General features: G+C 53.5%; 49 protein-coding genes (2 of these 49 running past the window's edge). 22 read left to right on the top strand and 27 right to left on the bottom strand.

The window, feature by feature from the left end:
* Positions 1–871, top strand: partial view of a patatin-like phospholipase family protein gene (locus FHS90_RS00685; RefSeq protein ID WP_066838383.1) — the 3' portion only. 14 nt of this gene lie to the left of the window's left edge; the window shows 871 of its 885 coding nt (coding positions 15–885); the start codon falls outside the window, past its left edge; it ends in the stop codon at positions 869–871.
* A gap of 411 nt (positions 872–1,282) precedes the next feature.
* Here the strand turns inward: FHS90_RS00685 and FHS90_RS00680 are convergent, their stop codons facing one another.
* The 4 genes from FHS90_RS00680 to porX all read right to left on the bottom strand — a co-directional run bounded on the left by FHS90_RS00680 (position 1,283) and on the right by porX (position 5,190).
* Positions 1,283–1,714 carry a hypothetical protein gene (locus FHS90_RS00680; RefSeq protein WP_182511194.1) on the bottom strand — a complete coding sequence of 144 codons (432 nt, stop codon included), beginning with the start codon at positions 1,712–1,714 and terminating at the stop codon, positions 1,283–1,285.
* Between the two features lie 237 nt (positions 1,715–1,951).
* Positions 1,952–3,190, bottom strand: a complete 1,239-nt coding sequence (locus FHS90_RS00675) for an alanine dehydrogenase (protein WP_246386584.1) — start codon at positions 3,188–3,190, stop codon at positions 1,952–1,954.
* Positions 3,165–3,635, bottom strand: coding sequence for a tRNA (adenosine(37)-N6)-threonylcarbamoyltransferase complex ATPase subunit type 1 TsaE (gene tsaE, locus FHS90_RS00670; RefSeq protein ID WP_182511192.1), 471 nt, complete (start codon positions 3,633–3,635; stop codon positions 3,165–3,167). The genes FHS90_RS00675 and tsaE overlap by 26 nt, the downstream gene beginning before the upstream one ends.
* On the bottom strand, positions 3,628–5,190 hold the full coding sequence (porX, locus tag FHS90_RS00665) for a T9SS response regulator signal transducer PorX (RefSeq protein WP_182511191.1): 1,563 nt from the start codon (positions 5,188–5,190) through the stop codon (positions 3,628–3,630). Before porX ends, tsaE begins: the two co-directional genes overlap by 8 nt.
* Positions 5,191–5,333: 143 nt before the next feature.
* Between porX and FHS90_RS00660 the strand changes: the two genes are divergently transcribed.
* Together FHS90_RS00660 and FHS90_RS00655 are read left to right on the top strand one after the other, a co-directional pair.
* Positions 5,334–6,572 carry an HD domain-containing protein gene (locus FHS90_RS00660; RefSeq protein ID WP_182511190.1) on the top strand — a complete coding sequence of 413 codons (1,239 nt, stop codon included), beginning with the start codon at positions 5,334–5,336 and terminating at the stop codon, positions 6,570–6,572.
* A gap of 127 nt (positions 6,573–6,699) precedes the next feature.
* Positions 6,700–7,101, top strand: a complete 402-nt coding sequence (locus FHS90_RS00655) for a hypothetical protein (RefSeq protein ID WP_066837829.1) — start codon at positions 6,700–6,702, stop codon at positions 7,099–7,101.
* A 77-nt stretch (positions 7,102–7,178) separates the two neighbouring features.
* Here the strand turns inward: FHS90_RS00655 and FHS90_RS00650 are convergent, their stop codons facing one another.
* Positions 7,179–7,847, bottom strand: a complete 669-nt coding sequence (locus tag FHS90_RS00650) for a GDSL-type esterase/lipase family protein (RefSeq protein WP_066837826.1) — start codon at positions 7,845–7,847, stop codon at positions 7,179–7,181.
* A 444-nt stretch (positions 7,848–8,291) separates the two neighbouring features.
* Here FHS90_RS00650 and lpxD point away from each other — a divergent pair, with 444 nt between their 5' ends.
* From lpxD to FHS90_RS00630, 4 genes are read left to right on the top strand one after another with little or no spacing between them, the layout of a single operon-like run.
* The gene (lpxD, locus tag FHS90_RS00645) at positions 8,292–9,314 is read left to right on the top strand and encodes a UDP-3-O-(3-hydroxymyristoyl)glucosamine N-acyltransferase (protein ID WP_066837824.1); all 1,023 of its coding nucleotides are present in this window, start codon (positions 8,292–8,294) and stop codon (positions 9,312–9,314) included.
* A gap of 31 nt (positions 9,315–9,345) precedes the next feature.
* Positions 9,346–10,740: a bifunctional UDP-3-O-[3-hydroxymyristoyl] N-acetylglucosamine deacetylase/3-hydroxyacyl-ACP dehydratase gene (locus FHS90_RS00640; RefSeq protein WP_066837822.1), complete on the top strand. Its 1,395-nt coding sequence runs from the start codon at positions 9,346–9,348 to the stop codon at positions 10,738–10,740.
* A complete protein-coding gene (gene lpxA, locus FHS90_RS00635) occupies positions 10,737–11,528 on the top strand; it encodes an acyl-ACP--UDP-N-acetylglucosamine O-acyltransferase (RefSeq protein ID WP_066837820.1) in 792 nt (263 codons plus the stop codon). The genes FHS90_RS00640 and lpxA overlap by 4 nt, the downstream gene beginning before the upstream one ends.
* Positions 11,518–12,156: an ABC transporter ATP-binding protein gene (locus FHS90_RS00630; RefSeq protein WP_066837818.1), complete on the top strand. Its 639-nt coding sequence runs from the start codon at positions 11,518–11,520 to the stop codon at positions 12,154–12,156. Before lpxA ends, FHS90_RS00630 begins: the two co-directional genes overlap by 11 nt.
* Positions 12,157–12,861: 705 nt before the next feature.
* Here the strand turns inward: FHS90_RS00630 and FHS90_RS00625 are convergent.
* Both FHS90_RS00625 and FHS90_RS00620 read right to left on the bottom strand, forming a co-directional pair.
* Positions 12,862–14,145: an erythromycin esterase family protein gene (locus FHS90_RS00625; protein ID WP_066837815.1), complete on the bottom strand. Its 1,284-nt coding sequence runs from the start codon at positions 14,143–14,145 to the stop codon at positions 12,862–12,864.
* A 595-nt stretch (positions 14,146–14,740) separates the two neighbouring features.
* A complete protein-coding gene (locus FHS90_RS00620; protein WP_066837812.1) occupies positions 14,741–15,475 on the bottom strand; it encodes a DUF4197 domain-containing protein in 735 nt (244 codons plus the stop codon).
* A gap of 70 nt (positions 15,476–15,545) precedes the next feature.
* Between FHS90_RS00620 and FHS90_RS00615 the strand changes: the two genes are divergently transcribed.
* The 3 genes from FHS90_RS00615 (at position 15,546) to FHS90_RS00605 (ending at position 19,548) form a co-directional block, all read left to right on the top strand.
* Positions 15,546–16,808: a competence/damage-inducible protein A gene (locus FHS90_RS00615; protein WP_182511189.1), complete on the top strand. Its 1,263-nt coding sequence runs from the start codon at positions 15,546–15,548 to the stop codon at positions 16,806–16,808.
* Between the two features lie 161 nt (positions 16,809–16,969).
* Positions 16,970–18,337: a dihydrolipoamide acetyltransferase family protein gene (locus FHS90_RS00610; RefSeq protein ID WP_182511188.1), complete on the top strand. Its 1,368-nt coding sequence runs from the start codon at positions 16,970–16,972 to the stop codon at positions 18,335–18,337.
* Positions 18,338–19,005: 668 nt separating this feature from the next.
* Positions 19,006–19,548, top strand: coding sequence for a hypothetical protein (locus FHS90_RS00605; RefSeq protein ID WP_066837807.1), 543 nt, complete (start codon positions 19,006–19,008; stop codon positions 19,546–19,548).
* Positions 19,549–19,926: 378 nt separating this feature from the next.
* On the opposite strand, the gene FHS90_RS00600 is transcribed toward FHS90_RS00605, so the two are convergent.
* Entirely contained in the window at positions 19,927–22,566 is a 2,640-nt protein-coding gene (locus FHS90_RS00600) for a valine--tRNA ligase (protein WP_182511187.1), read from the bottom strand.
* Positions 22,567–23,310: 744 nt separating this feature from the next.
* The gene (locus FHS90_RS00595; protein WP_066837800.1) at positions 23,311–23,658 is read right to left on the bottom strand and encodes a 4Fe-4S binding protein; all 348 of its coding nucleotides are present in this window, start codon (positions 23,656–23,658) and stop codon (positions 23,311–23,313) included.
* A 122-nt stretch (positions 23,659–23,780) separates the two neighbouring features.
* Here FHS90_RS00595 and FHS90_RS00590 point away from each other — a divergent pair, with 122 nt between their 5' ends.
* Complete coding sequence (locus FHS90_RS00590) at positions 23,781–24,800, top strand: acyl-CoA reductase (protein ID WP_182511186.1); 1,020 nt, start codon at positions 23,781–23,783, stop codon at positions 24,798–24,800.
* Positions 24,801–24,954: 154 nt separating this feature from the next.
* Entirely contained in the window at positions 24,955–25,248 is a 294-nt protein-coding gene (locus FHS90_RS00585; protein ID WP_066837796.1) for a hypothetical protein, read from the top strand.
* Positions 25,249–25,798: 550 nt separating this feature from the next.
* Here FHS90_RS00585 and FHS90_RS00580 read toward each other — a convergent pair.
* From FHS90_RS00580 to FHS90_RS00540, 9 genes are all read right to left on the bottom strand, one after another.
* Complete coding sequence (locus FHS90_RS00580; protein ID WP_182511185.1) at positions 25,799–26,662, bottom strand: nucleoside phosphorylase; 864 nt, start codon at positions 26,660–26,662, stop codon at positions 25,799–25,801.
* 338 nt (positions 26,663–27,000) lie between these two features.
* Positions 27,001–27,969: an oxygen-dependent tRNA uridine(34) hydroxylase TrhO gene (gene trhO / locus FHS90_RS00575; RefSeq protein ID WP_066839606.1), complete on the bottom strand. Its 969-nt coding sequence runs from the start codon at positions 27,967–27,969 to the stop codon at positions 27,001–27,003.
* A gap of 314 nt (positions 27,970–28,283) precedes the next feature.
* Entirely contained in the window at positions 28,284–28,916 is a 633-nt protein-coding gene (locus FHS90_RS00570) for an acetyltransferase (RefSeq protein ID WP_066839614.1), read from the bottom strand.
* A gap of 132 nt (positions 28,917–29,048) precedes the next feature.
* Positions 29,049–30,335 (bottom strand): hypothetical protein, encoded by a 1,287-nt coding sequence (locus FHS90_RS00565; protein ID WP_182511184.1) that lies wholly within the window; start codon positions 30,333–30,335, stop codon positions 29,049–29,051.
* Positions 30,332–31,624, bottom strand: a complete 1,293-nt coding sequence (locus FHS90_RS00560; RefSeq protein ID WP_182511183.1) for a DUF2851 family protein — start codon at positions 31,622–31,624, stop codon at positions 30,332–30,334. The genes FHS90_RS00565 and FHS90_RS00560 overlap by 4 nt, the downstream gene beginning before the upstream one ends.
* A gap of 336 nt (positions 31,625–31,960) precedes the next feature.
* The gene (gene pyrF / locus FHS90_RS00555) at positions 31,961–32,791 is read right to left on the bottom strand and encodes an orotidine-5'-phosphate decarboxylase (RefSeq protein ID WP_182511182.1); all 831 of its coding nucleotides are present in this window, start codon (positions 32,789–32,791) and stop codon (positions 31,961–31,963) included.
* A gap of 988 nt (positions 32,792–33,779) precedes the next feature.
* On the bottom strand, positions 33,780–34,433 hold the full coding sequence (lolA1, locus tag FHS90_RS00550) for an outer membrane lipoprotein periplasmic chaperone LolA1 (protein WP_182511181.1): 654 nt from the start codon (positions 34,431–34,433) through the stop codon (positions 33,780–33,782).
* A gap of 31 nt (positions 34,434–34,464) precedes the next feature.
* On the bottom strand, positions 34,465–37,122 hold the full coding sequence (locus tag FHS90_RS00545) for an FtsK/SpoIIIE family DNA translocase (RefSeq protein WP_182511180.1): 2,658 nt from the start codon (positions 37,120–37,122) through the stop codon (positions 34,465–34,467).
* A gap of 866 nt (positions 37,123–37,988) precedes the next feature.
* On the bottom strand, positions 37,989–39,020 hold the full coding sequence (locus tag FHS90_RS00540; RefSeq protein ID WP_182511551.1) for a quinone-dependent dihydroorotate dehydrogenase: 1,032 nt from the start codon (positions 39,018–39,020) through the stop codon (positions 37,989–37,991).
* A 144-nt stretch (positions 39,021–39,164) separates the two neighbouring features.
* Between FHS90_RS00540 and FHS90_RS00535 the strand changes: the two genes are divergently transcribed.
* From FHS90_RS00535 to FHS90_RS00525, 3 genes are all read left to right on the top strand, one after another.
* Positions 39,165–39,461: a hypothetical protein gene (locus tag FHS90_RS00535; protein WP_182511179.1), complete on the top strand. Its 297-nt coding sequence runs from the start codon at positions 39,165–39,167 to the stop codon at positions 39,459–39,461.
* Positions 39,434–39,805: a magnesium citrate secondary transporter gene (locus FHS90_RS00530; protein ID WP_182511178.1), complete on the top strand. Its 372-nt coding sequence runs from the start codon at positions 39,434–39,436 to the stop codon at positions 39,803–39,805. Before FHS90_RS00535 ends, FHS90_RS00530 begins: the two co-directional genes overlap by 28 nt.
* A gap of 129 nt (positions 39,806–39,934) precedes the next feature.
* Positions 39,935–40,687: a DUF72 domain-containing protein gene (locus FHS90_RS00525; protein WP_182511177.1), complete on the top strand. Its 753-nt coding sequence runs from the start codon at positions 39,935–39,937 to the stop codon at positions 40,685–40,687.
* Between the two features lie 169 nt (positions 40,688–40,856).
* On the opposite strand, the gene FHS90_RS00520 is transcribed toward FHS90_RS00525, so the two are convergent.
* The 3 genes from FHS90_RS00520 to FHS90_RS00510 form a co-directional block, all read right to left on the bottom strand.
* Positions 40,857–41,024 (bottom strand): hypothetical protein, encoded by a 168-nt coding sequence (locus FHS90_RS00520; RefSeq protein WP_169818146.1) that lies wholly within the window; start codon positions 41,022–41,024, stop codon positions 40,857–40,859.
* A gap of 107 nt (positions 41,025–41,131) precedes the next feature.
* Positions 41,132–41,353 (bottom strand): hypothetical protein, encoded by a 222-nt coding sequence (locus FHS90_RS00515; RefSeq protein WP_066838050.1) that lies wholly within the window; start codon positions 41,351–41,353, stop codon positions 41,132–41,134.
* 49 nt (positions 41,354–41,402) lie between these two features.
* Complete coding sequence (locus tag FHS90_RS00510) at positions 41,403–42,452, bottom strand: LLM class flavin-dependent oxidoreductase (protein WP_182511176.1); 1,050 nt, start codon at positions 42,450–42,452, stop codon at positions 41,403–41,405.
* A gap of 497 nt (positions 42,453–42,949) precedes the next feature.
* Here FHS90_RS00510 and FHS90_RS00505 point away from each other — a divergent pair, with 497 nt between their 5' ends.
* The 3 genes from FHS90_RS00505 to FHS90_RS00495 all read left to right on the top strand — a co-directional run bounded on the left by FHS90_RS00505 (position 42,950) and on the right by FHS90_RS00495 (position 46,180).
* Complete coding sequence (locus FHS90_RS00505; RefSeq protein WP_182511175.1) at positions 42,950–45,409, top strand: penicillin-binding protein 1A; 2,460 nt, start codon at positions 42,950–42,952, stop codon at positions 45,407–45,409.
* Positions 45,410–45,546: 137 nt separating this feature from the next.
* The gene (locus tag FHS90_RS00500; RefSeq protein WP_182511174.1) at positions 45,547–45,894 is read left to right on the top strand and encodes a type II toxin-antitoxin system RelE/ParE family toxin; all 348 of its coding nucleotides are present in this window, start codon (positions 45,547–45,549) and stop codon (positions 45,892–45,894) included.
* The gene (locus tag FHS90_RS00495) at positions 45,875–46,180 is read left to right on the top strand and encodes a type II toxin-antitoxin system RelB family anti-toxin (protein WP_066838055.1); all 306 of its coding nucleotides are present in this window, start codon (positions 45,875–45,877) and stop codon (positions 46,178–46,180) included. The genes FHS90_RS00500 and FHS90_RS00495 overlap by 20 nt, the downstream gene beginning before the upstream one ends.
* A gap of 98 nt (positions 46,181–46,278) precedes the next feature.
* Here FHS90_RS00495 and folB read toward each other — a convergent pair whose 3' ends face one another.
* The 3 genes from folB to FHS90_RS00480 are packed head-to-tail and all read right to left on the bottom strand — an operon-like array spanning position 46,279 to position 48,614.
* A complete protein-coding gene (folB, locus tag FHS90_RS00490; protein ID WP_182511173.1) occupies positions 46,279–46,638 on the bottom strand; it encodes a dihydroneopterin aldolase in 360 nt (119 codons plus the stop codon).
* 10 nt (positions 46,639–46,648) lie between these two features.
* Positions 46,649–47,680 carry a DivIVA domain-containing protein gene (locus FHS90_RS00485; protein ID WP_182511172.1) on the bottom strand — a complete coding sequence of 344 codons (1,032 nt, stop codon included), beginning with the start codon at positions 47,678–47,680 and terminating at the stop codon, positions 46,649–46,651.
* Positions 47,681–47,687: 7 nt separating this feature from the next.
* The gene (locus FHS90_RS00480; RefSeq protein ID WP_182511171.1) at positions 47,688–48,614 is read right to left on the bottom strand and encodes a WD40 repeat domain-containing protein; all 927 of its coding nucleotides are present in this window, start codon (positions 48,612–48,614) and stop codon (positions 47,688–47,690) included.
* Positions 48,615–48,700: 86 nt separating this feature from the next.
* Between FHS90_RS00480 and FHS90_RS00475 the strand changes: the two genes are divergently transcribed.
* The 4 genes from FHS90_RS00475 to FHS90_RS00460 all read left to right on the top strand — a co-directional run bounded on the left by FHS90_RS00475 (position 48,701) and on the right by FHS90_RS00460 (position 53,745).
* On the top strand, positions 48,701–49,345 hold the full coding sequence (locus FHS90_RS00475; RefSeq protein WP_182511170.1) for a 4'-phosphopantetheinyl transferase family protein: 645 nt from the start codon (positions 48,701–48,703) through the stop codon (positions 49,343–49,345).
* Positions 49,346–49,382: 37 nt separating this feature from the next.
* A complete protein-coding gene (locus FHS90_RS00470; protein ID WP_066838068.1) occupies positions 49,383–49,973 on the top strand; it encodes a redoxin domain-containing protein in 591 nt (196 codons plus the stop codon).
* A gap of 689 nt (positions 49,974–50,662) precedes the next feature.
* Positions 50,663–51,307, top strand: a complete 645-nt coding sequence (locus FHS90_RS00465) for a class I SAM-dependent methyltransferase (RefSeq protein ID WP_182511169.1) — start codon at positions 50,663–50,665, stop codon at positions 51,305–51,307.
* A gap of 194 nt (positions 51,308–51,501) precedes the next feature.
* Positions 51,502–53,745 carry a LysM peptidoglycan-binding domain-containing protein gene (locus FHS90_RS00460; protein ID WP_182511168.1) on the top strand — a complete coding sequence of 748 codons (2,244 nt, stop codon included), beginning with the start codon at positions 51,502–51,504 and terminating at the stop codon, positions 53,743–53,745.
* 1,314 nt (positions 53,746–55,059) lie between these two features.
* Here the strand turns inward: FHS90_RS00460 and FHS90_RS00455 are convergent.
* The 3 genes from FHS90_RS00455 to FHS90_RS00445 form a co-directional block, all read right to left on the bottom strand.
* Positions 55,060–56,403 carry an MFS transporter gene (locus FHS90_RS00455; RefSeq protein ID WP_220482954.1) on the bottom strand — a complete coding sequence of 448 codons (1,344 nt, stop codon included), beginning with the start codon at positions 56,401–56,403 and terminating at the stop codon, positions 55,060–55,062.
* 213 nt (positions 56,404–56,616) lie between these two features.
* A complete protein-coding gene (locus FHS90_RS00450; RefSeq protein WP_066838077.1) occupies positions 56,617–57,048 on the bottom strand; it encodes a response regulator in 432 nt (143 codons plus the stop codon).
* Positions 57,049–57,108: 60 nt separating this feature from the next.
* Positions 57,109–57,402: the 3' end of a sensor histidine kinase gene (locus FHS90_RS00445; protein WP_182511167.1), read on the bottom strand. Its footprint extends 840 nt past the window's final position; 294 of the gene's 1,134 nt are visible here — the last part of the coding sequence; the start codon falls outside the window, past its right edge; its stop codon occupies positions 57,109–57,111.

Raw genomic sequence — 57,402 nt, 5'->3', positions numbered from 1 at the left:
GCTGGTGCTGGGCAGCGGCGGGGCCCGGGGTATGGCCCATATTGGCATCATTGAAGAACTGGAGAAAGAGGGTTTCTGCATCAAAGAAGTGATAGGCAGCTCTATGGGCGCCGTGGTAGGCGGTATTTACTGCGCCGGGTACCTGCGGCAGTTTCGGGATTGGCTGCTTACCCTGGACAAGGTGGGGGTGTTCCAGCTGCTGGACTTCACCTTATCTGGTGAAGGGTTTGTAAAAGGGGAGCGCGTCTTCAGAACCATTGAGAAACTTATTGGGGAGCACCAGATTGAACAGTTCAAGGTCCCGTTCACGGCCGTGGCCGTAGATGTCCTGAACCAGGAGGAAGTGCATTACAAAACGGGCAGCCTCTTTAAAGCGCTCAGGGCCTCCATTGCCATTCCCACGCTGTTCACGCCCGCCTATGAAGAGGGCAGGCAGCTGGTAGACGGCGGCGTCCTGAACCCGCTGCCGGTGAACCTGGTGACGAGAGAACCCGGCGACTGGGTGGTGGCCGTGAACCTCAACGGAAACCCGCCCTGCCCCCCAGCCCCCACGGTATTCGCCGAAACCGCCAACCAGGAGAAAGCCGCCTACTTGAAGATGCTGTCAGCGTGGTGGGAGCAAAGTCCGGCGCAGGTTCCCCCTAAAAAAGTGGCGCACTTAGGATTGTTTGATTTGCTCACCAAGTCGCTGGACATGATGCAGGACAAAATGGCCGACCTCATGATACACCTGCACCAGCCTGAACTGGTCATTACCATTCCGCGGGAAACCTGCGGCATCTTTGAGTTTTACCGTGCCGAAGAACTGATTGACAAAGGCCGGCAAGCTTTCTGGGAGGCTTACACCGCCCAGCAGCAAAGTGCCGGGTAAGTTTTCTGTTTTCGGCCTGTTTTTGGGAAAACAGGCCGAAAACGCCGTATCGTTGTTCCTTCACCTACCTGGGGGAGAAGGCGCGAATGAGATGGAACGCTGTTGAACTGGCAATGGCTGGAATTTCAGTTCAGACGCTCGCCTGTCCTCCGGACGCTATGAGGTCAGAACCGGGATTCTGTGAATTAAAGGATGGCGTAGATTTCTGTGAACAATTTTCCGTACCAGTTTTATAGGCACTGTCCGTACTGGCGCGAGACTTCAGTCTCGTGACCAAAAGTGCTGCGAGTCTCCAGACTCGCCGGGAACCACGGGGAGAATATAGGTGCCAAGATTAAACTAAAGGAGTCTGGAGACTCCACCCATCCATCGGCACGAGTCTGAAGACTCGCGCCAGAGCTGAGTAGAATTTTACTTATTATAAGCATCTGAGAAGGATCGCCTTATTGGGTCAAGCTCTATTTTCACCTCTACGGTATCTTTCTCAACTACCACCTTTTCAACCATACCTCCATAAGGGAAGCTTTCGTTCTTGACATCAACTGCTACTGTTAGAAGATACGTTCCATGTTTAATGTTTGGAACATAAAAGCAATTTCCATGCACTGGTTCACTTTTGAGTAAGGTATATTCTACTGTTCCCCATTTATCCCATGGAAGTGGTGTAGCTTTTAATATACTCAAGTTCTCTATAAGGTATATTCTTAATGCTGATTTAATGTTAAGTTCAGGATTGTCTATGATAAGCTTTATAGTAGATTTTTTATCAGGAATCCTGAATAAAATTAGTGCTGTAATTAAGATTAATGCCAAGAATAGCATGAGTGCTGATTTTACTTTCATATCTTATTTTGTATATAGACCTCAAGTCATTCAAGATATAGAAACGGGAGGAATTGACATATATCAATGGCAGGTGGCGCAGACACTCGCAGGTCTGGGAGACACTGCGAGGATTTTTGAGCTAAGTAACTGCGTTGGCACCATAAAACAGAGAACCCGTTTCCGGCCTGTTTTTGTAAAAACAGGCCGAAAACGGGTTCTCCCTAAATAACTATTCCAATCCTGAAAATCCCGCTCCTAGTTGCGCACGGCTATCATCAAACTCAACTCCTTGTACCGCATGTTGAATTTCTTGGCGATGGCGGCGTTGGTGAGGCTGCCTTTGTAGATGTAGACGCCGCTGCGGTAATGCTCGTGGGTAAACAGGGCTTCGTTCACGCCGCCGTACTTGGAAATCTCCAGGAACATGGGCGTAAAGATGTTGCTCAGGGCTTTGGTGGCGGTACGGGGCACCCGTGACGGAATGTTGGGCACGCAGTAGTGTATCACGTCATACTTGCGGTACACGGGGCGCTTGTGGGTGGTCATTTCTGAGGTTTCAAAACAACCGCCTTCGTCTATGCTCACGTCAATAATCACCGAGCCGGGGTTCATGCTGGACACTACTTCCTCAGAAATCATGCACGGGATTTGGCCTTCATCGGCGGTGACAGCACCAATGACCACGTCTGCGTCCTGAATTTCCTTGTGCAGAATGGTGTTGTCTAGCGTGGAGGTGAACAGTTGCGCACCCACGTTCTGCTTTAATCGGCGGAGTTTGTAGAGGTGGTCGTCAAAGACTTTTACTTCGGCCCCTAGGCCGAGGGCGGCGCGGGTAGCATATTCGGCTACGGTACCGGCGCCAATGATGACTACTTTAGACGGTGGTACGCCCGTAATCCCGCCCAGAATCACGCCTTTGCCTTCATTGCTGCTGCTCAGGTACTCGGCGGCGATGAGCATGACGGTGCTGCCCGCAATTTCGCTCATGGCGCGTACCACTGGTTTGGAACCCGATTTATCTTTGAGCAATTCAAACGAGATGGCGTTAATTTTCTTTCGGCAGAGGGCTCCAATGTATTCTGAGGTGAGGCTGCCCAGCTGGAGCGCCGAAATCAAGGTTTGGCCCGGCCGCAGGAACTCCATCTCGTCATAGGTGGGCGGCGCAATCTTCAGGAGCACGTCTGCCTCGTAGACTTCTTTGGTGGAGTAGACAATCACGCCGCCGGCCTCTGAAAACTCATGGTCAGAGTATTTGGAAGGCGCACCGGCCCCGGACTCAATCCAGACCTCATGGCCGTGGTCAGTGAGCTGTTTCACAGATTCGGGCGTGAGCCCGATGCGGTTTTCCTGCAGTGAAGATTCTTTGGGAATACCAATGAAGAGGCTGCGTTTGCGGGTTTCTACCGCCAACATTGACTCTTTGGGCATAAGACTGCGGGCTGTGGCCTTGGTAAGGGCCTCAAACTCTTTAGACTTCTCCGTCAGTTCCTCCATCATAGATTCTCAAAGTAATAATACGCGCTTCTTCTGTGGCCCCGGTTTCAATGGACACTTCTACGGCATCTGGGGGCAACAGACCGGCCACTTTTGACGGCCATTCCACCAGGCACAGGTTCCCGGAGTCAAAGTATTCCAGGGCCCCCATGTCCAGGGCCTCGGCCTCATTTTCAACCCTATAAAAGTCAAAGTGGTAAATGAGTTCCCCGCGGGCGGCCTCGTACTCGTTCACCAATGAAAACGTAGGGCTGCTCACGGGCTCTTCCACGCCCAGTTGGGCACAGATGGCCTTGATAAAAGTGGTTTTACCGGCCGCCATGCCACCCTCAAACAAAATTATCTTTTTTTGCTTGATAAATGACAAAAATTCGGCGGCGGCCTGGGGCAAATCCGCTTTAGCGGAAACCTGAATTACTTTGGTACGCGCTTCCTGGTCAGGCATTTTTAGATGAAAGCGTTATGAACGGAATAATACATTCTTCCAGCGACACCCCGCCGTGCTGGAAGGTGTCACTGTAGTGGTTCACGTAGTAGTTGTAGTTGTTGGGGTACGCAAAAAAGTCATCATTCATGGCGAAGACGTAGGCCGTAGACACGTTGCTTTTGGGCAGATGGAACCGCTCGGGCTTGCGCGCCACCAACACGCCTTTGTCTGTAAAGCCCAGGTTTTTGCCGTGTTTGTAGCGCAGGTTGGTGTTGGTGTTACGGTCGCCTACAATTTTGAACGGTTTCTTCACGCGCACGGTGCCGTGGTCTGTGGTAATAATGAGCTTGCCGCCTTTGTCAGAGATGGCTTTGAGGGTGTCAAACAGCGGCGAGTGCATAAACCAGGAACGGGTGAGCGAGCGGTACGCGGCTTCATCGGCGGCCAGTTCGCGTATCATCTGCATGTCGGTGCGCGCGTGAGAGAGCATGTCCACGAAGTTGTAGACAATCACGTTAAGTTTGTTGTTGTCCAGGTTGCTGAACTTGCTCAACAGTTCTTTGCCGGCGGTGTTGTTGGTGATTTTGTTGTAGCTGAACTTCTCATTGACTTTGTTCTGCTGGAACTGAATCTCCAGAAAATCTTCTTCGTGCAGGTTTTTGCCTTCTTCCTCATCGTCCCCCACCCATAAATTAGGGTAACGCTTGGCAATATCTGCGGGCAGCATGCCTGAGAAGATGGCGTTGCGGGCGTAGGCAGTGGTGGTGGGCAAGATGGAATAATACATCTCTTCCTGCTCCACGTTAAAGTAATCTGTGATGATGGGCTCCAAGACCTTCCACTGGTCATAGCGCAGGTTGTCAATCAAGACAAAGTACACCGGACCGCTGCTTTCTTTCATGATGGGGAACACGCGATCTTTGAACAACTTGTGGCTCATGAGCGGGATTTCATCGGTCTCATCGTTCACCCATTCCTCATAGTTGTCTTCAATGAACTTGGCGAAGTTGGTGTTGGCCTCGTCTTTCTGCATGTTAATGACGTCGGCCATGCTTTTGCCTTCGGTCTCAGCAATTTCCAGCTCCCAGTACACCAGTTTCTTGTAGACATCGGCCCACTCTTGGTAATTTAAGCGGTCGCCGAAGGCCATGCCCAACGTCCGGAAATCGCGCTGGTAGCTGCTGTTGGTTTTTTCTTCTACCAAGCGGCGGTTGTCCAGAATCTTCTTCACCGAGAGCAGAATCTGGTTGGGGTTAATGGGTTTGATGAGGTAATCGGCTATTTTAGACCCGATGGCCTCTTCCATAATATGCTCTTCCTCGCTTTTGGTAATCATGACCACCGGCAGCGTGGGCCGCACGGCTTTGATTTCACTCAAGGCTTCCAGACCGCTCAGGCCCGGCATATTTTCATCTAAGAAGACAATGTCAAAGGTATGCTCCTGCACCTGCTCCACGGCGTCTGCCCCGCTGTTCACGGGCGTTACGTCGTAGCCCCTTTCCTGCAGGAAGAGAATATGCGGTTTGAGCAGGTCAATCTCGTCGTCCGCCCACAAAATGTTATATCTTTGCATGGCTATTATTTTTCATAGTTTGTGTTGTGGCCCAGTTAGCGTGCATGGTTGCAGAATTTTTCCGCGCTCCGGGAGAATTTTACCCGTATAACCCGCACACCTTTACAATAACCGACAACGGACACTCGAAGAACTAAGTTATCTTGAATAAGAAAAAAATCTTCAACGACCCCGTCTACGGCTTCATCACAGTTCCGTCAGACCTGCTTTTTGACATCATTCAGCACCCATATTTCCAGCGGCTGCGCCGAATAAAACAGCTGGGGCTGACCGAATTTGTGTATCCTGGGGCGCTGCACACCCGTTTCCACCACGCGTTGGGGGCCATGCACCTCATGAACATTGCCATTCAGAGCCTGAGCGGCAAAGATAACGTCATTTCTGACAAAGAGTGCGAAGCCTCTATGGCCGCCATTCTGCTGCATGACGTGGGGCACGGCCCGTTCTCGCACGCGCTGGAAACGGCCATTTTCAACCAGGTGCCGCATGAGCAAATCTCGCTGCACATCATGGAGCTGCTCAATGAGGAATTCGGCGGGCGCCTGCAACTGGCCATTGACATCTTTACAGACAGTTATGAGCGTCGGTTTTTCCACCAACTGGTTTCCAGCCAGCTGGACGTAGACCGCCTGGACTACCTCAACCGCGACAGCTTTTACACCGGCGTGTCTGAAGGCAAGATTGGTGCCGACCGCCTGCTCAAGATGCTGAACGTGTACGAAGACCAGCTGGTGGTGGAGGAGAAGGGCATTTACTCTATTGAGAGTTTCCTGGTAAGCCGCCGCCTCATGTACTGGCAGGTGTACATGCACAAAACCGTGACCAGCGCTGAGCAAATGGTCATGAAAATTATGCAACGCGCCCGTGAACTCACCCAACGCGGTATTGACGTGCCCGCCAGCCAGAATTTACAGTTCTTCCTGCGCGAAAGCCTTTCCATCTTAGACTTTGAGCGCGACCCCAGCATCATGCGCCGCTTTGTGTCACTGGACGATTATGACATCTGGAGCGGCATCAAAGCCTGGGCCGAGCACGAAGACAAAATCCTGAGCTACCTGTCTGCCTGCATGCTGGAGCGCAGGCTGTTCAAAATCATGCTCTCCCCCACCCCGTTTGACCTTACTTTCCTGGCAGATGTGCGTGAATTGGCGCAGGAGCACTTCGGCGTGACCGCCGAAGAGGCCGAGTACCTGGTCATTACCGGCAAAATCAGCAACAACGCCTATGAATCTGGCGGCGAGAACATCAACGTGCTTACCAAGATGAGCACGGTGGTAGACGTGGCCGAGGCTTCTGACTTGCCCAACATTCAGGCCCTGAGCAAGAAGGTGGAGAAGTACTATGTGTGTTACCCCAAAGAGATTACCAAGATAGACCTGTAGCCCCTCCCGCGGTGCGGGCAATTTTCTGTTTTGGGGCTGTTTTTCTGAAAACAGCCCCAAAACAGAAAACATACCAGATGGCGCTCTTCTGCGTTCTACGTATATCCCTTCCGCCCTTTCTGCAACTATGATTCTATACCAGAGTGGTTTTCTTACCTTAGACTACGACCCCGCAACAGATATTCTTTTTGTTGAGTGGCCAGATGTTCATGAGTTTCTAGTCCCTGAAATCAACCAGACCCTGCAAATTCTGGTAGACCACCTCAAAAGCTATGACATCAAAAGGCTGTTAGTAGACGCCAGCCAGGCCGCCCTTGAAATACCGCCCCAGGAGTACAAAGAGGTGCTCAAAGAGTTCGGGCTGAACCTGATGACCACCCGGCTGGAGAAGCTGGCCCGCATCATAACCCCCAACCCTGCCCGGGAGCACAACGTGGAGGAGGCAAAACAGGAGGTTGGGTTAACACTTCGGCTACAGACCTTCCCAGACAAGCAGGAGGCCCTGCTTTGGTTGGAAGAAGAGGGCTAGCCCTCTTTCTGGAGCCCCGCCCGCTGCTGCATTTTCTGTTTTGGGCCTGTTTTTTCAAAAACAGGCCCAAAACAGCTTTATTTCTTCCTCTGGCTCCTTTTCTTCCCTTTCGCCTTGAGAGCACGATGCACTTGCGCCGCCAGCAGCGCTGCCCCTCCTTCATTTGGGTGAATCATGTCATAGGTCAGGTTGGCTTTTCCTACAAAGGGCTTGTAAAGGTCAATGGTTTTCACCTTTGTCTGCCGCGCCACTTTCTTCACTGCCGGAATCACCTCATTTTTGATGATGTTTTCAGTGATGCCCCACTTATCTTCAAAAGCTGGCATAGGCAGGGCCAGATAGACCTGAGGATTAGAGGGCAGAGCCTGAAAAGACTTTACAAAGGCACTATAGTCAGGCACAAACTCCTCTTTATACCTCCAGTTCTGGGGTTTTGAATCATTAGTCCCCAGTTTGATAATTACAATATCTGGCTCCCAAGCCAGCACCTGCTGGTATTTCTCTTCTCTCCAGTAAGGCATATCACCTTTCTTGAGCAGCGTGCGCCCACCCAGGCCAAAGTTCTGCACTTCATATTCACCCCCCAGCAGTTGTTGTAAAACCTCTGGATAGGTTTGCTTTAATCCGTAGCCTTCAGTGATGCTGTTACCTACACACGCCACTTTGATTTTATGCTGTGCCTGGGTCACAAACGTAAGAAAGAGCAAGAACAGCAGTGGCACTATGCCAGTAAGTTTTCTTTTCATGTTCACCTTGATTCCTAACTAATCCCCCTAATTTACTAACACTTGCGGTGAAACGCTATTTTCGGGCTGTTTTCCCAAAAACAGACTTATCTGCTACTTTTAAGGTAAAAAAACCTGCAGAATTGCCTTGGGTGGGCCTGAACCACACCTGCATACACCCATGGCTATCCCGGGAGCGTTTTCCTGAGCTCACCGTCAGTTTCTGCTGCGCCTGGCACGGCCTTCGTTTGGCCAACCATCACCGGCGGCAAAAGCTCTGAGGCACCGTGACAGGAAAGCAGTGCCAAGCCCTGCCTGCTTACTCCTTCCCCCGTCTGTTTCTGTGTACTGACATGTAAGTATTTTCTCCCCTGGCACCCTTCTCAGCGCCCATCACGGGCCCTGGCCAGAATACATAGGCCCAAAGGCTGGGCACTTTACCATTTGTTTCCGTAACTTTGCCCTATGGAATTCACGGTACAACAGATTGCCGGTTTACTGCAGGGGCAGGTTCAGGGAGACGGCAATGCAACGGTAAACAGGCTGGCTAAAATTGAGGAAGGCACCCCGGGCGCCCTTTCTTTTCTGTCAAACGCCAAATATGAGCCTTACCTCTACACCACCGGTGCCACGGCGGTCATTGTATCTAACAAACTGGAATTGAAGCAGGCCGTGCAGGCCAACCTGATTCTGGTGGAAGACCCGTACACCGCTTTTTCCACCCTCTTAGAAGTGTACCAGCAGGCCATGGCCGCCCAGCGCGAAGGCGTGGAGGAGCCTTGCTACCTGGGCCATAATTCTTCCATTGGTGACCGCCACTACCGCGGTGCTTTCTCTTACATTGGCAAGAACTGCAGGATTGGCAGCGGCGTGCACATTTACCCGCACGTGTACATTGGTGACAACGTGACCATTGGCGACAACTGCATTTTATTTGCCGGCGCCAAGGTGTACCCAGACACCGTGATTGGCAACTCCTGCACCCTTCACGCGGGTGCCGTGATTGGCAGCGACGGCTTCGGGTTTGCCCCGCAGAAAGACGGCTCTTATAAAGCTATTCCGCAGATTGGCAACGTAGTGCTGGAAGACCACGTGAGCATTGGCGCCAACACCACCGTTGACTGCGCCACCATGGGTTCCACTATTATTAGGGAAGGCAGCAAAATTGACAATCTGGTCCAGATTGCCCACAACGTGGAAATTGGCAAGCACACTGTGGTAGCCGCGCAAACCGGCATCTCCGGTTCCAGCAAGATTGGCAACCACTGCACCATTGCGGGCCAGGTAGGCATTGTGGGCCACATCACCATAGCAGATAAAACCATTATTGGGGCGCAGTCTGGCGTTTCAAAGAGCATAAAAGAGACGGGTACGTTCATACAGGGGTCGCCGGCGTTTGACTACAAGCAAAACCTGCGGGCGCTCTCAGTGTTCCGTAAATTGCCTGAGTTACAGAAACAGCTAGACGAACTCAGAGAAAAGCGTTAACTTTAGCCCCTCTTTATCTATTTAGCAGTACATGAACGATAAACAGCATACCATCAAGGCGCCGGTAACGGTATCTGGTATTGGATTGCATACCGGGGTAGTGTCAAACATGACGTTTTTGCCTGCCCCCATCAACCACGGGTACAAGTTTCAACGCATTGACCTGCCTGAGCAGCCTATTGTTGATGCTGACGTTGACAACGTGGTAGACCTTTCCAGAGGTACCACCATTGAGCAGAACGGCGCGCGGGTCAACACCGTGGAGCACGTGCTGGCCGCACTGGTAGGGCTGGAAATTGACAACGTTCTCATTCAAATTGACGGCCCGGAACCCCCTATCATGGACGGTTCCTCTATTCTGTTTGTGCAGCCGCTGCTGGAGGTTGGCCTGGAGGAGCAGAACGCCCTGCGCAACTTCTTTGAGGTGCCGGAGGAAATCAGGTTCAGAGACGGTTCCCGCGAAACCGAGATCGCCATTCTCCCGCTAGATGATTACCGCGTCACCGTGATGGTAGACTACCACTCGCCGGTACTGGGTAGCCAGCACGCCTCCCTCACAGACATCACCCAGTTCAAAGACGAGATTGCCTCCTGCCGCACCTTCTGCTTTCTGCATGAGCTGGAAATGCTCTACAAGCAGAACCTGATCAAAGGCGGTGACCTGAGCAATGCCATTGTGGTGGTAGACCGCGTGGTAGAGGAAAACGAGCTGGATTATCTCTCTGACCTTCTCAAGAAGCCCAAAGTGGCCGTGAAGAAGGAAGGGATTCTGAACAACGTAGACCTGCGCTACAAAAACGAGCCTGCCCGCCACAAACTCCTTGACATGATTGGGGACCTGGCACTGGTGGGCCGTCCGTTGAAAGGGCAGATTTTGGCCGCCCGCCCGGGCCACGCCTCCAACGTTGCCTTCGCGAAGAAGATCAAAAAGTATATTGCCGAGACGGCGGTGAAAAACGTGCCGGTGTATGACCCCAAGAAAACGCCCGTGATGGACGTGAACCGGATCATGCAGACCCTGCCCCACCGCTATCCGTTTGTCTTGATTGACAAGATCATCCATTTGGATGAGACCACGGTGACCGGCGTGAAGAATGTGACCATGAACGAGTCGTTCTTCCAGGGCCACTTTCCGGGGAACCCGGTGATGCCGGGCGTGATTCAGATTGAAGCCATGGCCCAGACCGGCGGAATCTTCGTATTGAGTACTGTACCTGACCCAGAGAATTACTGGACTTACTTTATGGGGATTGACAAATGTCGGTTCCGCAGAAAAGTAGTGCCGGGAGATACCATTGTTTTCAAATGCGAACTGTTGGCGCCCATTAAAAGGGGCATTGCCAGAATGCAGGGCCAAGCCTACGTGGGTGGCCAGCTGGTGATGGAGGCCGAAATGTTGGCAAGCATTGTAAGAAAAGACGCATGAACCAGCCCTTAGCCTACATTCACCCAGAAGCCAAGATCGCGACAAACGTTGTGGTTGAGCCGTTCACCACCATCTCTAAAAACGTGGAGATTGGCGAAGGCACCTGGATTGGACCCAACGTGACCATTATGGAAGGTGCCCGCATTGGCAAAAACTGCCAGATTTACCCGGGTGCCGTGATCTCTGCCCCGCCGCAGGACCTCAAATACAAAGGCGAGCCCTCTACCGTGACCATTGGTGACAACACCATCATCAGGGAGTGTGTGACCCTGAACCGCGGCACGGCCTTAGACAAGAACACCACCGCCATTGGCAACAACTGCCTGATCATGGCCTATGTACACGTAGCGCATGACTGCATCATTGGCAACAATGTGATTGTGGCCAACGGCGTGCAGCTGGCGGGCCACATCATGGTGCATGACCACGTGTTCATTGGCGGCACCTCGGCGGTGCACCAGTTTGTGAGCATTGGGGCCCACGCCATGGTGTCTGGTGGTTCGTTGGTGCGCAAAGACGTGCCGCCGTTCATCAAAGCGGCCCGTGAGCCGCTTTCTTACGCAGGGGTTAACTCCATTGGCTTACGCCGAAGAGGGTTTACCAACGAGCAGATCAATGACATACAGCAGATCTACCGTATCCTGTTCATGAGTGGCCTCAACACCGCCTCTGCCGTAGACAAGATTGAAATTGACCTGGCCCCCAGCCCGGAGCGTGATGAGATTGTGAATTTTGTGCGCAACTCAGGCCGGGGCATCATCAAAGGCTACCAGCGCGATGCAGATTAAGCTGACTTCTGTTGGCAAACGCTTTAACTACGAGTGGATTTTCCGGAATCTGTCCTATGAGTTTGTCACCGGTAAGGCGTATGCCGTGCTGGGGCACAACGGGTCCGGGAAATCCACTTTGCTTTCTATCCTGAGCGGCTTTCAACTGGCCTCAGAAGGAACAATCGCTTACTCCCAGAACGGGCAGGAAATTCCGGTGGAGCAACTGTACCGCTCCCTTTCCATTGCCGCCCCCTATCAGGACCTGCTGGACGAGCTCACGCTGGAGGAGATGATCCAGTTTCACACCCGCTTTAAACCTCTGCGCGGCATCTCTGCTGCACAGCTTCCAGACCTTCTGCAACTGCCAACCGCCCGGCACAAGCTGGTACGGGATTTCTCTTCGGGCATGCGGCAGCGCCTCAAATTAGGGTTAGCCATTTATTCAGACACCCCCCTGCTGCTGCTAGATGAACCCACCACCAACCTGGACCAGGCGGGTGTGGCGTGGTATCTGGAGCATCTGGAGAAAAACCGCGCAAACCGCCTGGTGGTCATAGGCTCCAACGTGCCCCATGAGTACAGCTTCTGTGACGAGCAGCTGCCTATCAACCAGTTCCATTATAAAGGCTCCGCCCGAAAAGGGTAATTCTTTCTATTTCTCTCTGTCCGTTTTTAGCCTGTTTTGGCCAAAACAGGCTAAAAACGCAAACTGCGGTATCTCTTCTCCCTTTGGGAGAAGGTTAGGATGAGGGAAATACCCTACAATTCACAGTACAAACCGCCAATCGCTCAAGCAGAAGAAAGGCACTGAAATAATTTCCCTCGCCTTAAAAAACGTTCTTATTTAGAGAAACTTTTGCTAGCGGGAGTCTCCAGACTTGTGCCGATGGGGGTTGGAGTCTCCAGACTTCCGTTATCATCTTGTGGTTCCCAGCGAGTCTGGAGACTCGCAACACATGGAGTCACGAGTCAGAGACTCGCGCCAGCGCAATATTTTTAACTATGAGCAAGTAACAAGGAGCAATTAATAATCAGAAATTTACCAAAGAGCTCGTAGCGTGCGCAGCGCCTGTGAGTGTCTGTGCCAGCGGCCCTTGCTAGTTCAACCGCCTCGCCCTTCTCCTCCAGTCTTAGTTTCCAAGGGCAAAAGGAACACCACTTCTGCGTTTCAGGCTTACTTTTCTGAAAACAGCCCCAAAACAGAAAAACGTAAAAAAGCCACCGCAGGCGATGGCTTTTCTATATATGTAGTAAGGTGGCGCAGGGCTCTGCTTTCTGCAGAGCATAACTCTTCTGGCTGGCGCTTAACAAAGGCTCTGTTTTATGGTTTCACTCAACCACTATCAGCACGTTACTCGTTGGCAGGGTACAGCTCAGGCGGCTCTTTTTCTTTGGTCTTCAGAATAAACGGACGCAGGGCCTCGGTTTCATCCAGGTACAGGAACGCATCATAGCGCTCAGGAATGATAGTGGGCACATAGTTGCCGTACTTCTCCCGGTTAGGGTCATAGACCACGCCAATGGCCCGGTGGGCAATCTGCTGACGCACCTCGTCTATCTCCCTGAGTTCCCGCGAGAGCAACAGTTTATCAGAGCCTCCTCCCAGGTTGTGCAGCCAATCCTCCCAGGAACCTTGGCGGGCGGGTGGAACCTCCATCTTTTTCATGGGCGCCCCCCAACTGTCACCGGCAATCACAGAGCCCTCATAAGACCCGAAGCCTGCCAGATACACGTTTTCGCGGCCGTACTGCTCCCGGGCCAGCTGCCCAATATTGACCATGCCGGCACGGGCCATGTCTGTGAAGCGGGCATCGCCCACGTGGGTGTTGTGTTCCCAGATAATGGCTTTTGAGTCTGGGCCGTGAAATTTCAAGAGGCGGTCCAGCGTCTCCATCATGTGTTCGTCGCGCACGTTCCAGGAGCTGCCGCCGCCCATGATCATGGCTTTGTAGTAGCGTTCGGCATTGACGGCCACCAGGGCATTCTGCTCGGCATCAAATTCGGCCTCCGGGTTGCTGGGGGCTTCCCGCTCTTTTTTGCCCAGCTCCTGCAGCATGGTGAGCACTTCTTCCTCACAGTCTTCAGACACATACGCCACCGCGCGGGCGTATTCCTGGGGATCATTGCTGTACGGTTCAAAGCACTTAAAGGCTTCTTTAGCGGCTTTTACCGCCTGCCCGTCTTTCTTCTCCAGGTACTTCATGATGCGCTGCAGAGAGTCCCACAGGCTGTACACGTCTAACCCGTAGAAGCCCACCTTGTTGGTATTGGGCCGGTCATTGTTTTCTTTGAGCCACTCTACCAGGGCGGCCACTTCCCAGTTGCCCCACATCCAGGTGGGCCAGCGGTTGAAGTGCTTGAGCACATCAGACACCTTGGTGCCCGGCTTGCACAGGCCCCGCACAAATTTATTCACCTGGAAACAGTCTGGCCAGTCGCCCTCAACGGCAATAAAGGTGAAGCCCTTCTCTTCAATGAGGCGTTTAGAGATGGCGGTACGCCAGGCATAGTATTCAGAAGTGCCGTGTGAGGCTTCTCCCAGCATGACCACCCGGGCCTCTCCAATATCTTCCAACAATACGTCTAAATCAGCTTTGTTCTCCAGCCGGTGGTACGGCAAATTTGAATAGGTCATGGGTAAGGCAGAAAATGAACTCCCTGCCTTTTACCCCTGCTATCAGAAGAAGGTTTACCTGATTTTAACTCTTTTCTGAAAAAATAGGGCAAAAACGGAAAACTTTTGCCGAGCACTCTCCCCAAATACCCAGTACCCCCCTCAAAGGCCGCACCCGCGCGCGGGACAGCCGCCAAAAGCCCACAGGCCTAGGCATTTATAATTAGGAATGGGGAATTGGAAGGTAGGTGGCTGTAACTGAGGGAAAGGCTTACAGGTGATTTTTTCTTCTGCCGAAACTCCTTCTCCCAGAAGGCGTGGGTTTCACGCACGGCCCAACGCTCAGGGTTTCCAGCGGACTGGAGGCGCACATCACAATCTGTCACGCGTAATCACCTCGCGCCAGCGCGGAATTTACATGTATAAAGAAATCTGCGCCCTCCTACAATCTACTAAATGCAGGTTCTGACCAGGCAGCTAACAGAGGACCTGCGAACGTCTGTGCCATTCCGTTTTCGGCCTATTTTCAGAAAAACAGCCCAAAAACGCCACTGCCTCCTGTTTCAGAGAGAAACAGGAGGCAGTGGCGTTGGTTTCTTTTTACAGGGGTCAAACTTTATTGGGCGCCAAACACGCGGCGCAGCAACTCAGTGGTGCGGGCCACGGGGTTCTCCCTAATGTTGGCTTCTTCCTGGGCTACCAGCGTGAACAGGCCGTCAATGGCTTTCTGGGTGGCGTAGGCCTCCAGATCAGGGTTCACCTTCTGCACCAGCGGTATCTGGTTGTAGCGGGTCACAATGTCTGTGTAGTACTTGGTGGCATTTACCTTGTCCAGTGACTGCTTCATAACCGGCCTGAACGCGGCGGTCAACTGGCTGGTGGTGGTGCGCTTCAGAAACTGGGTGGCCGCGTCTTTTTCGCCGCGCAGAATGTTCCAAACGTCTTGAAAGGTCAACTGCTTGATGGCGTTCAGGAAGATAGGCGCGGCACTTTTGGCGGCATCCTCGGCCCCGCGGTTCAGCGTGAGAATGAACTTGTCTACCTGCGAGCCCAGGCCAATCTGCCGCAGGGTGTTCTCCACACGCTGCACATCTGGCGGAAAGGGAATTCTGATGAGGCTGTTCTTGTAGAAGCCATCTGTCTGGGCAGCCTGGGTAGCACCTTTGTTTATGCCTTGGGACAAAGCCTGTCTCAGACCGCTGGCCACCTCGGTTTGGGTAAGCGGCCGGCCGGTATTCATGGTGCCGCTGGCGGCATCAACGGCCTGCTGAATCTGGCTGGCGGTGCAGCCTGCTAAAAAAAGAAGCGAGCAGAGGCTCAAAACAAAAGCGGGCGTGAATAGTTTCTTCATACGTGCGTACATGTCATTACTTTTAATGAATATTGCTGCGCAGGTGCATACGCATAAATCAGACCAAAAAATGAAAAAAGAGACCCTGGCCGAAATCATCACCATTGGTGATGAACTTCTCTACGGCCAAGTCATTGACACCAACTCCGCCTGGATGGGGGAGGAACTGGCAAAAATAGGTATCAAAGTCAAACAAATCACCAGTATTTCTGACAGCCCCACCGCCATACGGGAAGCGCTGGCCGCCGCCATGTCACGCGCTGATGTGGTTTTGGTCACCGGCGGCCTGGGCCCCACCAAAGATGACCTGACCAAACATACGCTGGCAGAGTTCTTTCAAACAGAGCTGCAACTGCACCAACCGTCTTTAGAAGACGTAGAGGCCATTTTCAAGCGCTACAACCGCCCTATGCTGGAAGTGAACCGGCAACAGGCGTTTCTGCCCGCCAACTGCACCCCCGTCAGAAACGTGCTGGGCACTGCCCCAGGCATGCTGTTTGAAGAGCAGGGCACCGTGATTGTCTCCATGCCCGGCGTGCCGTTTGAGATGAAGCGCATGATGACAGACACCGTTTTGCCGCACCTGCAACAGCACTTCCAGCTGCCGCAGATCATTCACAAGGTGGTACAGACCGTGGGGCTGGGCGAGTCTTTTCTGGCAGAGCGCATTGCCGATTGGGAAAATAACCTGCCCGCCAACCTTAAATTAGCCTATCTCCCGCACCTGGCGGGGGTCCGGCTAAGATTAACGGGCCTCCCCAATGGCACAGATAATCTGGAGGAGCAGATGCAGGCCCAGATAGACCAGCTGGCGCCGTTAATCGCTGACCACGTCTTCGCCTTTGGCGAAGTTACCCTGGAAGCCGCCGTGGGTGCCCTGCTCAAAGCCCGCAACCTCACCATCTCTACCGCTGAGAGCTGCACCGGCGGGCTGGTGGCGCACAAACTCACCAGCGTACCCGGCAGCTCAGCCTATTTTACCGGCAGCGTGGTGGCCTACAGCAATGAAGTGAAAAAAGCCCAACTGGGCGTGCCACAGGAGACACTGGCCCGGCACGGGGCTGTGAGCGAAGAAACCGTGCGCCTGATGGCCGAAGGCGTGCGCCGCCTCCTGAACACAGACATTGGGGTAGCCACCAGCGGCATTGCCGGGCCAGACGGCGGCACCCCAGAAAAGCCCGTGGGCACCATCTGGCTGGCCTATGCAGACGCCCACCAGACCGTAGCCCGCAAGATCAGCTACAACAAAACCCGCCTGCTGAACATAGAGTACACAACCCTACAGGTGCTCAACCTGATTCGGCAAAGTTTGCCGGCAGCGGTTGAGGAATAGCCAAAATTCTCTAATTTTGCCTAACAATAGTTAGGTTATCAGAAATCAGGCGGCAATTATCAGGATTCATTTCTGGTTTTTCTGTATCATTGTCCTTGGCTGAGACCCTGGGTGAACCTGTTGGTTCCTGTGACTATTCATTATAACCGAAAACATACACTATGGCCCTTGTAGAAATGGTGATGCCCAAAATGGGCGAGAGTATCATGGAAGGTACCGTGCTTAAATGGTTGAAACAGGTGGGTGATACCATTGAGCAGGATGAGTCTGTACTGGAGGTTGCCACTGACAAAGTGGACACTGAGGTGCCGGCCATTCAAGGCGGTGTCTTGAAAGAGATTCTGGTACAAGAGGGCCAAGTGGTAGCCGTAGGCGCCCCTATTGCCATTATCAGCACGGGTGGCGACGACCAACCTGCTTCTTCAACCCCCGCCCAGGAGGCTGCACCGTCTGCCCCTGCCGCGGCACCAACCACCCAACCGGCGGCGCACCCCGCTGAGGCCCCGCAGGCCACGGCCCAGACCTCACAACGTCTGGAACAACCCGCCTCCGGCCGCTTCTATTCGCCGCTGGTCATGAACATTGCCCGCGAAGAAGGCATTTCTATGCAGGAGCTGGAGTACATTCCGGGTACCGGCAAAGACGGGCGCGTGTCAAAGAAAGATATCCTGGACTACGTGGCCAACCGCCAGTCCGGCAGCACCCCAGCCGCCGCTCCGCAACCAGCTGCGGCACAACCGGCTGCCCCAGCCCCACAGGCGGCACCTTCGGCTCCGCAACCGGCTGCTGCTCCTGTGGCGCCGGCCCAGTCTTACAGCGGCAACGTGGAGATCATTGAGATGGACCGCATGCGGAAGATGATTTCGCAGCGCATGGTAGACAGCAAGCGCATTAGCCCGCACGTGACGTCTTTTGTGGAGGCAGATGTGACCAACATTGTGAACTGGCGCAACAAAACCAAAGACGCCTACAAGAAGCGCGAAGGCGAGAACCTCACCTTCACCCCAATCTTCATTGAGGCCATTGTGAAAGCCATCAAGGATTTCCCTATGATCAACGTGAGCGTAGACGGAGACAAAATCATCAAAAAGCGCGACATCAACATTGGCGTAGCCGTGGCCTTGCCAAGTGGCAACCTGATTGTGCCCGTGATCCATAACGCTGACCAGATGAACCTGAACGGCTTGTCTAAAAAACTGAATGACCTGGCCAACCGTGCCCGCATCAACAAACTGACCCCGGCAGATCTGGCAGACCCTACCTATACGGTTTCCAACGTAGGTTCTTTTGGCAACGTGATGGGCACGCCTATCATCATGCAGCCGCAGGTGGCTATCCTGGCCGTGGGTGCCATTAAAAAGAAGCCGGCGGTGATTGAGACGCCAGAAGGAGACTTGATTGGCATTAGGCAGTTCATGTTCCTGTCTCACAGCTATGACCACCGCGTGGTAGACGGTTCTCTGGGCGGCATGTTTGTGCGCCGCGTGGCAGATTATCTGGAAGCCTTTGACCCCAACACGAGCATCTAATTTGTAGAAATGCATAGCAGGAGATGCGTTGCTAACCGCCTCCAACAGAAAAGCCTCTCCCCACGGAGAGGCTTTTTGCATATCTGCTGTTTTGGACCTGTTTTCTGAAAACAGCCCCAAAACGCCAATCAGGTATTCCCTCTCCCTCTGGGAGAAGGTTAGGATGAGGGAATAAAATTCAGGTTCCTATAGAAGAAGCTGCCTCATCATTTTCGTTCCTAAGAGCGTATTTATATTTTTCTTTTACGCTGCAAATGGATTAAAAAGAACCTGACTTTGTCTTTTCCACACATCCGTCCCCCTTTACAGGGGGTAGGGAGATGACCAAGGCCGTTGAAGACCCATCTACTTCTGATTAGTGAAATGAGAAATTAATTCTCGGGAATACGTACTTCTGCACGAGAAAATCAGCACGAGTATCATTCCCCCACCCCCTTCAAAGGGGGACGGAATACGCCTTCCAGCCTTCCTAATGGCAGTTATCTAAGGCAGGTTGTTTTTCTACCCTGAGGTTCACGTTTCGTTCTGCAAGCTGATGGACGTACGTATCTGGGTTACCCACGTTTTCGGGCTGTTTTGGCCAAAACAGCCCGAAAACAGAAATTCAGAACCCGTTCAGCCCAGATATAGTAAAAGCAGTATCTTGTTGCCCTGAATACCCTACTACTATGAAAAACACGCTTATCCTCATCCTGATGGCTTTGTTTCTGTTTCTGGCCATTTACTTCTACTGGCAGATGGACAAAGCCCAAAGCCAACTGGCCCTGGCCGATGAAAAAATCACCAGCCTGGAAGCCCAAGTGAAACGCTTCACCAACCGCGGCACAGATGATACCATGACCACACTTTCGCCGTCGCAGCCGTCTGTGGTCCCCGTCCCCGAAGATGAGGAACCCACTCCCCCTGAGTCCACCACCTTTGAAGGAGAACTGGGCAGCCTGAGCCAGAGTGACATTGACCGCCTCAAAAAGAAAGGCCTCAAAAACCCAGAGGCAGACCTCATGAACGACCTCATGCGCAAGCAGAAAAGCGTGCTCACCGCCCAGGGCAGCATGGGCGGCACCATGGCCATCCGGGACATCAGAATCCTGAACGACCGTTACGCTATGGCTTATTTTGAAGACGGCCATAATGGCGGCCACCTGCTCCTGCGCTACGCTGTGAACAACGGCACTATCACCTGGACCAGGCTGGATTCATATACCATGTAATTCTGTTTCTGGGCTGTTTTGGCCAAAACAGCCCAGAAACAGAAATTTCTACACTTAACTACTACTGCAGATTCTCCCCCACAAGGGGAGCGAAGAGGGGTGTTTACACCTGCTGAATATGGCTTCTCCAATAGTAAAAACTTCCCATTACGTGACCAGACGTGAGCACCATCACCTTGCAAGGATGACGGGCAGAAGAAATCAAAAAACTTGCTCTCCCGTGTAAACACCCCTCTTAATCTCCCCTCAAGGGGAGAGTCTGCAAGTAGCTGCCGTTTTATGCAAGGGTTAATTTTTCATGCAGGCAACGTATATATAACAAAATCGGCTGCCCCAGATGGGGCAGCCGATTTTGTTATATATCAATCAAGCTCAAATTTACTCAGCCGGCAGCGCCGATAAGCTTTGCTCCAGCGCGGCAATCTTGGCTTCGGCGTCTGACTGTTTCTTCCGCTCTGCGGAAATGACGGCCTCTGGGGCACCGGCCACGAAACGCTCGTTGCTTAGCTTTTTCTCTACGCTGGCCAGGAAGCCCTTGGTGTAGTCCAGTTCCTTCAGGATGCGCTCGCGCTCGGCGGCAGCGTCAATGTTGCCTTCCATAGGAATAAAGAACTCGGTGCTGTCTTCGGCCACAAATGACAAGGCATTATCCAGGGGCTGCTCGGTTTCCTGAATCTCAGAGAGGTTGGCGAGTTTGCTCACCAAGGTCTCATACCCGGCAATGGCGTTTTTGCCTTCTGACAGGCGCACATGAAGGGCCAGCTTTTTAGCGGGTGAGATGTTCTTGCTATTACGCATATTACGTACCTGGCCCACCACGTTGAGCACGTACTCGGTCTGGCGAAGAAGGTCAGCGTCAATGCGGCCTTGCTTGGGCCAGGGAGCTACCACCAGACAATCTTTGGGCGCGCGTTCTTTCATGTTGTTCCAGATTTCCTCGGTGATGAACGGCATGAACGGGTGCAGCACTTTCATCAGTTTCTCCAGGAACTCATACGTGGCCTGCAGCGTGGCGGCGTCAATGGGTGACCCGAAGGCGGGTTTAATCATCTCCAGGTAATTAGAACAGAAATCATCCCACACCAGCTTGTAAACCGTGAGTAACGCATCAGAGATGCGGAACTTGTCAAAGTGGTCTTCCAGAATATTGAGCGCCTCGTTGAATTTAGAGTCGAACCACTTGATTGCTTTCTCATTGGGGTTGGGCAGCGTCTCGTCTACTTCCCAGCCGTTGATGAGCCTAAAGGCGTTCCAGATTTTGTTGCTGAAGTTCCGGCCCTGCTCGCAGAGTTTCTCGTCAAACAGCAAATCGTTTCCGGCTGGGGAGCTGAAGAGCATGCCCGCGCGCACACCGTCGGCGCCATATTGGTCAATCAAATCCAGCGGGTCTGGTGAGTTGCCCAGCGATTTGGACATCTTCCGCCCCTGGGCGTCCCGCACAATACCGGTGAGGTACACGTTCTTGAACGGCAACTCCTTCCGGAATTCATAGCCCGCCATAATCATACGCGCCACCCAGAAGAACAGGATCTCCGGGGCAGTCACCAGGTCATTGGTTGGGTAATAGTACAGAATGTCTTCGTTGTCTGGGTCTTTGAAACCGTCAAACACCGAGATAGGCCAGAGCCACGAAGAGAACCACGTATCCAGCACGTCTTCGTCCTGACGCAAATCAGAAAGTTGTAAGTCTGGGTTCCCCGATTTGGTACGGGCTTCCTGCAACGCTTCTTCGGCATTACGGCCTACCACAAAGGTGCCATCTGGCAGGTAGTACGCCGGTATCTGCTGGCCCCACCACAGCTGCCGCGAAATACACCAGTCGTGCACGTTTTCCATCCAGGAACGGTACATGTTCTTGAACTTGGGCGGGTGCAGCTTGATGGTGTCGTTCATCACGTTTTCCAGGGCGGGTTTGGCCATGGCGTCCATTTTGCACCACCACTGCATGGAGAGTTTGGGCTCGATCACGGCATCGGTGCGCTCAGAGAACCCTACGTTGGTCACTGAATCTTCTACTTTCTCCAGCAGGCCTTTGGCTTCCAGTTCTTTGGTGATTTTCTTGCGCACCACAAAACGGTCTTCGCCTACGTAAATGCCGGCGCGCTCGTGAATGGTGCCGTTGTCATTGAGCACGTCAATGCTGGGCAGGTTGTGCTTCTGGCCCAGCTCATAGTCATTGATGTCATGCGCCGGAGTCACTTTCAGCACGCCCGTTCCGAACTCAATGTCTACGTACTCGTCAAAAATGATGGGAATGGCGCGGTTCACTAACGGAATAATGGCTTTCTTACCGGCCAAATGCTTGTAACGCTCATCTGCAGGGTGTACGCAGATGGCCACGTCGCCCATGATAGTTTCAGGGCGTTTGGTGGCCACGGTCAAGACCTCATCTGAGCCTTCAATCCCGTAGCGCAGGTAGTAGAGTTTGCCGTTCACCTGCTTAAAGTTCACCTCCTCGTCAGACAACGCGGTGAGGCCCTGCGGGTCCCAGTTCACCATGCGCACGCCGCGGTAGATGTGGCCTTTGCGGTATAGGTCTACGAACACGTCAATCACGGCCTGGGTCAAATCCGGCTCCATGGTGAAGCGGGTGCGGTCCCAGTCGCAGGAGGCGCCCAGTTTCTTGAGCTGTTCCAGAATGATGCCGCCGTACTTCTCCTTCCACTCAAAGGCGTATTTCAAAAACTCCTCGCGGGAAATATCTGCTTTGTTGATGCCTTTCTCCTTGAGCATGTTCACCACGCGCGCCTCGGTGGCGATAGAAGCGTGGTCGGTACCCGGTACCCAGCAGGCCTCTTTGCCCTGCATACGGGCGCGGCGCACCAGCACGTCCTGAATGGTGTTGTTGAGCATGTGGCCCATGTGCAACACCCCCGTCACGTTGGGCGGCGGAATCACCACGGTATAAGGCTCTTTCTTAGGATTTGGTTTAGACTTGAAGAAGCCGCGCTCCAGCCAGGTGGCGTACCACTTGTCTTCTACTTCTTTGGGGTTATAGGTCTTGGGTATGGTAGACATCTTTCTTTGGTATCACGTAGCAAGTATCAGGTAGCAAGACAGAAGCACCGGATAAACTTGCTGCATATTTTGAAAAACAAAAATAGTAAATAGAATTCAGCCAAGCGGCAGATGTTGTGGAGAAGCGGCGCCAATAACAGATATTTCCGTTTTTGGCGTGTTTTAGCCAAAACAGCACCAAAACGCGTTAGCAGAATTCCCACTCCCCCGGGGAGAGGGTGAGGGGGACGGCGGCGGCTACTGGCCCAGACGCCTGCGAAAAGAATTGCTGATGGTTAATGGCTGAGTTTCTGGCGCGAGACTTCAGTCTCGTGACTTAGGATGTTGCGAGTCTCCAGACTCGCCGGGAACCGCTGGTAGAGAAATATCATCCTCTGGAATTCTGCGTTGAAAACCTGTTTTGCGTTCCAGCAACACATCATTTCGCTGCCGCGAAGGTAGTCTGGAGACTGGCGCCTGCAGAAACCGCCTTCACTACCATACCTTATTTCCTACTTCAAGTTTGAGCGCAGCGGGAACTTGGAGTAGGAATGACCGCCAGTTTCCAACTGGCGAAACACTTTATCAATTAATGCACCCCGCCAGTTACCAACAGGCCTCATAACAAACCGCGACTTGCCGCTGCGTTCAAACTTGCGGCAGGTTCCTGTTTTGGAGCTGTTTTTCAAAAAACAGACCCAAAACGTACCCCAACAAAAAGCCCGCACGGGGCGGGCTTTCAAAGAAATATCTTCAGAAAAAAAATTAGCTGGCGTGCAGCCACTCTTTCTTGGCCAACAGTTCCTCCTCGGTCTCACGGTAGTCTGGGTCATCTACGCAGCAGTCTACGGGGCAGACGGCGGCGCACTGGGGCTCCTCATGGAAACCGCAGCACTCGGTGCACTTGTCTGAGACAATGTAGTAGTATTCATCTGAAATGGGCGGTTGCGGGGCTTTGCCGTCAATGGTCACACCGCCGTCTCTCACCACTTCTTTCAGCGAGGTACCATCGCCCCAGGTCCACTGCATGCCACCCTCGTAGATGGCCGTGTTGGGGCACTCCGGCTCACAAGCGCCGCAGTTGATACACTCGTCTGTAATCATTATCGCCATAATCGTATCTCCTGTTTCTTTTTAGTAATTTTGCACCGGCTTCGGCACGCCATTCGGGCGCAAAAGTAATACGTAGCGCGCATTGTATCAAACGTTTCTCATGCCAAGGCTGTTTCCCTACTATGCTAACTTTAGAAAATAGAATTTCTGCCTTCGCCCAACTGGGCGATTATTTACGCCACTTGCCTCTGGAGGAACGCCAATACCTGGCCCGCCGCGCCGGTCAGCACAATAACTTCTTTGACGAGCCAAATGTTTCAGCCGCGCTGGACGGATTGGCGGGAATGCTGCAAAGAGACCAACTGGAGGCGTGGCTGGCGCAATATGACATTCCTGAAACCATTGCCGCCCCTAAAAAAGTGGGCGTGGTGATGGCGGGGAACATTCCGGCGGTGGGCTTTCATGACGCGCTGTGCATTCTTATTTCCGGGCACATTCTGCAGGCCAAGCCCAGCTCAGACGACCCGTTCCTGGTGCCGCATCTGCTGGAGAAACTGGTGGAGATAGAACCCGGTTTTCAGGAGTACGTCCAGCTGGTGCCCATGCTCAAGACCGCAGACGCCATCATTGCCACCGGCTCTGACAATACCGCCCGCTACTTTGAATACTACTTCGCCAAGCGCCCGCACATCATCAGGAAGAACCGTACCAGCGTGGCCGTATTGACCGGCAACGAAACCAGGGAGGAACTCACCAACCTGGGCGATGACATGCTGCGCTACTACGGGCTGGGTTGCCGCAACGTGTCCAAAGCCTACGTGCCCGAAGGGTATGATTTCACGCCGCTCTTTGAGGCCATTGAGTACAAGAAGGAAGTGGTGAACCACCACAAGTACCAGAACAACTATGACTACAACAAGTCTATCTACCTGGTCAACGGCGTGCCGCACCTGGACAACGGCTTTTTGATGGTGACTGAAAGCCGGCAGCTGGTCTCCCCCATCTCGGTGCTGTTCTACGAGACGTACCAGGACGCGGCAGACCTCCGGCAGAAACTGGCGGCGGTACAGGAGAAGCTGCAGTGCGTGGTTTCCAAGGAAGGCCTTTGGGAAAACAGCTTCCAGTTTGGGCAGGCGCAATGCCCTTCTGTAAGTGATTATGCAGATGGCGTAGACACCCTGGCATTTCTTTTGAAATTGTAATCTGTTTCTGGCCTGGTTTTGGCAAAGTAGCCTAAAAACGCCTTTAAACAATGGCACAACTCATTTGTTAAAAATATATTGCCTGCTAAAAAGCTTGCATTTATAACAAATTCTTGTTTCATTGAAGTACAGACTACCACCAAACAACAAGACCATGAGCACCACCACCCACCAATTAATAGAGAAGGAAATTATTCCGCAGCTGCAGTTTGGACAAGACGATGTTCTCTCTGATAAAGAAGCCAAAGTTAGACGCCAGCATGACCTGGAACGCGCCAGCCGTTTGGGCAACGGCTACCAGGGCAAAGTAGAACTTTCCTTCCAGGTAGCCACCGGCGATATTCTACGCGTGCAGACCACCATCTGGCAAGCCGACAAGGAATTCACCACCATCAAATCTGGCGTGACCATTCCTACCACGGCTATTCTTTCAGTGGAGTTCTTCTAACTTTCTGAAATAAGGTTGAACAAAAAGCGCCTCCGGTTCATGTACCAGAGGCGCTTTTTAATTAGACGAAATATGTGGGGAGAAAGCTGTTTTCTGTTTTCGGCCTGTTTTGGAAAAAATAGCCCTAAAACAGAAGTAACAGTTCAGCAGGCAGAGGCACAAGCCGCTTACGCCATTAACCGCTAGAGACAACCCGGGTATCTAGCCGCTTTGAATAAATAATCAATAGAACCTTGACTGCCCTTTTGTCATTCTGGAAAAAATCTAGGTGGCGAACAAGAATAGCGTTTGGCTAACAGCCACTGCCGTTCGCCCACAAGATCCTTTCAGGATGACAGGAGAATAAAATATTTCCGGATGCGGACATGGGTTCAAGACAAGAACAGGGATTCACATTTCTCCTGTTATTCTAGAAGAAGTTCTAGTCCTTTCTTATTATAACTCCCTCCTTCGGCCTCTGGCCGAAGGAACCGCACACTCGCCAGCGGCGGGCAAGGTAAACTTTTCTGTTTTCGGGCTGTTTTGGCCAAAACAGCCCGAAAACAGAAAATTAAACTCTGTCCAGCACCTTCACAATCATGTCATCAATGATCTGGTCCGGGTTCTCGGCGAACTGGTGGGTGATGCGGTTGGCCACAATGGCGTTCACAGACAGCACCTCGTGGCCCAGCAAGCGGCCCAGGCTGTAGATACCGGCCGTCTCCATCTCAAAGTTGGTGAACCGCACCCCGTCGTATTCAAACGCCTGCATTTTGCCAATCACATCTTCCAGCTTGGGCTGCAGGCGCAGCAGCCGGCCCTGCGGGGCGTAGAAACCGGGGCAGGTGAACGTGTTGCCAATGATCATGTCTTTGCCCACCTGCTCGCGCAGCAAATCTGACCCTTTCACGCAGTACGGCAAAAACCCAATGCCCAGCGCCAGCTGCAGCTGCACGGCTATCTCGGTCTCGAAGCCGGTTTCCATGAGCGGGTAGAACTGCATGAGCGTGTCCAGCCCCATAGAATATTCGGTGGCCAGGTGACTGCCCAGCGGAATTTCCTCCCGCAACGACCCTGACGTGCCAATGCGTACAATTTTCAACGAGATACGGTCTTCGGCCTCTACCGGCTCGCGGCTCACAAAATCTATGTTCACCAGCGCGTCCAACTCGTTGAGCACAATGTCAATGTTGTCGGTGCCAATGCCGGTTGAGACCACAGAGATGCGCTTGCCTTTATAGTAGCCGGTATGGGTCACAAACTCGCGCTTGGCCACCTGCACCTCCACAGAATCAAAATGCCGACTCACGCGGGCCACGCGGTCCTGGTCGCCCACCGTGATGATGGTGTCAGAGATCATCTCGGGCAGCAGGTTGAGGTGGTAGATGCTGCCGTCTGGGTTCAAAATCAGTTCAGACTCCGGGATACGGGCCATAGTTCATAGTTTTTGGTGGTGGAATCATTTTACTTCCGCCGTTGGCGGAAAATGGAACTTGCTATTTATTTCGGCCCAAGGCCGAAGGAAAGTAAAAGCACAACAACATTTATGCATTTTGCCATTTTGAAAGAAACTTAGGGAACAGTGGGCGAACAGAGAAGCATTTACTATTTGCCACTACCGTTCGCCGCCTAGATTCTTCCAGAATGACAAAAATAGAGTGTCTGGTTATTACTGCCAGGTACTTTCTCATACGTCTGGGCAATACAAAACAAAAACGCCTGGTGCTGCTCATGCAAAGCAACATCAGGCGCTCCCGTCACAAAATCTTTTCTTTATACGGCCTTGGGTTGCTCCGTCTTGCGGCGGTTCAAGCCTTTGTACGGGTTGTAGCCGTTGGTGTTCTTCTGGTAGTAGCCGGTGCCGTCATACGGGCGCTTGTCGGGGTGTTCCTGGCAGGTGGTGGAGCAGGCGCCGTCCATTTTGGTGCCGCAGCTTTCGCAGATGGGCACGTGCAGGTTGCAGTGCGGGTTGGCGCAGTTCACCATTCTCGCCGAAGGCGTGTTACAAACATGGCACCTGGAGATCACCACGGGGTTCACCTTGTTCACGTCAACGGCCACGCGGTTGTCAAAGACGTAGCATTTGCCCTCAAAGTCTTCGCCCCCGGCTTCCATGCCGTATTTAATGATGCCGCCGTGCAGCTGGTACACGTTCTCAAAGCCTTTCTCCAGTAGGAACGCGCTGGCTTTCTCGCACTTGATGCCGCCGGTGCAGTACGTCAGAATTTTCTTGCCGTCATACTTCTCCTTGAGCTCGTCCAGCTTCTCTGGGAACTCCCTAAAGTTCTCAATATCAAGAGTAACGGCGTTCTTGAATTTACCCATGCTATGCTCGTAGTCTGAGCGCACGTCCAGAATGACCACGTCTTCCTGGTCTTTCATCTCCTTGAACTCCTGCGGCGACAAATGCACGCCCGTGCGTTCAGTAGGGTCAATGTTTCTGAGGCCCGCGTGCACAATCTCGGGCTTGTGCCGAACGTGCAGTTTGGTGAAGGCGTGTTCATCAGAGTAGTCTACCTTGAAATCAATGCCTTCAAACCGCGGGTCGGCTTTTACGGCGGCCATGTAGGCTTCGCAGTCTTCCACCAGGCCGGAGACGGTGCCGTTCAACCCCTCAGCGGCCACAATGATGCGGCCCAGCAGGTTGAGTTTAAGACACAGCAGATGGTGCTCCTCCCGGAACAGCTCCGGGTCTTCAATCTTGGTGTAGTGGTAATAGAGTAAGATACTGTACTTTTTCATACGGCTTAGTTTCAGACTAAGTGTTGACAATGTGCTAATGAGTGAGCAACAACAGCTTTTCTGTTTTGGTGCGAATTTAGAAAAAACAGCCCGGAAACAGAAAATGATAGTTATCACCTCACCCCCGGCCCCTCTCCCACGGAGAGGGGAGCTCCATACTTGCGTTTTGGGACTGTTTTGGCTGAAACAGACCAAAAACATATTGAATGCAAAGCCTTTGAGGAGAAATGAAAATGGGCAAAAACAGCAGTAAAGACAACCTAGCGTAAAAGCTGAGCTCCCCTCTCCGTGGGAGAGGGGCCGGGGGTGAGGTCCTACACAGGCTTCGCGGGGTTCCCGAACACCGTTTGCTTGGCGGGTACATCAGCCACGACCACGGCCCCTGCGCCCACGCGGGCGTTCTTGCCAATCTTCACGCCAGACACCACCACGGCCCCGGTGCCAATGAAAGCGCCTTCGGCGATGGTGACGCCCGGATTTACCATGGCCCCGGCACCCAGGGTGACGTGGTCTCCCAGCACGGCGTTGGCATCTACCACGGCCCTAGACCCGATGAGGCAGTTATCGCCCAGTTTGGCGTTGGAGTTGACAATGGCCCCGGCCTGAATGAAGTTGCCGTGCCCCAGCCAGGCATGCTCAGACACGTAGCTGAACTTATGAATGGCGTTCACCGGCACTACTTTGTAGTCTTCCTTGAGCATTTTGGTGAGGCTTTTGCGGGCGGCGGTGTCTTCGGCGGCCACAAACACGTCGCACTTTTTGCCCAGGAGCTTGAGAATGTTCTCGTCTTCAGTGTTACCCATCACGGTGATTTCGTTCACCTCTTTCTGCTGCAGCGCCACCTGGTCGTCTAAAAAACAATACACCACCACGTCGTTGCTCTGGAAGGCGTCTAGCGCCAGCACGCCCAGTTCCTGGGCCCCTAATATGATTACCGGATTCTGCATTTTCTCTTGGTTTTTTGTTTGGCTGAACCTTGCGCACAGGCGGTTCAGGTAGTTCTGTTTCCGGGCTGTTTTTCTGAAAACAGGCCGAAAACGGAAACAACTTGCAAAAATAGTCAAAAGAAAATGAATACGTTAGCCCCGGCGCTTTTGCAGCCAGGCGAACCACCCCGGGATAGGCCCCCAGGCCAGCACCACCATCAGGAAAAACGGCAGCAGCGGGGCACGGTAGCGGTGCAGGGAACCCAGGTTGGGCGTGGGCAAGGTCACCAGCACCGCACTGATCACAAAGAAAACCAACAGTACGGCCAGGAACGAAGGCAATGGGGGCAACTTCTTCGTCTTTAGTAAGTGAACTACTGTGAGCAGCAGCAGCGCCAGAATCAACAGATTCTCCAGCCCTGCCAACCGGTAAAATATGGGGCCTCCCTCCCACACAAACGGTCGCACCAGCATCTGCACCACCGCCTCAGGGGCGTGCTGCACCAGAGAAGGCACAGCAGGTTCCAGGTCTGGGAACAAAAGATGTGGTTTAGACGGGTCAGAGGCGGCCAGAATATTCCTGTAGTTCCAAAGCACATGCCGGGCAAAGAAACCCAAGTTGAAAGTAGGGTGTGCGAAAGTAGCCCCGGCGGCCCCCATCCCCAAAAGGGTGATCCAAAGCAGAAACTGCCGCCAGCCAGACTGCAGCCAACGCATCCTTCGGCGAAGCCAGACCACCAGGAGAAAAGTACCCAGCAGCACTACCAGCACCGCCGCCAGGAAAAACTTAATCTTCCAGAAGAGATACACGGCCGGCAGCAGCCCCGCCAGAATTTTGCCGCTTTCCCGGAGGCGGTGGGCATATGTTAGTTGCAGGCAAAAGCCCACGGCAAAGCAAAGGCTGCCCATCAAAATACTGTCCTTAAAAACGCCGCTGGTCCAGAATAAGGCGCTGGGGAAGAACAGGAACGCCAGCACCGCCGCCGTACCGTAGGCGGGGTAAAACTTTTGAACCTGCCTCACCAGAAACCAGCACCCGGCAAAGCTGAAAAGTGAAAAATACAACCCGCTGGCCCAGTAGGAGCTACCCGTGAGCAGGTACAGCAGACTCAAGGGCTTCAGGAAAAAGAAAGAGTTAGAATAGGGAGCAAACGAGGTGGAAAATCCCTGCACCTCATTCAGAAACAGAAACCGGAGATACTGTTGGGGGTGGGTTTTGGCCAACTCTACCAAAGGCAACGCCTGGCGGTGATATTCCCAGGTATCGCCGCCGTGCAGGTGGCGCTGGTACAGCCAGCCCAGCAAAAGGCCGCAGCAAAGCTTGAAGACTAACGAAGCCCAGAACACCAGGTTCCGCTGCTTACCGTCGCCCAGACGCCACAGCCCGTACACCAGCAGACAGAAAACCGGAGGATGGAGCCAATTCAGCAGCGGGTTCATGCAGACGACGTGAGGTTCTTTTTGAGCAGGCGGTGCCCAACGGTGCAATGTAAGCATTTCCGGGGAGAGCAGTAGGCGTGGAAGAGCTGAATCAACGCCTGCGAATCGGCGGCCGAACCGTGCGGGAAGCCCAGCCCAGCGTACACCCGCGTGATTTTATTCTGCTCTTTCTTCAGGCCTTCCAACAGCCCCACCGCCTTCTCCTGGTACGCGGCGTTGCCGAACCTACGGGCGTAGGCCACCAGCAACGGGGCCACAACATTGATGAGCAGCCCCTGCCCGCTGTCGTCACCCAACGCGGGGAACGGCTGCGCCGATGGTTTTGCCGGGCCGTAATGTTCCTGCCAGTACTTTGGCGGCGCCTGCCGAAAGTAATTGAAATAATCCTCCCCGGTTTCACAGGTTACCAGATTGGCCCACAAATGTTCCTGCGCCAACAGCACCGCCAGAAACTGCCCCAACCGTACCGCCGGAAAATTGGCGGGCCGCAGCCGCAGCATGTTCCAGGAACTCATGGGCAGCGGCGCGGGCAAACTATGCTTGTGCGCCAGGTAGTGGTGTTCCTTTGCCAGTTCAACAAGATAATCATCTGTAGCAGCATTCAACAGTCCCGCCTGCCCAAAGACCAGCGCCTCCAACTGCTTCGGCCTTGGCCGGTATTTTTTCACCACCTGCCACGGGAGCGCCTGTGCCAGCTGCAGAAAACCCTCCTGGTTAATCTTGAACCCGAACCCGGCGGCCAGGGTCTGGTAGACGGTGCTTTCCCAGTCCTGCCTGCTTTGCTCCATGCGTGCCAGCACCAGACTGGCTTTGAGTTCCAGCCGTTCCAGCAGGGTTTTGTCCAGCATAGCAGATTTGAAAATGGAGTCAACGGCAGGGGCCTGGGCGGCGCAGGGAATAGTTTGTTCGCTCCAGAGCAGCTCCTGGTACTGGTTCTGCAGCGGCAACGCCACCCGGCCTTTCAGCACCAAGGTGGGCATGGGGCTTCCCTCCTCGCGCTGTACCGGTTCATCATTCTCCCAGACCACGTGCAGCACCACCTGGTTGTATTTGGCGTCTTGCTGGTGCCGGTGCCGCCGCCAGTCTGAGGCGTCAAGGTGGATTTCCACGCTGCCCACCCACTCGGTATCGCCTATTTTGATGCGGGCCGCAGAGAAATCTGGCCCGGCGTCTGCCTTGTTGTAAAAACCGGGGTGTAATACCGTAACAGACTCTCCCGCAGACGTCTGTAGCTGCTCCTTCTTGAAGTATTGGTATTGCCAGACGTAATGCAGGAAGTCTTCTTTCATAAACAGGAACAGCATGTTAACCCTCCTGTTCTTACGCAGAAGCACTGGAAAAGCTGTTCCCGTTTCTGGCCTGTTTTTGGGAAAACAGGCCGAAAACGGAAACTGGTGCAGACGCTTGCAGGTCTGCTAACCCCTGCGAGGTCTTGAGAACTGGCGATAATGCGGTGGCAACCGTATGGAACCCACCCCTGCCCCTCCAAGGAGGGGAATTCTCAGGAATGCGTGGACCGGCAGGTGTCAACATCCCCCTTTGACCCCTTCAAAGGGGGAGTATCTGCAAAGAATAGAAGTAACTTCCGCGCCCCAATCGGTTGTACAATTGTCTTGAGGCTTTTTTTAAATTGGCAGATACTCATTCAGGAACCGGTCCATTTCCTGCTGTACCTGCAAGGCGGCTTCGCGGGCTTTCTCGGCGAAGTCTTCGCCGCTGGAGGCGTAAATAATTTGGCGGGCCGAATTAACCAACAAGCCGCACTCTTTGTTCATGCCGTATTTAGAGATTTCCTCCAGGCTTCCGCCCTGGGCGCCCACGCCCGGCACTAGCAGGAAATGGTCGGGCACCAGTTCTCTGATGCGCTCTACGTAGTCGCAGCGGGTGGCGCCTACCACGTACATCATGTTCTCGGCAGAGCCCCACTCCTGGCTGTTCAGCAGCACCTTCTCAAACAGAAAATAGGACTTGCCTTCTGAGACCACGCTTAACAGTTGGAAATCCTCGTGCCCGGGGTTGGAGGTAAGTGCCAGCAGAATCACCCACTTGTTGGGGAAGTTCAGGAACGGCGAAACTGAATCTATGCCCATGTACGGCGCCACGGTAATAGAATCAAAGTTCATCTGGTCAAAAAACGCCCGCGCGTACAGCTCAGAGGTGTTGCCAATGTCGCCGCGCTTGGCGTCGGCAATGGTGAAAATATCCTGCGGAATCACGTCCAGGGTTTTCTGGAGGCTCACCCAGCCCTTCGGCCCGTGGGCCTCATAGAAGGCGATGTTGGGTTTGTAGGCCACGCACAGATCTGCGGTGGCTTCAATGATCTGGCGGTTGAACTCAAAGAGGGGGTCATCGTGCTGCAGCAGGTGCTGCGGTATTTTCTTGATATCAGTGTCCAGGCCAATGCACAGGTAGGAACGCTTGCGCTGGATTTGCTCAAAAAGCTGTTGTCTGGTCATGGTGTGAAAGTGTTGGGAGGTAACGCAAAGCTAAGGTGTTTTTGGCGTGTTTTGGCAAAAACAGGCCGAAAACAGGTTTCTCTTTTCTGAGATGGACGCTGCCGTATCTGGTTCTGCGTACGCAGCATGCGTAGTTCGCTGTTCCCTTGGCGGTGGCGGTTGGTGCGGTAGTGCCTAAGTGATAAACTCTTTTCAAAGATCCTGTTGCTGCAGTTAGAATGTGTAGCGTAGTCCGATGTTCCCTTGGAAGTTCCACTTTATTCAGTGCCTCACTCACTGTGTTGTTTCATCTTTTCCGGTAAGCGCTCACGGCCGCGGGGCCCCGTCCTGGCGGTGAGCACTGCTGTTACTGCTTGTGCTGCTCTGTCTGCCTCTGCAGGTAACCGTTGCAGATCCGCTAGCCTGAGGCGGGCCCGTGCTGCGCACATCAGCCAAGGGCAGAAGTGCTAGTTTACAGAGGTGCCACTAGCAGAAGTGTTGATTGTTCATTGTTCATTGCTGCTTGTTTGCCACTTTCTCTGGTTCAAGTTTCCAACTTGGACCTATAATGGTGGAAGCTTTCAGCTTCCATGGGGCGGCAGCCTCACCTTACTTCTGCCCTCTATAGCTCCTCTATGGCGCGGAAGTTACTTCCGTGCCTTGTAACGCTACCAGATACTCCCCCTTTGAAGGGGGCGAAGGGGGATGTTTACACAGGAGGACACGCATTGCAGATTATTCCCCTCCCTGGAGGGGGAGGGTTTTCTTCGCTTGCCCATGCAGTACCGCTTGCTCCAATGACCTCGTAGTGTCCGGAGGACCTGCGAGCGTCTGTGCCAAGGTCCTTACTACTTCAACTGCCCCGCCCTCATCCTAGCCTTCTCCCAGAGGGAGAAGGAACGGCGCCGTTTACGTTTTCGGGCTGTTTTGGCCAAAACAGCCCGAAAACAGAAAGGCTCCCGCTTTTCAGCAGGAGCCTTTTGTCTTGATACGTGATACGTGCTACTAGCTACCGCAGGTCTACTACTTTTACCCCTTTGTATTTGCTCTTGTCAAACGCGAAGGTGCTGGCGGTTACCGGCGGATTGGGGGTGAACTTCTTCACTGTGTAGGTGTAGCGGTTGCCGTTCTTCCGGAACATTTTCCAGGATTTCAGGGAGTGGTCTTTCTTGCTGATGTGCAGCCGTACTTTGTAGACTTGGTTGTCCCGGTCTTCGGGCGAGAGGTCAATCACGTGTACGGCTTCGCCGCCTTCTTTGGCCTCTTCGGCGTACACGTACTTATAGCCTTTTTTGTAGAGGTTGTAAATCTGGCTGGGCGTCATCTCGGTTTCCTCGGGGTCATAGTCAGACACGGTCACCTCGTTCACGTCTTTCATAAACGTCCAGATGGTAGAGCCGTTGTTGATGACTTCCTGTCCGGCCACCGCCAGTCTGAATTTATTGCCGGCCACGGTAATATCACCAGTCATGTTTTCCTTCACCTTGGCCGACGGGCTTTCCAGGGTCTGCGTGAAATTAACTTTAAAGGCGTTCATGGCTTGGTATTTCTTGCTCATGGCGTCCAACACCTTTTGGGCGGCGGGGTCTTTGGAGTTATTCTGCGCGCTGGTAAACTGTACCACAGCGAACAAAGCGAGCAGAAGGGAAAAGAATCGTTTCATGGTCTATCTTTTAAAATAAATGGATTCGTGGTTACGAATCCATGTTATTCAATAACTGTTCCAAACTGTATTCATCTGGAATTAAAACCTCACGCGCCTTGCTGCCTTCAAACGGACCCACCACGCCGGCGGCCTCCAGTTGGTCAATTAAACGGCCGGCGCGGTTGTAGCCCAGTTTCAGGCGGCGCTGCAGGAGCGAGGTACTTCCCTGTTGGTGCGTGACCACAATACGGGCGGCCTCTTCAAACATGGCGTCTTTGTTGCTCGGGTCAAAGTCAGCTTTGTCATTGCCGCCTTCATCCCCCACAAATTCTGGCAACAGGTAGGCATCTGAATAGCCCTGCTGCTCGCCAATGAATTCGCAAATGCGGTCAACTTCGGGCGTATCTACAAATGCACACTGCACCCTAATTAGGTCTGAACCCAGCGAGAAAAGCATATCACCTTGGCCAATCAACTGGTCAGCGCCGCCGGTGTCCAGAATGGTGCGGGAGTCAATTTTAGACGTTACCTTGAAGGAAATACGCGCCGGGAAGTTGGCTTTGATGATACCCGTAATCACGTTCACACTTGGCCGCTGCGTAGCCACCACCAGGTGAATCCCGATGGCCCGGGCCAGCTGCGCCAGACGGGCAATTGGGGTTTCCACCTCTTTCCCGGCGGTCATCATCAAGTCGGCTAACTCGTCAATCACCAGTACAATGAACGGCATGAAACGGTGACCCTTCTTGGGGTTCAGGCGGCGCTCTACGAATTTCAGGTTGTATTCCTTCAAGTTCCGGCACCCGGCGTCTTTCAATAAATCATAGCGCTGGTCCATCTCCATACAGAGCGAGTTCAGCGTGTTCACCACCTTCTTGGTGTCGGTGATGATGGCCTCGTCGGTGTCGGGCAGTTTGGCCAAAAAGTGGCGCTCAATCTTGTTGAACAGAGACAATTCTACCTTCTTAGGGTCTACCAACACAAACTTCAACTGTGACGGGTGACGCTTGTACAGCAAGGAGGTCAAAATAGCATTCAACCCCACCGATTTACCCTGACCCGTAGCCCCGGCCATGAGCAAGTGCGGCATTTTGGCCAAATCTGCTATAAACACCTCATTGGTGATGGTTTTCCCGAAGGCAATGGGCAAATCCATCTCGCTTTTTAGGAACTTCTCGGTGCTCAGGATAGATTTGATGGACACCATCTCCTTCTTCTTGTTCGGCACCTCAATCCCGATGGTTCCTTTGCCCGGAATGGGCGCGATAATACGGATACCAAGGGCAGCCAAACTCAACGCGATGTCATCTTCCAGGCTCTTAATCTTGGAGATACGCACGCCCGCGTCCGGCACAATTTCATACAGCGTCACGGTAGGGCCAATGGTGGCTTTAATACTGGCGATGCCGATGCTGTAGTTCCCCAGCGTCTCCACAATCTTGTCTTTGTTGGCCTCCAGTTCTTCTTTGGTCACCTGCACTTTGCCCACGCCGTAGTCAATGAGCAGGTCAATAGACGGGTACTGATAGCGCGGCAAATCTAAGGTGGGGTCGTAGTTTTCGCTCACCAGCTCGTCAGATTCCTCTTCTTCGGCCACTTTCTGCACGGCTAAATCCAGCTCCGGCTCGGCCTCGGGCTCCTGAATGAGCACGTCCTCGTCCTGTTCAAGCTCTAAAGACAACGGCAGCGAACTAACCGGTGTGGTCATTTTGGGCGTTACCGGCAACTCGTTCACTTCAAACAGGTCTTCCTCCGGCTCGTTTTCTTCTTCGGCGTACGCCGAGGCAAATTCCTGCTCCTCCTCTTCCTCCTGCTCCTGCACGGCAAACGGCGCCGGGAACGCGTTTTCTTCTTCCTCTTCTTCTTCGTCCTCAAACGTGCCCGATGGGTTGCTCAGGTGGTTCATGCCCACACTTGGGGAGGCGTATACGCCCGCTTCTGACGTGGCAAACGGGGCATTTTTCTTTTCAGACGTTTCGTCCTCCGCCGTGGCGGAAGTTCTGGAACGCCCAATGGTGGTGATATTGAAGAAGAAAATCACGAACAGCACCAACAGAAACGCCAGCAGCAGCCCGGTTCCCCAGCCTAACAGACTCTGCAACCAGATAGCCGACTCAAACCCGATGGCGCCGCTCAGAAAGCTCAATTTATCTACTACGTTCCCAACCAAGACCACGTAGCCGGTGGTCACGGTGCCCCACAGCAGCCCGAACAGGCAAAGCGTGACCACCGATGAAAACGTGACCGTAGTGCGCCGGAAGACGATTTTGTAGCCAATGAAAAAGATGATGGGAATGAAAAAGAACGAGGCCACCCCAAACCAGCGGTTGATGAAATAATCTGACACCCACGCCCCGAACAGACCCAGCCAGTTTTCAGACTCCAGCCCGGCCTCCTTCACCTCAGCGGCCGTCACCGATTCTACCACGCTCTGGTCGGCGGTGCCGGTGAACAGGAAAGACACGAAGGCAATGGCCAGGTACAACGCTGATAGCAGGAAAAAGAACCCCACGCCCAGCTGCAAGCGGCGGTCTTTCACAAAATTGAAGGAAAGCTGCGGCTTGGGAAACGGCTTCCTGGTTTTAGGCTCCTTGGGTTCTTTGGGCGCGCGCGTCTCTGTCCTTCCCTTCGGCTCATTCTGGACCCGCGGCGCATTTTTAGGCCGGGGCACATTCCCTACTTCGCGTTTATATGTATTCGTTGCCATGACAATCTCCAAACCTCAAATCTACATTTTTTCAGGCAATCTGCCGACAAGATTCTTCCAGTATCTGCTCTTCTGTATATAGGGATATTGCTAAGTTACCCGTCCCAGCAGGGCTGTGGTTTGAGTTCTCGTTTCCGGCGTATTTTGACGAAAACAGGCCGAAAACGGGATAAGTTTTGTTGGTGAGTGTACCTCTGCAGAAGTGAAACCCACCCCTACCTCTCCAAGGAGGAGAATGTATGTTTAGCTCCTGCTTTTGCAGAGTTCTACCCTGCTTTTGCGGAGTTCTACTCCGCAAACTTCCTGCCGGGGAGTTCTACTCCCCTTCTTTTGCGCCTGCCCGGCTTTTGCACATGGCAGCCAGCGGAGTAGAACTCCGCAGCAGTTCAATTCGGGAGTTGAACTCCCGAATTGCAGATAGCAGATTCCGTCTACAATGACCTTGCTTTTCCGACGGCGCAGCCGCTCAACGGCCTTCCCCCGCTCTTCCGGATTTGCAATCCGGAAGGAGGTACTATGGGGATTTGCAATCCCCTTTTCTCTGCCTGAGGCGGATTGCAAATCCCGAACAGCAAAACATCCTGGCTTTCTGTTTCCGGCCTGTTTTGGCGAAAACAGGCCGAAAAACGTATCTGTAGCGTCGTGGCACTGACACGACGTGGTTCTCCGCAGCAGGTCAGGCACCGGCACCTATTACCCTTATTATCCCTGATGGCTGGTTTGTTCTTTTGGGCGGCGTATTCGTTTCATGGAGACACGTCGTGTCAGTGCCACGACGCTACAGTACCCTATCTCGCAGAATAAATTCAGCGCCGTTTTTGGCCTGTTTTTCGCAAAACAGCCCAAAAACAGAAAACCGCCGCCAACTATTTCTGCAACAGCCGCTGGTTGATGCGTTTAATCAGGCTGGGGCCTTCGTAAATGAAACCGGTGTAGAGCTGCACCAGATCGGCACCGGCGTTGAGCTTTTCTAAAGCATCTTCGGGGGTCATGATGCCGCCCACGCCTACCAACCGCACTTGCTCAGGCAGATTCTGGCGCAGATATTTCAAGACTTCAGTAGAGGCGTGGGTCAATGGTTTTCCGCTGAGGCCGCCCATGCCAATGGCTTCTACGGCTTGCGCCGAAGTCTGCAAACCGGCCCGGCTGATGGTGGTGTTGGTGGCGATGACGCCGGAGAGATTGGTCTGCACGGCAATCTCCACAATATCATCTAACTGGGCGTGATTCAAATCTGGGGCAATTTTGAGGAGCAGCGGTTTGGGCCGAGCTTTGCCTTGGTTGCGGTTTTGCAGGTTGCTCAGCAGCTCAAGCAGCGGTTCTTTCTCCTGTAGCGCGCGCAAATCTGGGGTGTTGGGCGAGCTCACGTTCACCACAAAATAATCTACCACGTCATACAGCGCGTCAAAACACAGGAGATAATCCTGCAGCGCCTGTTCGTTTGGCGTGACTTTGTTCTTACCTATGTTTCCGCCCACAATGACGTTGCTTTTCCGGCTGCGCAGCCGCTCCACGGCTTTCTCCACGCCCTCATTGTTGAAGCCCATGCGGTTGATGATGGCCCCGTCTTGCGGCAACCGGAACAACCTCGGTTTGGGGTTTCCGCTTTGTGGTTTGGGCGTGAGCGTGCCAATCTCAATGAACCCGAAGCCCAATTCAGCGAACTCGTCAATCATGCGGGCGTCTTTGTCAAACCCCGCGGCCAAGCCCACCGGGTTGGGGAACGTGAGCCCGAAGACCTTCCGCTCCAGGCGTTTGTCCTCTACCTGAAACAGGTTTTTGCTGATGGTTTTGGCCAGGGGCAGCTGGTAGGCCGTTTTAAGCGCCGAGGTAGTGAGATGATGGACGTTCTCAGGGTCTAGTTTGAAAAGGAGCGGTCTTAGGAGTTCTTTGTACACGGCGGCAGTAGGTTTGGGCAAAGATAAAAAAGAATGGCTTGCCTGTTGGCCCTTCGTCTTTACCTTAGCGTGGTCAACTCTCTTTTCTGAACAAAAACCAAGGTTTTTTCCGTAGGATAAAAGACACCCATCAGCCTTGCGCCTATGAACGCCAGTAAAAAATGCCCCCATTGCGGCCAATGGTCTGCCTGGAACCAAAGCCCCCATGACCGCTGCGAGCACTGCCAGGGAATTCTGGCCCCAGACGCTTTGGCCCGCCAACAGGCGCAGTCCCTACGGAAACAGGAAGAAAAGGAGCGTTTCACGGTAGATTTCATCCAAATCAACCCAGAAGACCCGTGGTATACCAAGTTTTTTAAACGGATTGGCCTGGGATTTCAGCTGACTTTTGTGGGCGTGGTGTCTTTTCTCTTATGGCTCATCGCGGTGCTGGCCGGTTAGTTTGGCCAACCCTTAGCCCGCTGTTCTGGGGGCTGGCTGTGGTGTACCTGGGGCATTGGGTTTGGCGCTGGCTGGAGCTGCCCAGGCCGGCGTGGGTGCGGTTTTACCTGGATGACCTGCTCTGCCTCCCGCTGGTGCTCACCGTGACGCTGTTGGTGATGCGGTTTTTCTACGGCCACCAAGTGCGGTTCTCCAAATACCACGTGCTGTTTACGGTGCTCTACTTCGCCCTGGCGTTTGAGGTGTTCTTCCCGCAATTCCTGCCGCGTTATACCGGTGATGGGGTAGATGCGGGGTTGTACGCCTTGGGCGGATGGATTTTCTATAGGTTTTTGAACAGGTGAATTCCGTTTTGGGCAGGCTGAGTTCCAAGAATGGAGAAAATACGCCTTTCCGTTTTCGGCCTGTTTTCGTGAAAACAGCGCCAAAACGCACCCATAACCTCAGGCTGCCCGCAACGGTATAATCAGGCTATGCAGGAGAAAGGAACCATTTACATTGGCACGTCTGGGTGGCACTACCCGTACTGGAAAGGCAACTTCTACCCGGCGGGCATGGCCTCCAAGGACTTCACCAGGCACTACATCCAATTCCTCAACACTGTAGAAATCAACAACTCCTTCTACCGTCTGCCTTCGGCCGAAACTTTTGCGAATTGGCGGGCGAGCGTACCCCATGATTTCCTGTTTGCCGTGAAAGCCAGCCGCTACATCACCCACATGAAAAAGCTGAAGGAGCCGCAGCAGGGACTGGCGCAGTTTCTGGGCAATGCGCAGGCGCTGGAGGAAAAGCTGGGGCCAATTCTGTTTCAGCTGCCCCCGGCGTGGCGGGTGAACGTGGAGCGGTTCCGGGATTTTCTGCAGGCCCTCCCGCCGTACCACCGCTACACCTTTGAGTTTAGGGAACCCACGTGGTACCACCCCGAGATTTACGACCTGCTAAGGCAGCACCACCATGCGTTCTGTATTTATGAGCTGGCCGGGCATATGTCGCCGCTGGAGGTGACCGCAGATTTTGTGTACGTGCGCCTGCACGGCCCTACCTTGAACAAGTACCAGGGCAGCTACCCAGACAGCGCTATGGAGTGGTGGGCCAACAAATGCCACCAATGGGCCAATGACGGGAAAGATGTGTATGTGTACTTTGACAATGACCAGAACGGCTACGCCGCGTTCAATGCCCTTACGCTGCAGGCAATGGTGAGAACGGGAACCCCCACGGCATAAGAAGAGCCGTTTCTGGTCTGTTTTTCAGAAAACAGGCCGAAAACAGAAAAGGCGGGATTCAACTGGTGTTCCTCAGGGAACTAGGGCCAGAGATTTTTTTAACAAAAAACAGCTACAAGTAGGTAAACCTGTAGCTGCTCCTGTACTTGACTATTTTTTTTACCCGCCTCTAGCGCACCATGAGCTCCCGCTCGTAAAACACCTTATCAGATTGGGTGGGTTTTCCCGGCTCAGTGCAGTAATACACCCGCTTCGCATACCGCCGCACCACTAATTTCACTTCCGGATTCGTCTTCGCGTACACTTCCGCCCCATTGGGATATAAATTTTCTTCCATCCTGTAAGGTACGCATAAATAACCGCGGTAACCGGAAAATTTTGGTCTGGTCTGACGATAGTTTTCCCTATACAACCAACTACTGGCTTAAAAGCCGAAAAAGGCCCTTAGTCATTCTCCCGAACCAACAAATAGGTAGTGGCCAGGATGCCGTTCTGCCGCGTACCTTCATCAACCCCCAGGCTCAGCTGCGTGGCCACCGTCTGGATATAAAACCCATTGTCTAAAAAATGGGAAATTTGACTGGTGGTATCATTGGTGGAGACTTGGTTGTTTCCTGGTTTTGGGTACTCTACCCTGCTCAATACTGTAATCACCCGCTGTTCCATATTCTAATCAGGTTGTAGGTCTCTATGCAACAAATCTACGGAAATGAATTTACTGGGATTGAAAGTTTTGCCCAATCCTAGGCTCCAGCCCGTACGCCCCCGCCAGCAGTTCATAGCTGCGCAGGCGGTCCTGGAAATCATGGGTGATGGTCACCACCACTATCTCCTCTACATTATACTCCTCGGCCAGTATATCCAGTTGGGTCTTCACCTGTTCTGGCGTTCCGAAGACGGCGCGTTGGCGGTTGTACTGCACCTGCGCCAGCTCGTCTGGGGTGAGGTCTGCGTAGAATTCCCTGGCTTTCTCTAACGACGGCACGCCGCCTGATTTCCCCTGCCTGATGTGCAGCATGAGCATGTCCATGGAAAGCTGCAGTTCCTCGGCGCGTTCCTGGGTGTCTGCACAAATCACAAATATCCCAAAGTTGCCGGCAGGTTGCTTCAGTAAAGTTGACGGGCTGAACCGGGACTGGTAGGCGCGCATAGTTTCGGCCCCGCCGTTGGGGTTGATGAAGTGCGCAAACGAGAAACCCATCCCAAAATGCGCCGCAAACACGCCGCTTTGCCCGCTGGAACTCAACAGCCAACGCTCCGGGGCCGTGGCTGAGCGGGGTGTGACCTTCACCTCTGCCGTAAATTCGCCGCCAATGCCGTCTTGCAGGTAGCGGTCTATGTCTCTTAGCTGCTCAATAAAATCCTGCTCGTTGAAAAGGTTGTAGGGGTTGAGCAGCGCGGCCGTTTTTCTATCGGTGCCGGGCGCCCGGCCAATGCCCAGGTCAATGCGGTTGGGGTAGAGCGCCTCCAGCAGCCTGAAATTCTCAGCCACTTTTAAGGCGCTGTAGTGCGGCAGCATCACGCCGCCCGAGCCAATGCGCAAATGTTTGGTCTGCGCCGCCAGGTGCGGAATCAGGACTTCGGGCGCAGGCCCGGCCAGACCCAGCGTGTTGTGGTGCTCAGACACCCAGTAGCGGTGGTAGCCCAATCTGTCGGTCAACTGCGCCAACTGCAGTGTTTCCTGCAACGCCTGTTCGGCGGTGCCGCCCTCCCGCACCGGTGACTGGTCCAGCACGCTCAATTTTATCTTTCTGGTCTCTGCCATGTCAGTTTCAGTTCAAGTTGTTACAAGCGTTTACTCATGCGCTTCCTGTTTTCGGCCTGTTTTCAGAAAAACAGCTTAAAAACGGAAAATACAGTTGGTTGCGAGTTGGCTTTCCATGGCGCAAGCGTCCGCTTGTGACCGCACGCATTGCTCTGTGAAGTTGGCACAAGCGGACGCTTGCGCCATATTCCGCCGTTCCCCTTCTGAAGCCAAAAGCTTCATCGACTTTCCTCCTTCCCATATTTCCATTCTGGAAGAATCTCGTGAGCGAACTAGAAAAGCGTAGTAGCAAAAGCCTTGACCGTTCGCAACCAAGTTCCTTTCAGGATGACAGCGTGAGGAGAGAGACTTTAAGAGTACCTCCCGTCTTCGGCGTAAGCCGCTGCACCATATCTGTTTTACGGCTAATTTGGGAAAAGTAGCCCGGAAACGGTGTAACCTTGGCAGTATCATTGGGGTAAGCATAGCCCTGACTAAGTTGACCACGTACTTACCGCATGCCGCTTTTCAACTCCTACTTTGGTGCTCTTTCTGTTTGGCTCAATACCCGCCGCAAGCGGTGGCTGGCGCGGCACGGGGAGAAACTAACCTTGACGTACTGGCGGAAGCTGGACAAAAAAGGCTGGCTGCGGGTCATTGGCAAGACGGCAGCGGCGGGTTTTCTGGTGTTTTTCCTGTTCTACCTGTCGGTGTACTTTGGGTTGTTTGGGTGGCTGCCCACTAAACGGCAACTCAAGGCCGTGCAGAACAGCATGCCCTCTGAAGTCTATACCGCTGACAGTGTCTTAATTGGCCGTTTTTTCATTCAGGACCGCACCAACATCAAATATGACCAGATTGCTGAACCGGTGGTGCAGGCGCTGGTGGCCACCGAAGACGCCCGTTTCTACGAGCACAACGGCGTGGACTACCAAAGCCTGGGCCGCGTGTTCATTAAATCTTTGCTCCTGCAAGAGGAAAACTCCGGCGGCGGAAGCACCCTGTCGCAGCAGCTGGCCAAAAACCTGTTCCCGCGCAAGAACCTGGGCTTTCTGTCTATGCCCGTGAACAAGATGCGCGAGATTATTCTGGCTAAGCGGTTTGAGGCGGTCTATAACAAGCAGGAGGTGCTGGAACTCTACCTGAACACGGTGCCCATGGGCGGCAACGTGTACGGGATTGAATCGGCGGCGCGGCGGTTTTTCAACACCTCGGCAGATTCCCTGAAAATAGAGGAGGCGGCCGTGCTCATCGGGTTGCTGAAAGGCACCACCTCGTACCACCCCAAGCTGTACCCTGAGCGGTCTAAGCAGCGCCGGAACGTGGTGCTGGCGCAGATGGCCAAGTACGGCTACCTCACCCCCGCGCAGAAAGATTCGCTGCAACAGCTTCCGCTGAAGCTGGCCTACAACGTCTACTCCCACAACAGCGGTCTGGCTACGTATTTCAGGGAGCACCTGCGCGAGGAGCTCACCCGCTGGGCCAGCCAGCAGGAAAAGCCCGATGGAGAGAAGTACAACCTCTACTCTGACGGCCTCAGGATTTACACCACTCTGGACAGCCGTGCCCAGCGCCATGCCGAGGCTGCTCTCAAGCAGCGCATGTACGCCCTGCAGCTCGCGTTTGACAAACACTGGGGCCGGAAACTCCCTTGGTCAGGCCAGCCTGATATTTTGAAAGCGGCCAAAGAACGTAGTCTGCGCTACAAACGCCTCAAAGCCGCCGGAAAATCAGACAGAGAAATAGATGAAGCCTTCAACACGCCGCGCAAAATGAGCATCTTCCGGTACAGCGGTGCGGTCACTAAAACCCTTAGCCCGTTAGACTCCATCAGGCACCATTTGCGCTACCTGCAGGCCGGCTTCATTGCCATGGAACCCGAAACGGGGTATATCAAAGCCTGGGTGGGCGGTATGAACCACACCCACTTCAAGTATGACCACGTGCGGTCAAAGCGGCAGGTGGGTTCTACGTTTAAACCCATTGTGTACGCCGCCGCCCTGGAACGCGGCATCTCACCGTGCTCCTACTTCCCCAATGACCGCCGCGTGTTCCCCGAGTTTGACAACTGGTCGCCCCGCAATGCAGATGAGAAATACGGCGGCGCGTATTCCATGCAGGGGGCGTTAACCCATTCGGTGAATACGGTGGCGGTGAATACGGCCTTGCAGGTGGGGCTGCCGTCTGTCATTTCCCTGGCCAAGAACCTGGGTATGAAAGAGGAGATGAAGGAAACCCCGGCCCTTGCCCTCGGCACCGCCGATGCCAGTCTGCTGGAAATGGTCACTGCCTATGCCACCTTCGCCAACGGCGGCTACCAGGTAGAGCCCACTTATTTATTGCGCCTTGTAGACCGCCAGGGCCGCGTGCTGCTGGACAAAACCACCCCCGCCCGCGGAAGGCAGATTCTGTCCCGCCAAACAGTGCTTCTGCTCCGGCCCATGCTCCAGAGCGTGGTGGAACAGGGAACCGGCCGCCGCCTGCGCCGCGATTACCGCCTGAACATGGACATTGCCGGCAAAACCGGTACCACGCAATCGCACGCCGATGGTTGGTTTATTGGCTTCACCCCTGATCTGGTGGCCGGGGCCTGGGTGGGCGGTGAAGACCGCAGAATCCGGTTCCGGGACTTGGAGCAGGGCGGCGGAGCCAACACGGCCCTGCCTATCTGGGGCAGTTTCTATGAGCTACTGGTCAAAGACCGCGACTACCGCCGCTACGCCTACAGCCGCTTCTCGCCGCTCCCGCCCATGTTGCAGAGTTTCCTGAACTGTCCGCCCTACCAGCCGCCGGTGGTGTTGGCCCCTGTGGAGGAAAGAGGCATAGACGACTTTTTTGAACGTACCGGCCGAAAAATAAAGGACCTGTTCAAGCGCAAGGGCAAGAAGAAGGACAAAGAAAAGGACTGGCAGCGGGATTTGGAGGAAAAGCTGGAGAAGCGGGAACGCGGTAGAGGGAGAGGCCGGGGGAGAGATTAGGAGGAGAGGGAATAGGCTGTAAGTAAGGATTTGATGAAATAAGCTTAAAATGCCCATTACCTGGACTTATAACTTTAGCTTGAGATATTTCGAAACAACTAGTTTCACTTTAGGGCAACTTTTCATATCTTCACTTCGTGAAAAAGCAGAGGCATCGGCAAATTATTTTCTATAAAAACTACTTTGAGGAGTTTTTTCTCAAGCAGAAAGAAAAAGTCAAAGCCAAAATCATCTGGACGTTTGACCTGATAGAAGAATTGGAACGTGTGCCTGAAACGTATCTTAAACATATTGAGAGTACAACTGGGCTCTATGAGGTTCGTGTACAACAAGGGAGTGACATCTTCCGGATTTTCTGCTTCTTTGACCAAGGCCGCTTAGTTGTCATCATGAATGGATTTCAAAAAAAGACACAAAAAGCGCCAAAACAGGAAATAGAAAAGGCTTTAAGAATAAAAGAAGAATATGAACAGGAAAGAAAATAACACCATAACCCTGGACCAGTTCAAGGAGAAGCACTTTGGACAGGTGGGAACCGAAAGACGTGATGAGTTAGAAGCCGGATATGAAAATTTCAAAATAGGAGCGCTCATTCATGAGGCAAGACTTGAAAAGGGATTGACCCAGGCAGAACTTGCCGCAAAGATTGGAACTACAAAATCCTATATTTCTAAAATTGAGAATAACATCAAAGAAGTGCGTCTCTCCACTTTGAAAAAAATCATTGAGCTAGGCCTAGGCGGCCAACTAGAACTATCAATAAAATTGTAATGCCTCAAATCAAAAAGCCTCACCCGTTTCCAACAGGTGAGGCTTTCTTATCTATTTCCGTTTTCGGCCTCTTTTGGCCAAAACAGGCCGAAAACGCTTTATGCTTTACTTCTCTCTAAGGTAATCTTTGACCGGAGAATTACGCCGCCCAACGGAGGGTTGTACTTAGACACCTGCACTTTGACGTGTTCCAGGTGCGGGTACTCCTGAAAAGCGCCCTCTAAGATGCGGTGGCCTAAGTGCTCCAGGAGTCGGGCGGGCTGGTTCATTTCGCGCTGCACAATCTGGTAGAGCTTTTCATAATCTACCGTTTTAGACAGGTCATCAGAAATGGAGGCCTCCTCCAGGTCTGCCTCTATGTAGAGGTCAATGCGGTAGCGGTTGCCAATCTTCTGCTCCTCGTCATAAAAACCGTGGTAGGCGTAGAACTCCATGCCTTCCAGCGCGACTTGCCCCATATTCCCTGGCTTAGATTTCGTCAAAGAAAGAACCGCCGCTGGCAGCTACCACGGGCGCTGGGGCCGGCTTCACCTGATTGGTCATAGGCGGCTGAATCTCTGGCGTGGTGGGCACTGGTTGCTCGCGCTCGGGCTCCGGCTCTTCTACCGGCGTTGGGCTTGGTGCCGGTGGAATGTCTGGTTTAGGCTCTTCGCGCTTGGGCGGGTCAATAGACGGCGTGGGAATGTGCGGTGGCACAATCTCTGGGGTGCGTGGGTGCACATCTGGCGCCGGATTAGGCGTAGTGACCGGAGGCAAGGTGCCCGGGGTATCCGGAATGGCCTCGCGGCTACCGCCGCCGCCAATGCCGTAGGCCTGCGGTTGGTCGGTTAAATGCGCAGCTGATACCTCTGCTGGTTTAGCAACAGGTGTAACGGGTGCTATGGGTGTTGCGGTGAATGCGTTCATAAACGTATCTTTTTCGTCCTCGGGGCGCTTGGCTTTTGCCTGCGCGGCCCGTGATAAGATACTGCCAATGGCGGCTTTGGGTTTTGCCTTGGTCTTTTCTACTTTCTCCAGCGCGTCTGAAGCCAGGCTCTGCAGGTCGCGCACCATGCTCTCCAGGTAGTCTTCCAGACGAAGGTAGTCCAGCTCCAGGTTTTTCACTTCGCCCTGCATGTCAGTGATGGTTTTGTCAGCTTGCTGGTAGGCGTTGTCCAGCACGCTGCGGGCTTTCTGGCGGGCGGCTTCCAGGAGTTGGTCGGCTTGCAGTTGCGCTTCGCGAATCTGGAGGTCAGCCGCTTTAGAGGCCTGCTCTACCATGCTGTTGCTGGTGTCTTCGGCGGTTTTGAGCGTTTTGTAGAGTGATGATTCCACTTCGCGCAGTTTCTGCACCTCGCGGTTAGCCACTTCCAACTTCACTTTCAGGTCTTTGTTCTCGTCCTGCAGTTTTTCCCACTGCTGTGACAAGTTCAACAAAAAGGCCTGTACCTCATCTTTGTCTAACCCTCTGAATGCTTTCTCAAACGTTTTCTGCCTGATTTCTAACGGTGTAATCTTCATATCTACTCTACTTCAAGGTTAACGCCCAAACCGCAAGGCTGCGGTCATCACTACACGAAACTAACTGATTCCAATGAGCCGACCAAAACAATTTATTGACAGAGGTACCGTGGCCGGCGTGGCGGGCTTTGTCTATCACTTTCAATAATTTAAACGTCTCGGCGTCCCAGACCTTCACGCTCTTGTCCATGCTGCAAGTGGCGAAAAGCCGCCCGTTGGGGCTGAACGTAATATGGTTGAGGGTGAACAGGTGCGCAATAATGCTGGTATGCTCTGCATACTGTTGCGCTGCGTTCCAGACCTTCAGGTGCGCATCACGGCCGCCACTCAACAAATACTGCCCGTTTGGCGAATACGCCACGGTGAACACCGAATTGGTATGTCCTTCCAACGTCTCTTTCACGGCCAGCGTCTGCGAGTCCAGAATTAAAATGCGGTGGTCGCTCAGGCCTACGGCCATTTCGGGCTTTACTGGGTGCAGGGCAATGGTACGCACGCTTTTCTCTGCCAACCGCACCACCTTCTGCACTTCCAGCTTTGCCAGGTCAATTTTCACCAGCGTTCCGTCGCCTAACCCCAGAAAAGCGGTTTGAGTTTCAACGTGGTACTGAATATCAAAAATCGCCGAGGGCGCGGGCAGCGGAATGGTTTTCACCACGGCCTTGGCCGAAAGGTCCAGCACTTCCAGGCTGTTCTGGTTGTGGCCTATCAAAAGCCAATTACGCTCGGGCACAAACTTAAGCGCGTACACGCTGGAACTCACTTTGGCTACCAGTTCACCGTTTTCGGGTTGGGTCAGGTCCCATTTCACCACCATGCCATCGGCGCCCGCCGAAAAAAACCTGTGGCTCTCCGGCGCGCGCTCCAGGGTGTACACGCAGTCGCGGTGACCGGTGAGGGTGGTGATTTTCTGAACCTGAAACGGACTAGCCATGCTGCGGGTAAAAGACGGGTAACGCTATTTTTGCCTAAATTTACCAAAAACAGCCCAGAAACGCATTTCTATTTCTATCTTACCCCATGCCGCTCCTGCCCATCAAACAACTAAACGCGTCTACCTATCTGGGACTTTGGAAGGTAGAGGAGCCGGTGGAGGAACTGCAAAAGGCGTTGCTGAAACTTCGGCCCGGGCATGAAATTCCCGCTTTCAAGGCTGAGAGTAGAACCAAGGAATGGCTGGCGGCACGGGTACTGACGTACACCTTGTTAACAGAACTAACTCAAGAGTTGGTCACACTGGAACGGCTGGAAACGGGACAGCCTTTTTGCGCCGGCGGGGCTTTTCAGGTGTCATTGACGCATTCGGGGCCGTGGGTGGCGGCGCTGGTTTCGGGTACCCATCAAGTTGGCATAGATATTGAACTAAAAGGGGAGAAAGTGCCCCGGCTGGTGCCCAGGTTTTTGAATGAACCGGAGCTAGCGGCCTCGGCCGGAAACCCGGAGAAAATGCACCTGTACTGGAGCGCGAAAGAAACGCTGTACAAAGTCTACAGTCAGAAAAAGCTGCTGTTCAAGGAACACCTGCTGCTGAAAGATTTTGAAGTGCAGCAAGCAGGTAGCTTTGCAGGCACCGTGCAGACCGACAACTTCAGCCAAACGTTTGCGGTACAGTATGAAAACCCACCCGAGTACGTTTTAACCTTTGTGGTGGCTCCTAAAAACTAGCGTATCAGCCCATTGCCTCACAAGCATATTTAGACTTATGAAACGATATCTTACCCTCGCCTTTACCCTGCTTTTGACCAGCGCGGTCTTTGCCCAGAGCGGCTACCGCATTGGCGCCAAGGTGTCTGACTTTGTGTTGAAAGACGCGCAAGACCGGGCCATTCCGCTGTCCAGCTTTAAAGACGCGAAGGTGGTGGTAGTGGTGTTCACCAGCGTGAAATGCCCCAACTCTAAATTATACGAGGCGCGCTTGCAGAACATTTCCCAGGCCTACGGCGGCCGGGGCGTGAACTTCGTGTTTGTGAACGCCGCCATCGGGCTGGACGAAGGCTCGGCCAAAACCCAACCTGACAATCCTAATGGAAACCCTACCTTCCCTTACCTGGTAGACGAAGGCCAGCAGCTGAGCAAACAGTTTGGGGCTACCAAAGCGCCCGAGGTGTTTGTGCTGCAAAACACCGCTGATGGTTTCGTGCTACGGTACAAAGGCGCTATTGATGACAACCCGCAGGTGGAGTCTTATGTGAAGGAAAACTATCTGCGCAGCGCCTTAGATGATGTCCTGGCCGGAAGAACGGTTTCAACGCCAGAAAGACGCGCGACCGGGTGTTTGATTAAGCGGTTTTAAGACCTCACCCCAGCCCCTCTCCCACGGAGAGGGAGCTCTGCTGATGTGTTTTGGAGCTGTTTTCAAGAAAACAGGCCGAAAACAGAACTTTTCCTTAAAAAGACACCCTAGAAGTTACTCTATCTTTTCATTCCTAAAAGTTACCTTTTACCTGGCAAGGATGTATATTGTGACATGGGAACGACAGAGATAATCAAGGAGATAAAAGGCTTCCGATTGATAAGAGACTTAAACTTGAGGAACAGACATTGAAGTCTATTAGAGAAGCGGGAACCGAGAAACAGATTGAAAAAGCCGCAGATGCACTTTATCCAGATTATTCTTCAGATAAAGAACTGACAGCTTTGGCAAACTAAGTAGAAGGCCAATATAGCTTGATATTTTTTATCATCCTGAAAGGATCTTGTGGGCTAACCAGAAAAGCATTTAATACCCGCTACTGCCGTTCGCAACCAAGCTCCTTTCAGGATGACAAAATTCTTTAATGTGCTTCTGGCTTATTTCTCGTGGCAAGCTTTGCATATTGTTACCATAGCCCTCACAGATACCAAAACCTGTGAGGGCTTTGCGTTTCTGGCCTACTTTTCCAAAAACAGGCCAAAAACGCACCTCGTTTCCCTTCCCACCTGTACCTTTGCCGCTGGAACGAATTCCTAATCCTTAATTCCTACTTCTAAATTCTCACACCCGTGGATTTCCTAGACCCAGACCTGCAAGCCTACGCTGAGGCGCATACTTCTCCCGAATCTGAACTGCTGCACCGCCTGAACCGCGAGACGCACCTGAACGTGATGAAGCCGCGCATGCTGTCGGGGCATTTGCAGGGGCGGGTGCTGGCCCTGTTCTCGCAGATGCTGCGGCCACGGCGCGTGCTGGAGATTGGCACGTACACCGGCTACTCAGCGCTTTGCCTGGCCGAGGGGTTGGCCGAGGACGGCCTGCTGCACACCATTGACGTGAACGACGAGCTGGAAGACATGGTGCGTGGGTACATTTCGCAGGCAGGCCTTCAAGACAAAATCAAACTCCACCTCGGCCAGGCGGCCGAAATTATTCCTACCCTGCAAGAAAGCTGGGATTTGGTGTTCATTGACGCTGATAAGAAAAGCAACGCGTTGTATTATGAAATGGTGCTGCCCCACGTGCGGCCCGGCGGCTTCATCTTAACAGACAATGTGCTGTGGAGCGGCAAGGTGGTGGAGAAATACCGCACCAAACTGGACAAAGACACCCAGGAGATGCTGGACTTCAACCAGCTGGTGCACCAGGACCCGCGGGTAGAAAACGTACTGCTGCCCATTAGAGACGGCATTTTGGTGGCCCGCAAAAAGTAATCCACACCCCTGTGGAAAAGTACGTGGATAAATTCACGTCCCCTTTCCTTCCTTCGCCTTGCTAAAATCGCCTTCTTTGTAGACGCATCTGCGCCTACAAGTGGTTACCGGCTAGCAATTTAGCACCCCCCAACTACAGCTTTACAAGAACATAGGCGCAGCGCTATTCTTAGTAATACTTAGTTACTTATACCATGAAAAGAGTTTTACCGCTCCTGCTGCTCAGCCTGTTGTGCCTGGTGGCACGGGCCCAAAATCCGGTGGTGCCCAACAACATTTTCTTCGCAGACATGAAACTGCAGGTGGAGGAGAGCGCCCGTACCGAAATCCAGAAGATTGTAGATGCCCTCACCAAGCACCCCGCCTATTTCCAGAAGAAAGTAGATCTGGCAGACGCCTATTTCCCTTTTATTGAGAGAACGCTGGAAGAGGAAGGCGTGCCCACTGATGTCAAGTACCTGGTCCTGCAGGAGAGTGGCCTTACCTCAGATGCCGTGTCTACCTCTAACGCCGTGGGGTTCTGGCAGTTCAAAGAAGCTTCAGCCACTGAGCTGGGCATCAAGGTGAACCAGCACGTAGATGAGCGCAAACACATCATTGAGTCTACCCGCGGGGCGGCTAAATACCTCATTCGCAACAACAACTACTACAAAAACTGGTTCAACTCGCTGCTTTCTTATTACCAGGGCCTGACCGGCACCAAAGCGCTGACCAAGACCTCAGACATTGGGGCTAAGAAAATGACGGTAGACGGCAAGACCAACAAGTACCTGTTGACCTTTCTGGCCCATAAAATAGCCTATGAGAACGCTGTGGGCAAAAACCCGAACCCGCCGCTGGCGCTGCAACCTGTAAAGGCACAACCCGGCCAAACCTTAATTGAGATTGCCATGCAGGCGCAGGCAGATGCCGCCGAAGTGGAACGCTACAACAAATGGCTCACCGCCTCTACCATTCCCGCTGACAAAGATTACACGGTAATGATTCCGCTGACGAAAGGAGCACCGCGTCCAGTTCTGGCACAGGCTACCGGCCCCGTGCGCAGACAGGAGGATGCACCAGCCAAAAAGGAGAATCATGAAAACAAGCTGAAGTCTTTCACAGACAAGATCAAGGCTATTTTCACCACCAACAATGACCTCAAATCTATTGTAGCCCAGCCCGGCGACACGAAAGACATGCTGGCCATGCAAGCCGGTATTTCTACCAAGAAATTCCTCAAGAACAATGACATGCACAGCTTTGAGGAGATTGTGCCCGGCCAGACCTATTACCTCACGTCAAAGAAGTCTAAGGCTGAAAACCAGGATTACCACATTGCCCAACCGGGCGAAACCATGCACGCCGTCTCACAGAAGTACGGGGTAAAACTGAAGCGCCTGTTGAGCATGAACCGCATGAAGAAAACAGAAGCCCTGGTACCGGGCCGTGTGGTGTGGCTGCAGCAGTCCAGACCAAGAACCATTCCGGTTGAGATCAGAACCATAGAGGAAGAAGCCCCCGCCGCCGCCCCGGCCCAGGAGGTCCTTGCGAAAAAACCGGCCTCATCGGTTTCCAGCACCCCGGCCACTCCCTCAGCTACCACCACAGCCGCCGCACCCGTAACAGCAGCGGCTCCGGCCAAACCGAAGGAGGGGTCTATCTCCATTGAGGTAGAAGACCCGGCGGCCCCGGCCTACGTCCCGGTGGCCAAACGCGAGGAGGAAGACACCGCTCCTGCCACTTCAACCGGTCTCTACCCAACCAAAACCGCTGCCACAGCGCCTAAAGCTGAACCCAAAGCGGCAGAGTCAAAACCAATGCCTGCCACCCAGGCAGAAACACCGGCAGAGAAAACCACCGTTCCGGTTTCTGGTGCGCACGTAGTGGCCAAAGGGGAAACCCTGTATTCCATCTCCCGGCAGTACAATCTGGCCATGGAGGACCTGCTGGCCTGGAACAACATAGACGGCAGCTCCCCCCTTTCAGTAGGGCAGGAACTTTCCCTGACCGGGCCCGCCACCGCCACAACAGCCACCTCCCGGCCCGTAGCCCCGGCTTCTAGTGCAACCGCCACGGCTACGCCAGCCAGTACCACTGCCGCGGCCAGTGAACATACCGTGGCAGCTGGAGAAACCTTGTACAGCATCTCCCGCAAATACGGGGTAACGCTCCAGGAGCTGCAGGCATGGAATGAATTGGGCACCGGCTCACTGGCCATTGGTCAGAAATTAAGAGTAGCTGCCCCTGCCTCTTCGGCTAACGCCGAAGTTCAGCCTGCCGCTTCCCCTGCCAGGTCTGCCACCGGTACCGTTACCCATAAAGTTGCCCCCGGCGAGTCTATGTATGCCATTTCCCGCAAGTACGGCGTCACCATCAAAGAAATCATGGAGTGGAACAATAAGCCAGACTTCAACGTGAGCGTAGGTGAAAGCTTACTGATCAAGCCAAAGCAATAATTTCTCCCACCCATCTTTCAGGAGAAGCCGGCCGTAGGTCGGCTTCTCTGTTTTTGGGCTGTTTTGGAAAAAGTAAGCCGAAAACGGAAGTTGGCGCAGACACCCGCAGGTTCTCCGGAGGGTATGGGGTCTGTGGAGCGATTAACTGGTGGTTCTTGGCTGATGGTTGGAGGATGGAACTGCGCGGAAGTTCGTGCCCTGGGATGAGGCGCGCATGGAGACTCACCGGGCGCCGTTCAGCATGCGTAAAACCCACCCCAACCCCTCCCGGGAGGGGAGTGATCTGGAATGCGTAGATCGTATGCGATATTCCCCTGCCTCTGTAATCTCGGCTGTCCGGGATTTGCCATCCCGGACACAGTACCTGCGGATTTGTAATCCGCGGCCCCTGCAGATCAAACGTGCCGCCGCGGGGATTGCAAATCCCCGTGTACCAGCTTCCGGATTGCAAATCCGGAAGAGCTCGAGAGCACTGTGATTGGCAGAACGCAACGATATGCGGCGAGAAGAGTATTGATCAGCAATGCGTGTCCTCCTGTGTAAACATCCCCCTTCGCCCCCTTCAAAGGGGGAGTATCAGGTATGCGTGGGAGACAAGGCGGTGCCTGGTCTCTACCATTCTACGAAACAGCTGAACTAGACCAGCTGGCAATCAGCAATAGACAATCAACGATTCCACCGACTAATGTGCGCAGCACGGGCTCGCCACAGGCTAGCGGGACAGCAGTAGTTACCTACTGAAACAGAGAGAGCAAGTAAGGAAGTAGCAGGAGAGGAACCCAAACCAGTCCTGGCGGGGAGCGCCTCTGTTAATACGGTGCCGCACCAGCGGCAAGGCCGGAGGGCCTAGTTTTAACAGCAGTGCTCACCGCCAGGACGGGGCCCCGCGGCCGTGAGCGCTTATCGGAGGCAATGAAACAGCAATGGGATTTCGCATCGGAGCAGACGGTAAAGCCATGGTAAACAGCAGACCATGTATTCCTAAAACAACAGCACTGCATCCAACTGCCGCTGCCAAGGGAACTGCAGACTACATTGCAGCAACGGCAGCAGACAACGCATACCTACAGCGGCAGGCGCTCATCAAAGAATCCGCATTCCTGCAGCGGCTGAGACACTGCCTCAACCGGCCAAGCCAGGGGAGCAGCAGACTGCGCATTGCAAAACCCACAAGCCTTAAAAAGCGATCCCTGCCACCTGTTCAGATGCAAACAGCATCTTTCAGCACTACCCTCCAATAGAAGCCTTTAAACTTCTTTCAGAACGTTCTGTTTTGGGCCTGTTTTTCTAAAAACAAGCCCAAAACAGAAACCTCTACATTTTCCCTCCTTCCGGCGGCGAAGACAGATGGGAAGCCGTGTGCAACCCGGTGGCAATCTCGGGCAGAATGCCCAGGCGCTGGTAAATTGGACGCACCAGCTCCCGCGCCTTCGGCAGACCCATCAGAAACGGGATAATGCTGAGCACGCAGATGAAGCCGCAGCCCAGCAGCGTGTAGCCCACCCCAATCTGTTCAGCCACCCAGCCGGCCAGCAGACTGCCAATGGGCGCCATGCCCATGAATGCCATGGAGTAGAAACTCATCACGCGGCCGCGCTTGTCTTCGTCTACAATGGTCTGCAGGAGCGTGTTGCTGGAGGCCATGCGCAGAATCATGCCCAGCCCTACCACAAAGATGGCCACCATAGACAGCACCAACGTCTGCGACAGGGCAAACCCCATGAGCCCAATGCCAAACAGCACCGAGGCCACCACAATGACGCGGGCCAACCCCACCACCGTCTTGCGGGAAGCCAGGTACAAGGCCCCGGCCAGGGCCCCCACCCCAGAGGCCCCCATCAGCAGACCCAGGGTGCTGGCGTCACCGCCCAGCACATCCCGCGCAAAAGCAGGCATCAGCACCGTGAAGGGCATCCCAAACAAACTCAGCGTGGCAATCAGGATCAGAATATCCCTGATCGGCTGAAAGCCGAAGGCATATTGAAAGCCTTCAGCCAATGATTTGAGCACCTGCGTGTCCTGCACCTTGCGCTCCATGTGGGGCAGGCGCATAAGCAGCAATGACGCCAGCACGGCAAAGTAACTGAGGGCGTTGATCAGGAAACACATGCCTTCGCCCACGGTGGCAATGATGCCGCCCGCCACTGACGGCCCCACCAGCCGGGCCATGTTGAACATAGAGGAGTTGAGGGCAATGGCGTTGCTCATGTCTTCCCGCTTCTCTACCAGCTGCACCACAAATGACTGCCGCGCACTCATGTCAAACGCATTCACCACCCCCGCAAACACTCCCAGGCAGAGAATGTACGTGATAGTGATAGAATCTGTGAGCCCCAGGGCAGCCAGGGTGCTGGCCTCCAGCAGAAACAGGAACTGGGTCACCAGCAGCACCCGGTGGCGGTTGAACCGGTCTGAGATCACACCTGCAAACGGCCCCAGCAGAAACGACGGGATCTGGTTGGCGAAACTGACCATGCCCAGCAGGAACACTGAGTCAGTGAGGCGGTACACCAGCCAGCTCATGGCTATCTGCTGCATCCAGGTCCCAATCAGGGAGATGCCCTGGCCCATGAAGAAGAGACGGTAGTTGCGGTACTTCAGAGCCCGGAACATGCCGCCCAGCCGGGTGGGGTTGTCTTGTGTGTTTGTTTCTGCCATGTACGTTCAGCTTTGTGTAGCAGAAGGATGTACGAGCAGCCCCCTGGTCATTGTTCCCCGGCGGGGCAGCAGTTTCTGTTTTCGGGCTGTTTTCTGAAAAACAGCCCGAAAACAGAAACTGGAGAAATCTTCACCCGGTTTTGTGGGTTCCTGGCAGGACCGCACCGGTGCCAGACACCAATGCCTACGTTTGTCTGCCCCAGCCACAGCACCTTACATGGGAGCCAACACCTGCTGAATCAATTCATTAGACAATGGCTTGTTCAGGAAACCGGTAATGGGGTAATGGCTGGCTTTCTCCCTGTCTGCCGAGTGGAAGGAACTGCTGCACAGGTAAATCTTGGTTTGGCTCAGGTCTACCGTCTCTGAATTGTTGATTTCCTTCAAAAAACCAAATCCGTCCAGGACCGGCATTTTAATATCCAGCAGGACCACCGCGGGCAATGGCTGCCCTTTCTCCACCAGGCCATGCAACAAGTCTAAGGCCTCAGCGCCGTTCTTGGCGGTGGCAATGTGCTCCTCTTTGACACCCGCCCGCTTGAGCATTTTACGGGAGATGTATTTCCAGTTTTCGTCATCATCTACCACTAGCACTGTCTGTAAAGATCTGTTGTCAGTGCCATCAGCGGCGTTTTGTTCCTGCATGGTTTGAAGGGGTTAATAGGTACGTATAAATTAGTTACAAGCTGTCTCCAGACAGGTCACTTACAAGGGCGCAAGGAAATACACCCTGAATTCAGCGCCAGCACCCGCTTCGCTGGTCACCTCCACTTTTCCGCCGGAGTTCTCAATGATGCGCTTTACCATGAAAAGGCCTATACCCGTTCCTTCAACATGGTGGTGAAACCGCCGGAACATGGTAAACAGCTGTTCCTGGCTGGCTTTCCCAATGCCCAGGCCGTTGTCTTTGACCGTGAGCACCACATAAGGCTCCTCTAACCGCGTCTCCAGCTCAATGATGCACTCCCGCTCCGGCGACTGATACTTGATGGCGTTACT

Origin of the sequence: Rufibacter ruber (assembly GCF_014138425.1) — a bacterium.
GTDB classification, from domain to species: domain Bacteria; phylum Bacteroidota; class Bacteroidia; order Cytophagales; family Hymenobacteraceae; genus Nibribacter; species Nibribacter ruber_C.
Note: the sequence above shows the minus strand (reverse complement) of the source record. Positions and strands in the feature narration are given on the sequence as shown.

Bases quoted from the DNA above. Each gene is read 5' to 3' on its own strand.
- FHS90_RS00535 (WP_182511179.1), top strand. From the start codon at position 39,165: ATGAACGCCAGTAAAAAATGCCCCCATTGCGGCCAATGGTCTGCCTGG.
- FHS90_RS00510 (WP_182511176.1), bottom strand. From the start codon at position 42,452: ATGGCAGAGACCAGAAAGATAAAATTGAGCGTGCTGGACCAGTCACCG.
- FHS90_RS00545 (WP_182511180.1), bottom strand. From the start codon at position 37,122: ATGGCAACGAATACATATAAACGCGAAGTAGGGAATGTGCCCCGGCCT.
- tsaE (WP_182511192.1), bottom strand. From the start codon at position 3,635: ATGCCTGACCAGGAAGCGCGTACCAAAGTAATTCAGGTTTCCGCTAAA.
- FHS90_RS00450 (WP_066838077.1), bottom strand. From the start codon at position 57,048: ATGCAGGAACAAAACGCCGCTGATGGCACTGACAACAGATCTTTACAG.
- FHS90_RS00495 (WP_066838055.1), top strand. From the start codon at position 45,875: ATGAACAGGAAAGAAAATAACACCATAACCCTGGACCAGTTCAAGGAG.
- FHS90_RS00585 (WP_066837796.1), top strand. From the start codon at position 24,955: ATGAGCACCACCACCCACCAATTAATAGAGAAGGAAATTATTCCGCAG.
- FHS90_RS00590 (WP_182511186.1), top strand. From the start codon at position 23,781: ATGCTAACTTTAGAAAATAGAATTTCTGCCTTCGCCCAACTGGGCGAT.
- trhO (WP_066839606.1), bottom strand. From the start codon at position 27,969: ATGAAAAAGTACAGTATCTTACTCTATTACCACTACACCAAGATTGAA.
- FHS90_RS00640 (WP_066837822.1), top strand. From the start codon at position 9,346: ATGAACGATAAACAGCATACCATCAAGGCGCCGGTAACGGTATCTGGT.
- FHS90_RS00655 (WP_066837829.1), top strand. From the start codon at position 6,700: ATGATTCTATACCAGAGTGGTTTTCTTACCTTAGACTACGACCCCGCA.
- FHS90_RS00515 (WP_066838050.1), bottom strand. From the start codon at position 41,353: ATGGAACAGCGGGTGATTACAGTATTGAGCAGGGTAGAGTACCCAAAA.
- FHS90_RS00485 (WP_182511172.1), bottom strand. From the start codon at position 47,680: ATGAAGATTACACCGTTAGAAATCAGGCAGAAAACGTTTGAGAAAGCA.
- folB (WP_182511173.1), bottom strand. From the start codon at position 46,638: ATGGGGCAAGTCGCGCTGGAAGGCATGGAGTTCTACGCCTACCACGGT.
- FHS90_RS00480 (WP_182511171.1), bottom strand. From the start codon at position 48,614: ATGGCTAGTCCGTTTCAGGTTCAGAAAATCACCACCCTCACCGGTCAC.
- lpxA (WP_066837820.1), top strand. From the start codon at position 10,737: ATGAACCAGCCCTTAGCCTACATTCACCCAGAAGCCAAGATCGCGACA.
- FHS90_RS00600 (WP_182511187.1), bottom strand. From the start codon at position 22,566: ATGTCTACCATACCCAAGACCTATAACCCCAAAGAAGTAGAAGACAAG.
- FHS90_RS00560 (WP_182511183.1), bottom strand. From the start codon at position 31,624: ATGAAAGAAGACTTCCTGCATTACGTCTGGCAATACCAATACTTCAAG.
- FHS90_RS00570 (WP_066839614.1), bottom strand. From the start codon at position 28,916: ATGCAGAATCCGGTAATCATATTAGGGGCCCAGGAACTGGGCGTGCTG.
- FHS90_RS00520 (WP_169818146.1), bottom strand. From the start codon at position 41,024: ATGGAAGAAAATTTATATCCCAATGGGGCGGAAGTGTACGCGAAGACG.
- FHS90_RS00565 (WP_182511184.1), bottom strand. From the start codon at position 30,335: ATGAACCCGCTGCTGAATTGGCTCCATCCTCCGGTTTTCTGTCTGCTG.
- FHS90_RS00505 (WP_182511175.1), top strand. From the start codon at position 42,950: ATGCCGCTTTTCAACTCCTACTTTGGTGCTCTTTCTGTTTGGCTCAAT.
- FHS90_RS00630 (WP_066837818.1), top strand. From the start codon at position 11,518: ATGCAGATTAAGCTGACTTCTGTTGGCAAACGCTTTAACTACGAGTGG.
- porX (WP_182511191.1), bottom strand. From the start codon at position 5,190: ATGCAAAGATATAACATTTTGTGGGCGGACGACGAGATTGACCTGCTC.
- FHS90_RS00650 (WP_066837826.1), bottom strand. From the start codon at position 7,847: ATGAAAAGAAAACTTACTGGCATAGTGCCACTGCTGTTCTTGCTCTTT.
- FHS90_RS00470 (WP_066838068.1), top strand. From the start codon at position 49,383: ATGAAACGATATCTTACCCTCGCCTTTACCCTGCTTTTGACCAGCGCG.
- FHS90_RS00625 (WP_066837815.1), bottom strand. From the start codon at position 14,145: ATGACCTATTCAAATTTGCCGTACCACCGGCTGGAGAACAAAGCTGAT.
- FHS90_RS00475 (WP_182511170.1), top strand. From the start codon at position 48,701: ATGCCGCTCCTGCCCATCAAACAACTAAACGCGTCTACCTATCTGGGA.
- FHS90_RS00680 (WP_182511194.1), bottom strand. From the start codon at position 1,714: ATGAAAGTAAAATCAGCACTCATGCTATTCTTGGCATTAATCTTAATT.
- FHS90_RS00580 (WP_182511185.1), bottom strand. From the start codon at position 26,662: ATGGCCCGTATCCCGGAGTCTGAACTGATTTTGAACCCAGACGGCAGC.
- FHS90_RS00455 (WP_220482954.1), bottom strand. From the start codon at position 56,403: ATGGCAGAAACAAACACACAAGACAACCCCACCCGGCTGGGCGGCATG.
- FHS90_RS00605 (WP_066837807.1), top strand. From the start codon at position 19,006: ATGAAAAACACGCTTATCCTCATCCTGATGGCTTTGTTTCTGTTTCTG.
- FHS90_RS00595 (WP_066837800.1), bottom strand. From the start codon at position 23,658: ATGGCGATAATGATTACAGACGAGTGTATCAACTGCGGCGCTTGTGAG.
- FHS90_RS00610 (WP_182511188.1), top strand. From the start codon at position 16,970: ATGGCCCTTGTAGAAATGGTGATGCCCAAAATGGGCGAGAGTATCATG.
- lpxD (WP_066837824.1), top strand. From the start codon at position 8,292: ATGGAATTCACGGTACAACAGATTGCCGGTTTACTGCAGGGGCAGGTT.
- FHS90_RS00620 (WP_066837812.1), bottom strand. From the start codon at position 15,475: ATGAAGAAACTATTCACGCCCGCTTTTGTTTTGAGCCTCTGCTCGCTT.
- FHS90_RS00530 (WP_182511178.1), top strand. From the start codon at position 39,434: ATGGCTCATCGCGGTGCTGGCCGGTTAGTTTGGCCAACCCTTAGCCCG.
- FHS90_RS00525 (WP_182511177.1), top strand. From the start codon at position 39,935: ATGCAGGAGAAAGGAACCATTTACATTGGCACGTCTGGGTGGCACTAC.
- lolA1 (WP_182511181.1), bottom strand. From the start codon at position 34,433: ATGAAACGATTCTTTTCCCTTCTGCTCGCTTTGTTCGCTGTGGTACAG.
- FHS90_RS00675 (WP_246386584.1), bottom strand. From the start codon at position 3,190: ATGGAGGAACTGACGGAGAAGTCTAAAGAGTTTGAGGCCCTTACCAAG.
- FHS90_RS00460 (WP_182511168.1), top strand. From the start codon at position 51,502: ATGAAAAGAGTTTTACCGCTCCTGCTGCTCAGCCTGTTGTGCCTGGTG.
- FHS90_RS00615 (WP_182511189.1), top strand. From the start codon at position 15,546: ATGAAAAAAGAGACCCTGGCCGAAATCATCACCATTGGTGATGAACTT.
- pyrF (WP_182511182.1), bottom strand. From the start codon at position 32,791: ATGACCAGACAACAGCTTTTTGAGCAAATCCAGCGCAAGCGTTCCTAC.